The following is a 57671-nucleotide window of genomic DNA, read 5'->3' as shown; positions in this document are numbered from 1 at the left end:
TTGCCAACCCCGAAACCGTCACACTGCTTGATAGGCTCATCATTGGCTGATGCGTTACCTGCGGCTCAGTGGTGGCCGCTAGTGCAGAAAAAGCTAGAGCGGCAAACGCTGTAGTGGCGATTTTCAGGGGCATTTTTTTCATGGCATTCATCCTTTCATTTGGTGATAGATGGTGTTTTTGTGTTTTGTAACGATCGTTATTTAAAAGGATATATTGAGGGTTCTCGTTGTGCAATCATTTTTTAGTGATCATTATTTTATTGTCGAAGATCCCATGGTGTAGTACCTGGGGAGCATTTATTTTATAATGATCGTTCCTTAAATAAGACTGTGCAGGCTAAGGAGCCGCTGACATGAGTAAAAAGATCCAAACAGAGACCGTCCGTGGCAGACCGAAAAAATTTGATCGTGAACAGGTACTCGAAAAGGCCATGGGCCTTTTCTGGCGTTCAGGCTATGAGCCAACGTCGATGTCTGAACTGGTTGAAGCAACGGGCACCAAACCCTCTTCGCTGTATGCAGAGTTCGGCAGTAAACAAGGGTTATTCTGTGCAGCGGTAGAAAAGTACTTAGCCACTTATGGACATGCCAGAATGCTACCTTTGGAGCAGGCAGATCTGCCGTTATCTCAGGTGATTGAACAACTGCTACGCACCAGTGCCGATGGATTTACCGATCCTCAAACGCCACCGGGTTGCTTTATGGTTGCCGCTACTTTTGGTATGTCTGCCTCAGACGATGCATTGTTCAGCCAACTGAGACAGCAGAGGCATGTTGCGGAGCACAAGATTGTCGAATGTCTGGAAAAACGCGTTTTAATCGGCGAACTTCCGCAAAACAGCAATTGTGCTTTGTTGGGCAAGTACATCGCATGCATTATTCAGGGAATGTCGGTTCAGGCCAGTAACGGTGCGACACGCGAAGAGCTTAATGGATTGGTGGATATTTTTATGCGTCAGTGGAAAGTCATTACTTCGGCTTGAGAGACGCTGCGGCTAACATGACAATGGTTATGTTTTTGCTCTGAGTACAAAAAACCCCGCAGTGCGCGGGGTTGTATAGGTTTATTGCCGTCGGCAACTGAGCATTAAAAATCAACCAATTGTCATCAGGCTGGCATTCCCCCCGGCGGCTGCGGTGTTAACGCTTAATGAGCGTTCGATCAACAGACGTTCCAACAAGATATTGGTTTCGCCGTGGGTAAAACCTTGTACCGAGACAATGGCCCCACTGCGCTGAGCGATCTGCTCGCACAGGCTGCGCAACTGATCGGCATCACCGTGATAAATCACCGCGTCAAACGCCACCTTGTCCTGCGCCCAGTCCTTACAGAAAGCGATCCGCGCCTTCACGGCGTCGGGTAGGCGGCGGAACAGGGCTCGCTGGAGTTCCGCCTCCGGCCACATTACCTGGCTACCCACAGCCAGTACTGCAGCCAACTGGGTCAGAGCGTCGGTGTCGTTATCAGCCAGGCACAGTACGCGTTCGCGTGGCAGCAGGGCATAAGTATTACGCTCTCCCGTTGGCCCCGGCAATGTGCGCATGGTGCCCGCCTGACAAATTTCGGCATATTGCTGAGCCAAAGTGGCCAAGTCCTGCAGGTTCTCGGCAACAGCCCAATGCTCCAACGCCTGATGTGGTGCAAGCAGAGTAGGCCGCACTGTGGCTTCCAGAGGAAGTTCTTTATCGTGACGGTTTAGCGTGCGCTGTACGGCATCCAGCGGGCGGTTAGCCAGCAAGCGATACAGGTAGAGAGGACCACCGGCTTTCGGCCCGGTTCCTGATAGACCTTCGCCACCGAAAGGCTGTACGCCAACCACTGCACCGACCATATTGCGGTTAACATATAGGTTGCCGACTTTGGCATGATCGGTCACCTTGGCGATGGTTTCATCAATGCGTGTATGGATCCCCAGCGTCAGGCCGTAGCCCGAAGCGTTGATCTGCTCGATCAATGCTTTCAGATTGGCACGCTGGAAGCGGACAACGTGCAGGACCGGACCAAAGATCTCTTTTTGCAACTCGTCAAAGCTTTCCAGCTCAATCAGCGTTGGTTTTACAAAGGTACCGCGTGCCCACTCTTTCTCCTCATCCCCGGAACCCTTCGCCGCTTGATATACTTTGCGGCCTTTGGCACGCATGGCCTGGATATGGTTCTCGATAGTGGATTTTGCCTCGGCATCGATCACCGGCCCAATGTCGGTAGACAGCCGCTCCGGATTGCCCATACGGCATTCGGCCATGGCACCACGCAACATTTGTAGCGTATGTTCCGCCACATCTTCCTGGATACAGAGAATACGCAGGGCGGAACAGCGCTGCCCGGCACTGTCGAAGGCAGACGCCACAACGTCAGTCACCACTTGTTCGGTCAGGGCCGAAGAGTCGACAATCATGGCGTTCAGGCCGCCAGTTTCGGCAATCAGCGGCGTCGGACGGCCTTGCGGATCCAGACGGCCAGCGATACTGCGCTGCAATATACCGGCAACAGCGGTAGAACCGGTGAACATTACGCCGCGTACACGGGCGTCATTAACCAATACGGCACCCACAGTCTCGCCTTGGCCCGGCAACAGTTGCAACACGCCCTGAGGAATGCCCGCCTCCTGCAGAATACGAACCGCCTGCGCGGCGATTAAGGGAGTTTGCTCCGCCGGTTTGGCCAGCACGCTGTTGCCTGCGGCAAGCGCGGCGGCAATCTGACCGGTGAAGATGGCCAATGGGAAGTTCCACGGGCTGATACAAACCACTGGCCCGAGGGGGCGATGGCTGTCGTTGGCGAAATCTTCAGATGCCTGGCTGGCGTAGTAACGCAGGAAATCAACGGCTTCACGCACTTCTGCAATGGCATTGCTAAAGGTTTTTCCCGATTCGCGTACCAGAATACCCAGTAGATTTTGTAACTGGTTTTCCATCAATTCGGCGGCACGTTGTAAAATAGCGGCGCGCTCAGAAGGTGGGGTCGAAAACCAGATTGGCCCGGCTACGGCGGCGGCATCAAGCGCTCTGCTCACTTCGCTTTCAGTAGCTTCGCGGACATAACCGACAATATCTCCCGGTTCGGCAGGGTTGAGTATCGGTTGTTCAACACCCTGATCCAACTCGGCATCGATCATCGGCTCTGCACGCCACTGTTGCGCTGCGCTGGTAAGCAGGGCGCTCGAGAGGGAAGCCAGCCGTTGCTCGTTTGACAGGTCCAACCCGCTGGCATTGACGCGTTTAGCACCGTACAACTGGCGTGGCAACGGGATCCGTGGGTGAGGTAAGCCTATTTGCCCTTCATTGGTGGCCATGGCTTCAACGGCACTGACCGGGTCAGCAACCAAATCGTCCAGTGAGAGTGTGGCATCGGCGATGCGATTGACGAAAGAGGTATTAGCACCGTTCTCCAGCAAACGGCGTACCAGATAGGCCAATAGGGTTTCGTGAGTACCAACCGGAGCATAAATGCGGCATGGGCGGCTTAGTTTGCCGTCAGCGACTTTGCCTACCACCTGTTCGTAGAGCGGTTCACCCATCCCGTGTAGGCATTGGAACTCATACTGGCCGGGGTAGTAGTTATTACCCGCCAGATGATAAATGGCACTGAGAGTGTGGGCATTATGAGTGGCAAACTGCGGATAAATCAGGTTAGGGACTGACAGCAGTTTGCGCGCGCAGGCTAGGTAAGAAACGTCGGTATAGACTTTCCGGGTATACACTGGGTAGCCTTCAAGGCCATCTACCTGTGCCCGTTTGATTTCGCTATCCCAGTAAGCCCCTTTCACCAAGCGGATCATCAGGCGGCGACGGCTGCGGCTGGCCATATCAATCACGGCATCAATGACAAACGGGCAGCGCTTTAGGTAGGCCTGAATGACAAAACCGATACCGTTCCAGCCTGCCAATTGCGGTTCAAAACAGAGTTTTTCCAGCAGATCGAGGGAGATTTCCAGGCGGTCTGCCTCTTCGGCATCAATGTTGATACCAATATCATACTGACGCGCCTGTAGCGTCAGCGATAGCAGACGTGGATACAACTCTTCCATGACGCGATCGTATTGTGCACGGCTGTAACGCGGGTGTAGGGCCGACAGTTTGATCGAGATGCCAGGGCCTTCATAGATACCCCGACCATTTGAGGCTTTGCCGATAGCATGGATCGCTTGCTGATAGGAAACCAGATACTTCTGTGCGTCGGCTTCGGTCAGGGCCGCCTCACCCAGCATATCGTAAGAGTAGCGGAAGCCTTTATCCTCCAGCTTGCGTGCGTTAGCCAGCGCTTCAGCAATGGTTTCACCGGTGACAAACTGCTCACCCATCAAACGCATCGCCATATCCACACCTTTGCGGATCAGGGGTTCGCCACTCTTACCGATAATCCGGTTCAGAGAACGAGACAAACTGTCTTCATTGTGCGTAGAAACCAGCTTACCGGTAAACAGCAGGCCCCAAGTGGCGGCATTAACAAACAAAGAAGGGCTGCGGCCAAGGTGCGACTGCCAGTTGCCGTTACTGATCTTGTCGCGGATTAGCGCGTCGCGTGTCGGCTTGTCTGGAATGCGCAGTAATGCTTCCGCCAGGCACATCAGCGCTACGCCTTCCTGCGATGAGAGTGAGAACTCCTGCAGCAATCCCTGCACGATACCCGCGCGGCCTGTGGCGCTCTTTTGATTACGCATGGTTTCAGCAATCCCGTAGGCCAGTTTATGGGTTGCTTGCGCAAGATCGGCAGGCAGGCGTGCCTGTTCGAGCAGCATGGGAACCGCTTCGGTTTCTGGGCGACGGTAAGCGGCAGTGATAGCGGCTCGCGTAACGGACTGCGGCAGAATTTGTTCAGCAAATTCAAGGAATGGCTGGTGTGACTCTTCGCGCTCTTGCGGCATAATATCGTCCGCCTCGGTCTGAAGGGCAGCGGCAAGCGTCGGAATTTCTGGAATATCAGAACCGCTTTCAAGACGCTCGAGATAATTGAAAATGGCTTGCTTGATTAACCAGTGCGGTGTGCGATCAATCCGCTGCGCTGCGCTTTTAATCCGGTCGCGAGTTGCTTCATCAAGCTTTACGCCCATTGTGGTAGTGCCCATACCGATCCAACTCCTGTGTTTTGGAACCTCTCCCAGACATGTTGATAGCAAGAACTCAGGGGTCTTTTGGCAGAGGTTCGTGGAAAGCTGATGCTGTAAATGCAGACAATATCCTGCATGTTGCAACTTTGTGCAACCTTGTTAAATAATGCCTGTGAGTGAAGTGTGAGTTCAAGCGAATTTTTAACATTATTGAGTAATAAGTGGATGTTCTATCTGAGGGGCTACTGAGGAAGTAAATACCGTTTTCTTGCGCTGACAGGGCCTAAAGTTGAGGTGCAACTCATTTCAGTCACTGCTGGTGTAACCTCGTAAATGGGTAAGTGTGATGCAGGGTTAACTTTGTGTAACTAGATTGTTAAATGTCTTGTTGATTGCAGATGGCTTCATCTAGGATAGCCAGCGTTTAGATTAGGAAGGACAAAACAATCTTCAGTCTTTGCCAACTCGTTGGGTGCCTCGTTCTGGCATCTTGGCGATTGAAAGGCATCGCAGATAACGTAAATAAAGAAAACCCTAACATTTTCAATATATTGTTAAGTTCACAGCAATATGGATGAGAAGGGGTACAGACAAAGTGGAGAGCTGAATGACTATGAACACACCTATGCTGGTGACCTTTCTGGTCTATATCTTTGGGATGATATTGATCGGATTAATGGCGTACCGGGCGACAAACAATTTTGACGATTACATTTTAGGGGGCCGCAGGCTAGGGAGTGTTGTTACTGCCCTTTCCGCTGGCGCTTCTGATATGAGTGGCTGGTTGTTGATGGGCTTGCCGGGCGCTATTTTTCTTTCGGGAATTTCGGAAAGTTGGATTGCCATTGGATTGACCATCGGTGCTTACCTCAACTGGAAGCTGGTGGCCGGGCGGTTGCGCGTGCATACCGAAGCCAACAACAATGCGTTGACGCTGCCCGACTATTTCACCAGCCGTTTTGAAGACAACAGCAAGCTACTGCGCATCATTTCCGCCATCGTCATTCTGATATTCTTCACCATTTATTGCGCGTCTGGCATCGTTGCCGGAGCACGCCTGTTTGAAAGTACCTTTGGCATGAGTTACGCCACCGCACTGTGGGCGGGGGCTGCGGCCACAATCATCTACACCTTTATTGGCGGATTCCTGGCGGTAAGCTGGACTGACACCGTACAGGCGACTTTGATGATTTTTGCCCTGATCCTCACGCCAATAATTGTCATTTTTGCTGTGGGTGGGATCGACAGTTCATTATTGGTGATCGCAGCGCAAAACCCAGCCAATCTGGACATGATGAAAGGGTTAAATCTGGTGGCGATCCTGTCGTTGCTTGGCTGGGGCTTGGGCTACTTTGGACAGCCGCATATTCTGGCTCGCTTTATGGCAGCGGATTCCCATCGTACCATTCGTAGCGCAAGACGTATCAGCATGACCTGGATGATATTGTGTCTTGTAGGGACTATGGCGGTTGGTTTCTTCGGTATTGCCTACTTTGCTAATAACCCCGATCAGGCTGGGGATGTTTCGCAAAACGGTGAGCGTGTCTTTATCGAACTGGCTATGCTGTTGTTCAATCCATGGATTGCGGGGATCCTGCTTTCGGCGATCCTGGCCGCGGTTATGAGTACTCTCAGTTGTCAATTGTTGGTGTGTTCAAGTGCGATCACCGAAGACTTGTATAAGGCTTTCCTGCGTAAAGGGGCCAGCCAGAAAGAGCTGGTCTGGGTTGGCCGTGGCATGGTGTTATTGGTAGCGCTGGTGGCTATTGCCCTGGCAGCTAATCCAGAGAACCGCGTGCTTGGGTTGGTGAGTTACGCCTGGGCTGGATTTGGAGCTGCTTTTGGCCCGGTGGTACTGATTTCCGTTATGTGGTCACGTATGACACGCAATGGTGCTCTGGTTGGCATGTTGATCGGGGCGATCACGGTAATCGTCTGGAAACACTATGCTTGGCTTGATCTCTATGAAATTATTCCTGGTTTTCTCTTTGCCACTATCGCCATCATTGTTGTGAGTTTGCTGGGGCGCAAACCTTCGGCAACAATGACCGAGCGCTTTGATCAGGCAGAAGCCGAATTTAAAACGGTATAATCTCTTACTCATCTCTCCCTGATAATCAGGGGGAGATTTTCCAGCTTACATAGCGATTAATTAGCTGGTAAGTGCGTGAAGGAAGAAAGTAGATGGGGTTTTTTATTTGCTTAAATTTTAATCTTAGCACCAACGAGAGGTGAGGGGGGTTATTGTTAATATCATGATAATAAACATAAAAATAAACTGTCTGGTAGAGTTGGGTGGGAATGATATAGTGTTCTGGTATCCCTGATAAGAAAAAATAATAATTTTTTTACATTTTAGTAACACGGAGAGTTTGAATGTCATTATAATGTAATCATGTGGCGGTAGTTTCACTCGGTGCACAGCTTAAAGCTGTAAATATCACTGCGGGGATCGCTAATGGTAAAGTCCTTGGTTGGGCTACAAAGAACAGATAACATACCTTCCCTGATTTCTCGTTGTAACGAGGGTTCTCTCTCCGACTCTCAATTTCTGACCGATTCCTGGCTCTTCTTTTGCAATAATCTGGCTAATTCACTCTTATCTTGCACATTCGCGTTGTCCTGTGAAGAAACGTCCCATTTACCTGCGGGCGCGTATTCACGTTATTCATTGGCTTATATTGGCTCTGAAGGAGGCCATAACCTAATACGTGTGTAACATAATCGCGCGGCATGCGATGCCGCTGCGGTAGGTGAAACAAACTGTAAGGTGCCACTATGGGAAGACAAAAAGCAGTGATCAAAGCACGTCGTGAAGCCAAACGTGTTATTCGCCGCGATGCGCGCAGCCATCGTCAGCGTGAAGAAGAAAGCGTGACTTCGCTGGTGCAAATGGGTGGTGTTGAATCTATCGGTATGGCACGTGACAGCCGGGATACTTCTGCCATCAAGGCGAGAAATGAAGCGCAGGGTCATTACTTATTAGCCATAGAAAACAAGCAGTTGATATTTGCTACCGGTGAGGCTGGTTGTGGTAAAACATTTATCAGCGCCGCGAAGGCGGCAGAAGCCCTTATACATAAAGAGGTGGATCGGATTATCGTAACGCGTCCGGTTCTGCAGGCGGATGAAGATCTCGGCTTTTTGCCGGGGGATATTTCTGAGAAGTTCGCCCCTTATTTCCGGCCGGTGTATGATATTCTGTTACGCCGTTTAGGATCGTCTTTTCTGCAATACTGCCTACGCCCTGAAATCGGCAAGGTAGAAATCGCGCCCTTCGCCTATATGCGCGGACGCACTTTCGAAAATGCGGTAGTGATTCTGGATGAAGCCCAGAACGTTACGGCAAGCCAGATGAAGATGTTCTTGACCCGTTTGGGTGAGAATGTAACGGTTATCGTTAACGGTGATATTACCCAATGCGATTTACCGCGCGGAACGAAGTCTGGCCTAAGCGATGCGCTTGAACGCTTTGAAGAGGACGAGATGATCGGTATCATCCGCTTCGAGAAACAGGACTGTGTGCGCTCAGCTTTGTGCCAGCACACGCTCAATGCTTACGGTTAACCTATCTGATATGTTCGCAAAGGCCACGTCGGTGGCCTTTGCTTTGCCTGCTATATCTAGGTTATAACGGTAAAACAATGAGTTAAATTTCACTGTAGACCACTATACCCCCTAAAAACCGCCCAAGTGTGGACACAATGTGGACGTTAAACATCGGTTTTTCCCCGCAGCGGATTATATGAAATTGCATCTTGTAAAAAGTCGGGCGCAAATGGCCTCAGCCCGAAGGGTCGTGCCCCAAAAGCCCGTTCGAAGTAAAGTCGGGCTTGAACAGAGGGCCACTCTGCCCTTCACCCTCCGCCTTGATAACGGGCTTTTGGGTCTGCGACGGCACCACGGGCAATTAAGGGACACAGCCTAGGCGATTACGTCTTGTCACGCATCAACCAGAGTTCGCTTGCGCAATTGCATGAGATTGAAGTTAATCCAGAAGCTGTGCAGCAATTAAAATCACCACCTCCTGAATTTAAAGACAAATTATTATCTTCCTGCATTCAACAGAAAGCAGACGAACTCGAGCAAGTGCATGTTTTCGGTTAAACACTGCAATTTTGGTAAGTTGCGTGGTAAGGCTGAGACGTTAATTCCTTCGCTGTAAATTAATCGAGGCACCCTCTGGTACCTCGATTCACAGATAAGCAATCTACGCGAAAATGGTCATCATATAAGCGGCAAACAGTGCCAGGTGCGCGGTGCCGTTCAATACGTTGGTTCTGCCAGTAGAGAAGGAGATATGGCACAAAACCAAGACCGTCAGCATCACTACCATGTGGGGAGACTGCAGACCGAAAATTAGCGTCTGGCCGGTCAGGGTGGCAATAATCGTTACTGCGGGTACAGTGAGTGAAATGGTGGCCAGAACGGAACCAAAAAACAGGTTCATTGCACGTTGTACCTGATTATTCAGCACCGCCCGTAAAGCCCCCAATCCTTCAGGGGAGAGGATCAGCAACGCGACCAGGAAACCGGTGAACTGCGAAGGTGCGTTAAGCTTGGTGAGTAGGCCTTCTAGCGGGTTGGCATTGAATTTTGTTACCGCAATTACAGCCACCAGATGCACGATCAACCAGCTGGCATGCCATAGGCTGCTGTGCGAAGAAGGTTTTCCGTGGTGCGGGTCACCATCATCATCTTCATGTTCATAAACGAACAGGTTCTGGTGAGTTTTGGTCTGGATCAGCAGAAAAACACCGTACATCGCGGCCGAGATTGCCGCAACCAGCAGCGATTGGCCGACGCTAAAGTTTCCACCAGGTAAGGCACTTGGCAGTACCAGCACGATCACCGCTAGTGGAAAAATCGCCATCAGATACTGCTTGATGCCACCAAGGTTAACAAATTGTGTGGCGAATTTTCGCCCGCCGAGTAGCAAGGCAAATCCCACCAGACCGGCGGTTACAATCATGATGATCGAATAAAGTGTATCGCGCATTAATGCCGGGGCCGCGTCGCCGGTTGCCATCAACGCTGAGATCAGGCTCACTTCCAGTATCACAACTGACAGGCTAAGGATCAGAGAACCATAGGGTTCACCTAACCGATGGGCGAGTACGTCTGCGTGGCGTACCACACTGAACGCACTGCTGAGAATACCCACCAAAGCAAAAATGTTAATGGCAACAATTAATGGGAAATTGCTTGTGGCTCCCCATATATTGAGCACAACCAAGGCAGCAATGGGAAAAATGAGGGAGTACTCTGTATGGCGGGATTTGGATCGGCCAGGATCGTTGTGCGACTTCATTGCGGTAAATCTCCTTCTCAAACTGCGTGGTCCCGTCATCGCTGCTCCCGGTAAGGGAGTAGCATATCCAGAAAGTTGTGATTAATAATAGGATATACCCGTTTTGTTGAACGGGGCAAAATGTAGCGTTGTTTAAACTAGAGAAAGCAACACCTTGCTTTGTGTGACAAGAATAACAAAATAAACCGTTTTTAAAACGGTTTATTTGCTGACTTTTACCTGACTTGATGGATTTTAAGAGGAAGGCGGTCATAAAACCGCTTTAACGCGCTATTATCGCTATAAATTAGGAAGGTACTAATCTTCAGGAATCAATGTTATCCATGATTTCGTGCCTTTTATTGTGGTACCCCTCCTCATTTTCCCCTTCGCGCCAGTAAGGTACGGCATAGAGCTGATTACGCTCACATTGCCTCTCACGGCGCAGGTAACGCCTTAATTCGACGACCAGGCGATCTTCACCAGCCAACCAGAAGTAAGTACCGTTTTCCGGTAGCGCCAACGAGCAAAATTGAGCGATGAGTTCTGCGGTCTTTGCCGTGCTACCGATGACCCAGCTTAATTCAAAACCGATGGGCCTTTGTAAATCAAGCACATCTGCTGGAGTATCTACGCGGATAAAGGCATGCCCTTTATGGTGCGGGGGCAGATTTTCTAGTAGAGCGGCAATGGCAGGTAGTGAAGAGGGATCGCCAGCCAGACAGTAAAAATCAGCACTTGGTAGCATCGGTTTAGGGCCACCAGGGTTACTGATGCCAATTTTATCGCCCGGTTTAGCCTTGCGAGCAAAGTCTACTGCCGGGCCGCTATGGTCGTGCAAGGCAAACTCGATATCAATCTCACCAAGCTCTGGCCTCACGGCACGAATAGAATAGGTGCGAATTAACGGGTGCACGGCGTCAGCTGGCCATACTGGTCCGTTCTCGCTTAGGGTAGGCAGATCTGGTTGAGCTTGACCCTCACGCGGCAAAAACACTTTGATGTGTGCAGCAGCGGATTCAGAGGGGTAATCATGCAGGTCGGGGGCGCTAAAGGTGATGCGGCGCAGGTGTGGTGTGATATCGCACAGTTTGGCGACTTCGATCAGGTAGGGTGCGCGGTTACGTGGGGCTTTGGTCGTCACGAGATTCTCCTTTGTTTTTCTGCGGCGAGTATACCATGCCATCTGATAATGAGAATCGTTTGATAGATAGGCTGTGTCCCTTAACTGTCCGTGGTGCCGTCGCAGACCCAAAAGCCCGTTATCAAGGCGGAGGGTGAAGGGCAGAGTGGCCCTCTGTTCAAGCCCGACAACGCAGAGGATGGGCTTGTGGGGCGCGACCCGTAGGGCTGGGGCCATTTGTACGCATTGCTGCGTTGTTCGCCGCTCATTTGGTCCACCAAACCTCGCGGCTCACGCCTTGCTCTGCGTACAAATGACCACCAGCGGCACTCGCGTCCAGTTAAGGGACACAGCCTAGTGCTCTGTAGCCACTTTCCGCGTTGCCGCCTGCAAACAACTCGAATTACTTTGGGTATCACAACATTCTCAAAGCCAAATAAGGAAAAAAGGGGACGCTACTATATAATTTTTAATAGTAATTACGGCTAGAAACTTGATCGCCAGGCAAGAACAGAATATGGTCAAGTCTATAGTGGAAAGTTTATCGAATTAATACATTTTCGTACCTATAAATAGACTCAAAATAATTCGAGTGGCGTGCTGCAAAGCACTGGCAACTCGAAATGTGACGAGTACTGAATTACAAAGACACAGTGGCAAAGGGATTGGGGCAACCCTATTCCCAGGAGGTTGTAGTAGTTGTTAACTCGAGAATTTCTGCAAAAAGCAGATTGTAAAACTGCTTTTGGCACGATTGAGGAGTCGCTGTTGCTGACCACCGAACAGCGTTCAGCGTCATTGGCATGCACCCTGTCGCGGCGTCCAGATAATTGCCCGGTATGGGTTTTTGGCTATGGTTCTCTGATGTGGAACCCAGTCTTTGAATCTGAAGAAGTGCGTCCTGCAACCTTGCAAGGCTGGCATAGGGCTTTTTGCCTGCGTTTGACTGCCGGGCGTGGAACACTGAATCAACCGGGGCGTATGCTTGCGTTGCAGGAAGGTGGGCAAACCGCTGGTCTGGCTTTCCGATTGCCTGAGAATACGCTGCGCGAGGAGTTGGAGCTGCTTTGGAAGCGAGAGATGATCACCGGTTGTTATCTGCCCACTTGGTGTGACCTGAGTCTGGACGATGGTAACGTCGTCACTGCACTGGTGTTTGTGATGAACCCGCAACACCCGCTGTTTGAAGCAGACACTCGTCATCAGGTGATAGCTCCGCTGATTGCCAGTGCCAGCGGCCCGTTGGGTTCAAACGCTCAATACTTGTTTGCATTGGATAATGAACTGAAGAACCACGGTATGAAAGACGACTGTATTGGCGAGCTGGTCAACTATGTACGGCAATGGTTACAGCAAAACAATTCGGGCTCTTTTGGCAGTGGGGCGATAGCCTGAAACGGGGAATGATGCGTGGTGTCTTTGGCGACGCCACGTTTGGTTTATATCTATTCCCTATATCTAATAACTCTGACTGCAAAATCCTATTACTCAAATAAAGATTGTTTTTATTTATCTATCTGATTTTATTATCATTTTTAATTTATGCTGCTTACGGCGAGAGCTTTTACTGGCCCAAAAACCGTTTAGCATAAAAAGCTATAAGCTAAGGTAATTTCTTATTTGTTCCTTGTTAACAGACTTCGTATCAATATCGTTAATGTTATTGGGCGAATAGAGGGGCAGAATGAACTTTCAGCAATTAAAAATCATTCGAGAATCGGCACGTTGCAACTACAACCTTACCGACGTGGCAAACGCTTTATTTACCTCACAGTCTGGCGTTAGCCGTCATATTCGTGAGCTTGAAGAAGAACTTGGCATTGAGATATTTATCCGCCGTGGGAAGCGGTTGTTGGGCATGACGGAACCTGGCAAAGAGCTGCTGCTGGTGGCTGAGCGTATCCTCAATGATGCGAATAATATTCGCCGCTTGGCAGACGTTTTCAGTAACAATGATACTGGCCAATTGCACATTGCCACCACGCATACACAGGCACGTTACAGTCTGCCGGGCGTGATTAAAGAGTTCCGTAATTTATACCCAAGGGTACGTTTAGTTCTTAATCAGGGCAACCCGGAAGAGATTGTTGCAATGCTGGCGTCGGGTGAGGCTGATATAGGAATTGCCAGTGAGCGATTGATGAGTGAGGGATCTCTGGCAGCATTTCCTTACTATCGTTGGCACCATACCATCCTGGTTCCGGAAGGCCATGAACTGACACGCCAGCCGGTGGTGACGTTGGAAATGCTCAGTACCCTGCCACTGATTACCTATCGTCACGGGATCACCGGGAGAGTGCGGCTGGATAACGCCTTTAAAGCCGCAGGGCTGGCAGCGGATATTGCGTTGAGTGCCCAGGATTCTGATGTCATAAAAACCTATGTGGCTCTGGGGTTGGGGGTGGGAATAGTGGCTGATATTTCTTTCGAACCTGACAGAGATCGTGGGTTGGTTTGTCTGAATGCCGAACATTTGTTTGAACCAAATACCGTTTGGTTAGGGTTGAAGCGCAGCCAGTTACAGAGAAACTATGCCTGGAAATTTATCCAGCTATGTAACCCGGTTTTATCGCTTACGGAAATCAAAGAGAAAGTTTTTTCGGCTCATTTGGATAAAACGATCGATTTTCAGATTTAAACCCAGTGAGGCTCACAACCCTAACCACTGCGTAAAGTGCAACGCCATAAGCTGCTTTCAGGTATATCGGCTAAGGCATAACTTTGTCGTCAGGTAGTCAATTCCTGTGGATCTATTTTCTACATTCATTTACGCTGTGGCACGAATTTAAGCCGTTAGGTTAACCGTGGGGGCTTATGAGTTAAATAAGCTTTAAAACAGCGTAGCTATCTGCGCGAATTTCCTTGGTTCGGCGGGTTGTGGTATCTGTGTGAAATTATGAGAGATAGCTTAATTGTCAGTAAGCGGAATAAATTAGTGAAATTTAATTTTGGTTATTAATGTAATGATTTAGAACAAGGACTTGGCCGAATAGTGTGAGGCATTTGATTAATTATGCTTGAGCAACGGCAAAACGAATTATGGACAATCGGGCTAAACAATTATAATGGGCGTTGAAAGTATTCCTCGGACCCTGCTTCCTTTGAAAATTATCGCAACCGGCACGGCCTTACCACCCAAATGCGTTGAGTCTTCGGTGTTAGATCGGCAATTAAATAAACCCAATGGTTACGTCGAGAAGCGCTCGGGTATTATTCATCGATTTCATGCCAGTAATGATGCCAGTCAGGCTGAATTGGCTGCGGCCGCAATAGAGGATGCACTGGTTCGTCACAACGTCGCGAGTGACTCTATCGACCTGTTGATCTCTGCTTCAGCTATTGCCATACAGGCTCTACCCTTCAGTGCGGCGCATATTCTCAAAGTGGCAAAATTACCTGCAGGCATGGCGAGTTTTGATATTAATACCAGTTGCGTCAGTTTTATCAGTGCGTTGCAAGTGGCTGCCGGGCTGCTTAATTCTGGAGTCTACCAACGCATCGCCATTGTTTCTGCAGATATCGCCTCGCGCGGTATCGACTGGAATGACGAAGAGTCTTCGTTGATTTTTGGCGATGGTGCCGCATGCGTCATTGTTGAGCGTGGCGATGGGCAGAGCGGCATTCTATCGTACCTGATGGAAACCTACCCGGAGGGGAGTGAGTTGTGTGAAATTCGTGCAGGTGGTACGCGCCGTAACCCTCGTGCCGGGATAAATGACAGCGATTTCCTGTTCAGAATGCAGGGAAAAAAACTGTTCCGTCAGGCCTCGGCACTGATAGAGAGTTTCCTTAGTCGTCTGCTCTTTGCCGGAGGGGTTTCTTTGGCACAAATTAATACCGTGGTGCCACACCAGGCCAGCCATCTTTCATTGGAGCATATGCGCAAACGATTGGGTGTAAAGCCGGAGGCGTTGATCGACATCTATCGCTACCGAGGTAATCAGGTGGCGGCTTCAATCCCATCGGCTCTGCACGAAGCTGCAATCAACGGCAGGCTGAACCGCGGCCAACGGGTCATGCTGATCGGCACCGCCGCAGGGTTGACGCTGGGCGGCATGGTACTCGTGTCATGAAGGTGGTGGTGACAGGAGCGACCAGTGGCTTGGGGCGGAATGCTGCCGAATGGTTGCTGGCGGCTGGCTATCAGGTTCATGCTACCGGACGGGATGAAGCCGTTGGCCGCTTGCTGGAGGAGCAAGGAGCCAGATTTACTGCGCTGGATCTTACTCGAGCGGGGGCGGAACAGTGTGAGGAATTAATGGTGGGCTACGATGTCGTTTGGCATTGTGCCGCCAAGTCTTCTCCCTGGGGCGATCGCAACGCGTTTTATCAGACCAACACCTATGCAACGGAGAGACTCGCCAAGGCAGCCGGGCGTTGCGGTATAAAGCGTTTTATCCATATTTCTACGCCTGCGGTCTATTTTGATTTTAAACATCATCATCAAATTACCGAAAGTGAGTTTGCCCAAGAGTTTGCCAACCATTATGCCGCCAGCAAGTTCGATGCCGAGCAGAGCATTATGGCGGTGTTGCACCGTTATCCGCAGACGACATACCTGATCTTGCGTCCGCGAGGCCTGTTTGGCCCCTATGATCGGGTGATTATGCCCAGACTCCTGGCACAATTGCAGAACGGCAAAGGAGTACTGCGGCTACCAGGTGGTGGTTCAGCCTATCTCGATATGACGTTTGTGCTGAATGTGGTTCACGCAATGGATTTGGCGAGTACCCAGGAGCATTTACCTTCTGGCGGCATTTACAACATTACCAACCAGCAACCTCAGCGGCTGGTGGATATTCTGGATCATCTACTTGCGCGGCAGCTTGGCTGGCAATACCGTGTACGCGCAGTACCATACCCTTTATTGCTGGCTGTAGCCTGTGGGATGGAAATGCTGTCCAACTTGACCGGTAAAGAGCCGATGCTGACGCGTTATGGTGTTGCAGCAACCTATTTTGATATGACGCTGGATAATGCCAATGCGATCAGAGAACTGGGCTACCGGCCGCGTTACTCCCTGGAAGAGGGGATTGCATTGACGGCACAGTGGCTGAAGAAACAGGGGATATCGGCAAATGGCTGATATCACCACCTTTGAGATCGGCTATTGTACCCACCTTGGTTGCATGGCGCTTCGCGGCTCAGCCATGCGTAGCTGCAAATTTCCCTCCAGGGCTTATCTGCTGACGGTGGGTGACCGCCGTTGGTTGTGGGATACCGGTTATGCCAGCCATTTCCAGCATTACACTGCCAGTGGTATTTTTCGCCTCTATCGTCAGGTTACGCCGGTATATTTCGAACCCCAGCAAGCACTGAGTAAACAGCTACACAGCTTGGGTTTGAACATAAATGATATCCAGGCGGTCATTATTTCGCATTTTCATGCGGACCATATTGCCGGCCTGCGTGATTTTAGCCCGCTTAACATGATCTGCTCAGGTGAGGGTTGGCAGCAAACCCGTGATTTACGCGGGATAGCCGCCTTGCGAAGGGCTTTTGTGCCGGGTCTGATACCAGAGGATTTTGAATCCGCGTTGCAGTTTGTCGAGTCATTTCCGCTTCAGGGCCTGCCCGCTGAGTTGGCACCTTTTCAGCAAGGCTATGTGTTGCCGGGCAGTGCCGGGCAAATCATTATAGTGCCTCTGCCGGGGCACGCCGCCGGGCATCTTGGCGTTTTTGTACAAACTGACGCTGGCTGGACGTTACTGGCGAGCGATGCGGCCTGGTCGCCGCTGAATTATCAGCAACTGCGCGGCCCCTCGCGATTGGCAAACCTGATCATGGACAACCCACGCAGTTATTATCAGACGCTCGAAGCACTTAATCAGTTGCATCGTGGTGGCGCTGCAGAGATCCGCCTGTGCCATGAGGGGGATTTATGATCCCATTGATGACGCTCTGTCATTACTGGCAGGCACGTCGGTTACGTTTCACGCAACGCGAAGTGCTGGAAACCTATCAGAAACGGCAACTCAAGCTTTTTGCCCGTCGAGTGCTGGCTAACAGCCCATACTTCCGGCCATACCATGCATTGCCGATCAGCGAATGGCCGCAGATGGATAAAGCGCTGATGATGACTAACTTTGATCGGATGAACACTGCCGGGCTGTCGTTGCAAGAGTTACTGGCCTGTGCCCGGCGCAGCGAAGTTGACCGTGACTTTACCCCGAAAGTGGGGAAATACAGTGTCGGCTTATCGACGGGGACTTCAGGCAGGCAGGGTGTTTTTGTGGTCAGCCCGCAGGAGCAACAGATTTGGGCGGGTGGCATGCTGGCAAAAATGCTGCCGCATGGGCTGTTGGCCGGTGAGAAAGTCGTGCTGTTTCTCCGGGCAGATAACAATCTGTATCACAGCGTCAACAACCGCTGGCTTAGTCTGATATTTTACGATCTGTTTGCCCCTTTTGCGGGCCATCTGCGGCGGATTGCGCAGGATCAACCCAGTATTGTAGTGGCTCCAGCGCAGGTACTGTGTGCCCTGGCTCGAGCGATTGAGCGGGGAGAGCTTCGGCTGCAAGTCAAAAAGGTGATTTCGTGCGCCGAAGTGTTGGAACCACAGGATCGCCAGTTGTTGAAGCAGGTGTTTGCCGAAGTGGGCGAGGTGTATCAGGCCACTGAGGGTTTTTTGGCCGCTACCTGTAGCCATGGCACCTTACATTTGAATGAAGAGTTTATCCATGTCGAACCCCAATGGATTGATGAACGGCGATTTACTCCACTGATCACCGATTTTACCCGCCGTACCCAGCCAATCGTGCGTTATCGGTTGGACGACATCCTGGTACACAGGTTACAGCCTTGTCCTTGCGGGCAAGCGACTATGGCACTGGAGCGTATTGAAGGGCGCAGCGACGATCAATTGCTGTTGCCTGGGCGCGAGGGTGAGGCGCTAGTGATTTTTGCCGATCTGTGCCGCCGGGCGATCACCAATGCACTGCCGACCATAGCGGATTATCGCTTGATCCAACATGACAGCAGGCGGCTACAATTGAAAGCTGACTGTCTACCCGACGAGTTAATGGGTTGCCAGGCGCAGCTAATCTCCTTGTTTGAACAGCATGGTATTGCCACTGAGCAACTGGAATGGCAGTTGCACGCTCAGGCCATTATGCCGCAGTTCGATACCAAGCGTAGGCGCATAACGCGAGCGCCGGGGGTACGATGAAAGCGCTGGTCTATCGTTTATGGCAAATGCTGCTTGGTTGGGGTTTTGTTGGTCTGGTTTATAACATCAGCGATCGATGGCAGGGGGCCGGGCATCAGTTGACTCCGGGCTGGGTAGACCGTCTGATCCCATTCAGTCCCCATGCCATTTGGCTCTATCTGTCTTTTTTTCTCATTATTCCGCTCAGCTATCTGCTTTGTCCTGCATGCAGGCTAAGATGGCTGAGAAGTTCAATGCAACTCAGTGCACTGCTTGCCGGGGCAATTTATCTGCTCTGGCCGACAACCATCGATTATCCCATAGCGCAGTCCGCGTCTCTCAGTGCGAGCCTGTTGGCGGTATTGATCGACATCGACTCCAAACAAAACTGCCTGCCTTCGCTACATATTGCGCTGACGGTTTTGGCCGTGTGGGTGATGCTCGATAGCAGGAGAAAACTGCGTAACCTACTATTGGTTGCCTGGGGTTTGGCGATTGCCTTTTCGATTGTGCAATTGCGCCGTCACCTGTTTGTGGATGCACTTGGTGGGGCCGGGTTGGCTTTGGCTGTAGGGCTTGCGTGCCAGCGTGTTAAGTGGATTAGCAGTAGGCTGTGTCCCTTAATTGCCCGTGGTGCCGTCGCAGACCCAAAAGCCCGTTATCAAGGCGGAGGGTGAAGGGCAGAGTGGCCCTCTGTTCAAGCCCGACAACACAGAGAACGGGCTTTTGGGGCGCGACCCTTCGGGCTGGGGCCATTTGCGCGCATTGCTGCGTTGTTCGCCGCTTATTTGGTCCACCAAACCTCGCGGCTCACGCCTTGCCCTGCGCGCAAATGACCACCAGCGGCGCTCACGTGCAATTAAGGGACACAGCCTAGTATTTGTTAGGGAGACAGACAATGACGGACCTTGTGGTACCCATCGTGTTTATGCTGTGTGTGGTAATAGGTGAAGCATTGTTGCTGCAACGGCGGCAACGAGCCAGTGTTGATTGGCATGATGTGACCTTTAACCTTAACTCCGGCCATATCATGCTGTGGCTGTTTCGCGGCTTGGAAATCGCCTGTTATGGTTATGTGGCGTCGCAGTACAGCCTGGGCTGGCTGGATAATTGGCCATCAGTACTGGTTTGGCTGTTTGCACTATTGGTGTGGGACCTGGGATTTTACTGGTTGCACCGGTTGCATCATCGATTCCGCCTGCTGTGGGCGGTGCACATGGTGCATCATCAGGGGGAACACTTTAACCTGTCCTTGGGGGTACGCAATTCGTGGTACTCGTCGCTGACCTCAATTCCCTTCTTTATGCTGCTGGCATTGGCTGGTGTGCCGCTCTCGGTATTCGTTACCGTGTCCATCCTACATTACGGCATACAGCTGTTTAACCACAATGCGCTGATGCCTAAGCTGGGATTGCTTGAAAAAATATTTGTGACACCGTCACATCATCGCGTGCATCACGTTAATGACCTTGCCTACTCAAACCGTAACTTTGGTGGGAGCTTTATTTTCTGGGACAAGTTGTTTGGAACTTTTTGCCCCTCGCTGCCAGCAGAACCCTTTGCCTACGGTGTTCGTGGCGAAACCTCGTCGATAAACCCATTTTGGGCCAGTAATCTGCCTTTTTTGCGCTACTGCAAGTTACCGTTTCGGCCTTCCGCCAGTCCCGCTCGTTTCCGTAGCAACGCAGGCTGTATGGTGAGCGGCACGTTGCTGCTGTTTGCTATGGTGTTGGGTTACATTTACCGTTTCGGCTACGGCTATAACGGCCTGACCGGCGAACAGGCCGCACTGTTTTTGCTGCTGGCCAGTGGGGCGGTGGCATTGGGTGGTATTGCCGAAGGACGTGGCTGGGCGGTGGCTGTCTGGTTACTGGTGGCGTTAGCCTTTCCTTTACTGCTGCTGGTGGCGCTTGGTTGGCATCAGCCTTACTGGGTGTTGATGGCTGGCGCTATTGCAGTGCATGGATGCGCCGTGGCTGGCGGTTGGGGGCGGACCGTATGCGCTATGCCGCAGGGTGAGTCGCATGGCTGAACCGTTACCTCCACTGCGTTACCTGGCAGACGGTGAGCAAGCATTCCATCGTGAATTGAAACGGCGGGCACACGCTTACCTGAAAGGGCGCAAAGATCACCGTTTTGCCGATGCAACCCGCTGGGGCAAAGCCATCGTGTTGCTGATACTGTGCAGCGGTTTTTACCTGCTCGCGCTGCAACAACAGCATCCGACCGGATTTCTGCTGTGCTATTTCACTTTTGTCATGATGGGGATGCTGCTTAACGTCAACGTCAACCATGATGCTTCCCACAATGCTTTCGCCCGTAAGGCGTGGATAAATCGTCTGGCGAGGCGGTTGGTGACGATCCCACTGGGGGTTGATCCTGACTACTGGCGCACGCGGCATGTCAACTACCACCACGTTTATGCCAACGTTGAACATTACGATCTGGACACCGAAGAAAACGGTTTCTTTCGCCAGACGCCTTTCCAGCGTTGGCGGGCGCACATGCGTTATCAACACTTATACTGGCCACTGATTGCCGCCTTGTCACTGCCCTATATTGCTTTGATCTTTGATTGGTCTGATCGATTGGGTAAAACACCACTTGCCGCCGATGGCGTGCTCGCCGGGCGTAGAGGCTGGGTGCTTTTTATTGCCAGTAAACTGGTTCACTTGCTGGTCGTGCTGGCGATCCCGTTGATAGTGTGCCATCAGCACGGTATTGGTTGGCAAACGGTACTGATTGCCTATCTGTTTAGCCAAATGCTGGCCTCGTTGTTGGTGGTGTTCTTATTGCTTGGAACACACTGGGCGCAAGCCGAGTTTTACCCGGTGCCGGAGGGAGGGCGGATGCCGCAGGGGTGGTATCGGCATAACTTTGCTACCGCTTGCGATTGGCAAACGTCACCAACGTGGCTGCATCATTTCACCGGCGGGTTGAATTATCACCTTACCCACCATCTGTTTCCCGGTTGGAATCATCGCCATTATCCAGCGCTGGCAGCCATATTGGCTGAAGTGGCTGCGCGTCACGGTATGGATTATCGCTGTATCGGTTATCGCGAACTATTAAGCCAGCAGCAGCGGTTTTTACGTGCTATGGGGCAGCAGCCGCAATGAAAATGCCTGATACCACGCCGTTGCCGCCGTTGTCATTCAAGCAGGAGAAGAGTGACATTCATCAGGCGCTAATGCGCGCCAGTCAGGCTTATCTGGCAGAACGTCACGATCACCGTTTTGCCGACCGGGGGATGATTGCCAAACTCCTGGCGCTGATCTTGTTGTGTGCCATTTGTTATACCGCCAGTCTGCAGCAACACAGCCTTTGGGCCTATTTTGCTTGGTATAGCGGTTTTATTTTTTCCGCAATGATGCTGACGGTAAACGTGGTGCATGATGCTTCACATAATGCCTTCTTCAAGCGAGCAGGTCTCAACCACTGGTTAAACTTTTTCGTCAGTATGCCGATAGGATTGGATGCCGACTGTTGGCGTGTCAGGCATGTCATCTTTCATCATGCCTACAATAATATTCAGGGGTACGACCCGGATATCGAGCCCAACGGAGTATTGCGGCAAACGCCGTTTCAGCAGCGGAAGGCTTTTATGCGTTGGCAATCCTACTACTGGCCGCTGGTGGCCGCGCTGACTTTCCCCTATTACATTTGGTTGTTTGATTGGCTGGATCGGGCTGGCAAGACGCGTATGACGCCCAAGATGATGCATCATGGTGTGAAGGGATGGGGGCTTTTTCTGCTGAGCAAACTGATGCATTTCACCTTAGCATTGGTGCTCCCAGTCTGGCTGTTGCCCCCTTCGATCAGTTTCGGCGCGATATTGCTGACTTATCTGTTCAGCCAGATGTTATCGTCTCTGGTGTTTGTAATGCTGATTGTCGGTACCCATTGGGCTAAGGCCAAATTTTATCAGGCCCCGGCAGAGAGAAGGGTTGTACACGGGTGGTATCACCACGTGTTTTCCACCACCTTTGACTGGCTGGCTTCCCCTGCATGGTTAGGCTACTGGCTTGGTGGTGCAAACCTGCATTTGACACATCATCTGTTTCCCCATTGGAGCCATCGGCACTACCCGGCATTAGCAAAGATAATTGCTGAGGTTGCTGCTCAGCATGGTCTGGATTACCGCTGCTTAGATATGAAAACGCTGTTGGCGATGCAACAGCGTTTTCTGGCGGAAATGGGGAAACGGTAAAAAGTCCCGATGGGTTGCTATGACGATTTCATTCCGGCTGCTCCCATCAGCAGGCGGAACAGCAACGCGAACAGAAACAGCCCGAAAACGCTGGCACTCCAGATAATCACCAACCAACCAACACGCTTCCACCAGGGAGCGATCGCAGTTTTATCTTTCATCGTTTTTTCCACCATCAGTGATACCCATCGTCATGATTCACCTTGCCGCGAAATACGTAGTAGCTCCAGAAGGTGTAAACCAGAATGATTGGAATAATGAACACTGCACCTACCAGCATAAAGCTCAGGCTTTGAGACGGCGCAGCAGCCTGCCACAAGGTGATGCTTGGTGGTATCAATAGCGGCCAGATGCTGATCCCCAAGCCGCTCAGGCCAAGAAATACCAGCAGCAACGTCAGCAGGAACGGCGAGTAATGGGCTTTGTGACGCACACCGTGCCAGATCCCCCAAGCGCTAAGTAACACTAACAGCGGTACAGGTAACAGCCAAAACAGATTTGGTAGGCTAAACCAGCGGGTGGCAATTTTTTCGTGAGCAATCGGGGTCCACATGCTGACCACTAGCAAGATCAGCAACAAGATCATCAGCAGCGGGACGGTCAGACGATACATTCTTGCCTGTAGTTCGCCTTCGGTTTTCATCACCAGCCAGGTGCTGCCTAGCAATGCATAGGTTACCACCAAGCCTAATCCGCAAAACAGGGCAAACGGGGTTAACCAGTCGAGTGCGCCACCTGCATAGGTGCGGCCTTCAACGGGGAAACCGTTGAGGATCGCTCCCACTACGATGCCCTGACAGAAGGTAGCGAAAATAGACCCCCAGATGAAAGCTTTATCCCAGATATGGCGTTTATCTGGCTTCGCCTTGAAACGAAACTCAAACGCTACGCCGCGAAAAATCAGCCCAAACAGCATCAGGGTGAGCGGGATCACCAATGCATCGAGGATCACTGAGTAGGCCAAGGGGAATGCGCCAAACAGAGACGCGCCGCCGAGCACCAGCCAGGTTTCGTTGCCATCCCATACCGGTGCGACCGTATTCATCATTACATCACGATCGCGGCTGTCCTTTATCCATGGAAAGAGAATACCAATACCCAAATCAAAGCCATCCATTACCACATACATCATGGTGCTGAACACAATGATCACAAACCAGATCAGTGGAAGATCGATATTCATATTCAGCTCCTGTCGTCCAGGTCTTCTTTAACCGCCGAAAGCGGCCGTGAAGGGCGTCCTTCGACACTTTTCTCTTCACCCTCATGCTCTTGTGGCCCTTTACGGATAAGCCGCATCATGTAGGAAAAACCGACACCAAACACCGAGCTGTAGATAACGATAAATGCCAACAGGCTGATGCTCATCTGCAGTTCGCCATGGGCAGAAACGGCATCTTTAGTGCGCAGCAACCCATAAACCACCCAAGGTTGGCGGCCAATTTCAGTGGTAAACCACCCAGCCAGTATCGCCAGTATACCCGATGGCCCCATCCACAGAATGAAGTGGAGGAAGGGCCTGGAGTTATAAAGCCTGCCACGCGAACGTAGCCAAAGGCTCCAAAAACCTGCGATGATCATCAGTATGCCCAGCGCCACCATAATACGGAATGTCCAGAACACTATGGTCGAGTTAGGGCGATCTTCTGGTGGGAAAGATTTCAGCGCTGGGACCTGTTCGGTAAGGCTGTGGGTCAGGATCAGGCTGCCAAGCTTAGGGATCTCCACTTTGAAACGGGTTTCTTCACGCTGCATGTCGGGCCAGCCGAACAGGATCAGCGGTGTGGCCTCTCCGGGTTTATTTTCCCAGTGACCTTCCATAGCGGCAATTTTAGCTGGCTGATACTTGAGTGTATTCAGGCCGTGCATGTCACCGATAATCGCCTGAATGGGGGCGACAATCAGGGCCATCCACATCGCCATCGACAGCATTTTGCGCATTGCCTGAGTATCTCGACCACGTAGCAAGTGCCAGGCCGCTGATGCACCGATAAAGAAGGCTGAAGACAAGAACGCGGCGGTAGTCATGTGCAACAGGCGGTAGGGGAATGAAGGATTGAACACCACTTTTAGCCAATCCACCGGGACGGCAATACCGTCGATGATCTCGTGCCCCTGAGGTGTTTGCATCCAACTGTTGGAGGAAAGGATCCAGAATGTGGAAACCAGCGTCCCGAGAGCCACCATGCAGGTGGCGAAGAAATGCAGGCCAGGTCCGACACGGTTCCAGCCAAAAAGCATTACGCCCAGGAAACCCGCTTCCAGGAAAAATGCCGTCAGCACTTCATAGGCGAGTAACGGTCCGGTAATGCTGCCGGCAAACTGGGAGAAAAAGCTCCAGTTGGTACCAAACTGAAAGGACATCACCAGGCCGGAAACCACACCCATGCCGAAATTGACAGCGAAAATCTTCGACCAAAAGTGGTACAGGTCGCGGTAAGTTTTATTGCCCGTTTTCAGCCATAGCCCCTCCAGTACCGCCAGATAGCTGGCAAGACCAATGGTAATAGCCGGGAAGATGATATGAAAAGAGACGGTGAAGGCGAATTGGATCCTCGCCAGTTCTAACGCGCTAAGGCCTAGCATAGCGCCTCCCAAGTTTTGCTCATAAATCGACCTCTCAAGTATAGCGTTAATTTTCCAACTCAATGCTTGGTCTTAAGTAGAGCACGGCGTACAGTAACTATAATAGTGACAGTTATTAACATTTTATCTATAACAGTTGGCCCAACATGACCAAATATGAACAACTTGCGCAGCAAATCCGTGAACAGATCCAAAACCGGGTGTGGCGTGCAGGAGACAAACTTCCTTCACTACGCGAGAGTGGTAAAAGAGCCGGTTTAAGCTTGATGACGGTGGTGCAGTCATACCAGTTGCTGGAAAGCCAGGGCTGGATCGTTGCGCGGCCCCAATCGGGTTATTATGTGGCCGCTCGTCCGCAGGCATTACCGCAGGCGAGGCGGGGTGAGGATCTGCTGTTGAGTGAACAGGTGGATATCAACGCTTTTATCTTCGACGTGCTGCAGGCGAGTAAAGATCCTGCCATCGTGCCTTTCGGTTCGGCCTTTCCGGATGCGACTTTGTTTATGCAGCCAAAACTTGCCAGAGCGTTGAGCAGCGTGGCGCGTAAATTTACTCCGCACAGTTCTCTCGCTAACTTGCCGCCGGGAAATGATGCCTTACGCCGCCACATTGCTCAGCGTTACGCGTTGAGCGGAATGCAGGTCGGGCCGGATGAAATTGTGATCACTGCGGGTGCGATGGAATCGCTGAGTCTCAGCCTACAGGCGGTGACGCAGCAGGGGGATTATGTGGCGATCGAGTCTCCAGCATTTTATGGCGCACTACAGACACTGGAGCGTCTACGTTTGAAAGCAGTGGCTATCGCTACTCATCCTCAGTATGGCATCGATCTCGATTCTTTACAGCAGGCATTGGAACAATACCCGATTAAAGCCTGTTGGCTGATGACGCATTTCCAGAACCCGCTGGGCGCGAGCCTGCCTGAAGCGAATAAAAAGCGGTTGGTGACAATACTGCGTGAACGGCAGGTTTCGTTAATTGAAGATGATGTGTATGGCGAGCTCTATTTCAGTGCCGAACGACCACTGCCAGCCAAAGCATTGGATAGCGGTGGGCAGATCCTGCATTGCTCGTCTTTTTCAAAATCTCTGGCACCGGGTTTCCGCGTTGGGTGGGTGGCAGCAGGGCGCTATGCGCCACAGATCCAACGTTTGCAATTGATGAGTACGGTGTCGACCAGTGTGCCGATGCAAATGGCGATTGCCGATTACCTACTGCATGGTGGATACGACACTCATTTACGTCGCTTGCGGCGTGTATTGGCTCAGCGTCAGAGTGTTATGCGTCAGGCTATCGCTAACCACTTTCAGCCAACGGTTAAGGTCAGCCAGCCGGATGGGGGGTATTTTCTGTGGCTGGAACTGGCTGCCACACAGTCATCGATGGAGCTCTACCACCATGCCCTTGCCAAGGGGATCAGTATTGCCCCTGGGCGGATGTTCACCACCGGTAACCATTTCAACCACTGTTTCCGCCTGAATGCCTCGTTTGAATGGAATGACAGGCTCGAAGAGGCCATCAAGACATTGGCTAAACTAATCCGCGCTTTGCCACAGTGATGCTCATTATTGGTGCAGGGAGCGCACGGTTTTGGTGCGAAATGTTCATCAGAGTCGAATCAAGGCGGATTATTTTTGCGAGCCGGATCAGAGAATGAGAAGAATTATCCTATTGAATAGGATTTCGCCGCCGATGATGATATTAGGCCATATTTTTCCAGCCATTCATTACCAATGCATACTTATTGCATAAGTATGCATTATAAGCTGTTGTTTTAACGTAAAAAATTGAAAAAAACGCTCAAAAACCCATTATGGCACGCAAGCTGCTCTACACTAATTATCAAACGGCATGTATGTTAATCATCTGTTAATACTTATCGTCCGTTCAGCGGCGCCTTATGCGGCATAAATAGCGAAAAACCGATTTTCTGTAACAGATTTGTATCTAAATGGGTGGCGATAGGGCGAATTATCGTCGGTTATAGAGAACGCCAGATAAGACGGTTTTTTTGCTCGGTTTAAAGCTTGCGGGGCTGGGACGGTCTTAACCACCAAAATTCAGCCTTAGCTGATGCAACGAGGTCACTATGGAACAGCCAATCGCAGTTACCCGCCAGTCTTTCGATGACTGGATGATCCCGGTGTACGCACCTGCCGATTTTATTCTGGTACGAGGGGAAGGGTCCCATGTTTGGGATCAACAGGGTAAATCCTATATCGATTTTGCCGGTGGGATCGCCGTTAATGCTCTGGGGCATGCGCATCCGCAGGTGAAATCGACGCTGATCGAACAGGCGGGCAAGCTCTGGCACTTGGGCAATGGTTACACCAATGAGCCAGTATTGCGCCTGGCTAAGCAACTGATCGATGCCACCTTTGCCGACAAGGTATTTTTCTGCAACTCGGGTGCGGAAGCCAACGAAGCCGCATTGAAACTGGCGCGTAAATACGCGCTGGATAATCATGGCAGTGAAAAGAACCAGATTGTCGCTTTCAACAACGCTTTTCACGGGCGCACGCTGTTCACGGTTTCAGCCGGGGGCCAGCCCAAATATTCCCAGGATTTTGCCCCGTTACCCGGCGGGATCTTCCATACACCGTTCAACGATCTGGCTGCGGCGGCCGAAGCAATCACCGATCGCACCTGTGCGGTGATCGTTGAGCCGATTCAAGGTGAGGGCGGCGTGTTGCCTGCCGACCCACATTTTTTACAGGGACTGAGAGAGCTTTGCGATCGCCACGGCGCACTGCTGATCTTTGATGAGGTGCAAACCGGTATGGGACGCACAGGATACCTGTATGCCTACATGAAATATGGCGTAGTGCCAGATGTGCTGACAACCGCCAAAGCGCTGGGGGGCGGTTTCCCGATTGGCGCGATGATCACTACTGACAAACTGGCAAAAACCTTGGGTGTCGGTACCCATGGCACCACATACGGAGGCAATCCGTTAGCGACAGCGGTAGCTGGCACCGTGTTCTCGTTAATCAACACACCGCAGGTGCTTGAAGGGGTGAAGCAACGTCATCAGTGGTTTGTCGATGGATTGAACAGCATTAATCAGCAATACCCGATCTTTAGTGAGATCCGTGGTGGCGGTTTGTTAATCGGCTGTGTACTGAACAAGGAGTATGCCGGCAAGTCAAAGCAAATTACCCAACTTGCCAACGAGGAAGGGGTAATAGCTCTGATCGCTGGCCCGGATGTAGTGCGCTTTACACCTTCACTGATCATCCCTGAGCAGGATGTGAAAGAGGGGCTGGCACGATTTGCGCGAGCTGTGGCGCGCATCTGCAGCTAATTAAGGCGACGGCTGCATGCGTGCAGCCGATGACTCGCGAGGTTCGCATTATGATGATTATTCGCCCTATTGAGCGCCGTGATTTAGTTGATTTATTGACGCTTGCCGGTAAATCCGGTGTCGGCCTCACTTCCTTGCCGCAGAATGAAGATACATTGTCGGCACGTATTGAGCGGGCGTTAAAAACCCGGCAAGGCGAACTTCAGAAAAGCGATCAGTGCTATCTGTTTGTCATGGAGGATACAGAACGCCAACGGGTGGTTGGCGTGTGCGCGATTGAAGTGGCCGTCGGATTAACTGAACCTTGGTACAGTTTCCGTGTTGGAACGCAGGTTCATGCGTCAAAACAGCTACAGGTGTATAAATCGGTACCGACGTTGTTTCTGAGTAACGATCATACCGGCCATTCTGAGCTTTGTACGCTATTTCTCGACCCAGACTACCGTCATGGAGAAAACGGCAAACTATTGTCGAAGGTCCGTTTCCTGTTTATTGCCGCCTTCCGCAACCATTTCTCGCGCAAAGTAATTGCGGAAATGCGCGGATTCTCCGATGAGAATGGCAGTTCGCCCTTCTGGGAAAGTGTCGGGCGCCACTTTTTCTCAATCGAATTCGCCAAAGCGGATTATCTCAGCGGCACCGGGCAGAAGGCATTTATTGCCGAACTGATGCCGAAACATCCGCTGTATGTCGATTTTCTTGCACCCGATGCGCAGAAGGTGATTGGTGAAGTTCACCCGCAAACGGCGCCTGCGCGTAAACTGCTGGAATCTGAAGGGTTGCGCTACCAGGGGTACGTCGATATTTTCGACGGCGGCCCGACGTTGGAAGCAGAGATTGATGAAATCCGTGCGGTAAAACACAGCAAACTGGTGAAAGTGGTATTGGACGATGCACCAGTGAACAACGCAGCCCCGGCATATCTGGTGGCTAACGACAATTATCAGAACTATCGCGCACTGCTGGTACACGCTGAACTGCATGATGACCGTCTGCGTATCAACACAGAGACGGCGGCGGCGCTGGGCGTCGAACAGGGCAGCCAGGTGCGGGTAATCAGTCTTATGGCTCAGGAGAATCTGTAATGTCCCATCGCGCATTGTTAATTAATGGTATCTGGCGTGAAGGCCAAGGGCCTGAGTTCAGTAAAACCGACCCGGTAGATAACCAACCGTTGTGGCAAGCTAACGCCGCCAACATCGCCGATGTTGCGGCTGCCTGCCAAGCTGCGCGCGCGGCTTTTGGTGCTTGGGCGCGGGCGCCGTTTGAGCAACGCGAACAGTTGGTTAAACGCTTTGCCACTTTGCTGGAAGAAAATAAACAGTCGCTGGCCGAGACCATCAGCCGTGAAACCAGCAAGCCACGTTGGGAAACCTTGACCGAGGTGCAGGCGATGATTGGCAAGGTAGGCATCTCGTTGCAGGCCTATCAGGCGCGCACTGGGGTGACAGAAACGGCCATGGCCGACGGTGCATCAGTGTTACGCCACCGGCCACATGGCGTGCTGGCGGTGTTTGGCCCGTACAATTTCCCTGGTCATTTACCGAATGGCCATATTGTTCCAGCCCTATTGGCAGGCAATACCGTGGTGTTCAAACCCAGTGAGCTGACACCGCTAACGGCAGAAGCCACGCTGAAGCTTTGGCTACAGGCGGGGTTACCCAATGGGGTGATCAATCTGATACAAGGTGGGCGTGAAACCGGTGAAGCGCTGGCGGCAAGTGCCGACATCGACGGGTTACTGTTCACCGGCAGCGCGGGTACCGGTTACCAGCTGCATCGTCAGTTGGCGGGGCAGCCGGAAAAGATCCTGGCGCTGGAAATGGGCGGCAACAATGCGCTGATCGTTGAACAGATCGAAGACTGCGACGCAGTGGTGAATCTGGCGATCCAATCCGCCTTTATCTCTGCGGGCCAACGCTGTACCTGCGCCCGCCGTATCCTGGTAAAGCGTGGGCAAGCAGGCGATGCGTTTATTGCTCGTCTGGTTGAGGTTACGGCTGCTTTGCATGTTGGCCGCTGGGATGCGGAACCACAGCCGTTTATGGGCGGGGTGATTTCATCAGCGGCGGCGGAAAAAATGCTGATAGCCCAACAGCACCTGTTGACGTTAGGGGGCAAAGCCCTATTGACCATGCGGCAGTTGGAGAGCGGCAGCGCCTTATTAAGCCCGGGGATCATCGATGTTACCGATGTGGCTGGCGTGCCCGACGAAGAGTATTTTGGCCCACTGACGACGGTGATCCGTTACGATAATTTTGAACAGGCTGTACGCATTGCCAACAATACCCGTTATGGGCTGTCTATTGGCCTGGTTTCACCGCAACGTGAGCAATTCGAGCAACTGCTGGTGGAAGCGCGGGCCGGGATTGTCAACTGGAACAAGCCGTTGACCGGAGCATCCAGCGCCGCACCTTTTGGTGGCGTAGGAGCGTCGGGCAACCATCGTCCAAGCGCGTACTATGCGGCAGATTACTGTGCGTGGCCCATGGCTTCGCTGGAGAGCGCCAGTTTGACCATGCCAGCCAGCCTGTCTCCAGGTTTGTCGTTCAATAAATAGTAAATATAGGGTGGGTAACCCCGGCCCACAGGAGAGAAACATGCCTGGATATGAAGTTAATTTCGATGGTCTGGTCGGCCTGACCCACCACTATGCGGGGCTGTCGTTTGGTAATGAGGCTTCAACCCAGCATCGTAATAGCGTATCGAACCCGAAACTGGCCGCTAAGCAAGGTTTGCTTAAAATGAAAACGCTGGCGGATATGGGTTTTAAGCAGGGAGTCTTGCCACCGCAAGAGCGCCCTCATATCCCTATGCTGCGTAAGTTGGGTTTCAGCGGTACCGACGAACACATATTAGCGCAGGCTATGCGTACCTCGCCCAACCTGCTTTCGGCTCTCAGTTCGGCTTCCGCAATGTGGACCGCCAATGCGGCGACGGTCTCGCCTTCGGCAGATAGCGCCGATGGCAAAGTGCATTTCACCGCTGCCAATCTGAATAACAAATTCCATCGGGCGATAGAGGCGGAAACGACCTCCGCCGTGCTGCGTGCCATTTTTGCTGACCAACGGTATTTCATTCATCACGATGCTTTACCGCAGGTGGCACTATTTGGCGATGAGGGTGCGGCCAACCATAATCGTTTGGGCGGTGATTATGCCAAGCGCGGCGTACAGGTTTTTGTTTATGGCAAGCAGGGGCTTGGCGGGGAAACCGAACCCACGCGCTATCCGGCGCGTCAGACACGAGAGGCCAGTGAGGCTATCGCGCGGCTGCATCAATTGAGCGAACAGCACACGGTATTTCTGCAACAAAACCCGGCGGTGATCGACCAAGGGGTGTTTCATAATGACGTGATAGCCGTCAGCAATCAGCAGGTGCTATTCCATCATCAGCAGGCGTTCTTGCAGCAACAACAGGGGCTGGAACAGCTCCGCCGTAAGATGGCGCTCGTGGAAACCGATCTGGTGGCTATCGAAGTACCGACTTCCCGCGTAAGCGTCGCCGATGCGGTTGCAACCTATCTATTCAACAGCCAGATCCTGACCAAAGCGAATGGCAAAATGATGATTGTGGTGCCGGAGGAGTCTCGTCAGCATCAAGGCGTTTGGCAGTACCTGACTGAAATGGTCGGAAATGCAGGCCCGATTGATGAGATCAAGGTATTCGATTTGCGCGAAAGTATGCGTAATGGCGGCGGCCCCGCCTGTCTGCGCCTGCGCGTGGCGATGAACGAGCGCGAGTTGCAGGGGGTAAATCCACGCGTAATGATGAACGATGCCCTGTTTACCACTTTGAATGAGTGGGTTGATCGCTATTATCGCGACCACCTGACGCAGAACGATCTGGCCGATCCGCAATTATTGCGGGAAGGGCGGGAGGCATTAGATGCACTGACATCAATACTTGGGCTGGGTAGCGTTTACCCGTTCCAACAGTAACCGGGAGCGACCATGATGGATTTATTGGCACTGACGCTGGCGGGGCACACGCCTGACAAAAGCCACGGGGAAAACGCGACGTTACACTGGCAGTGGCTGGAGGAGGGGGTGCTGGAGCTCAGCCCACAGTCCGGTTATCGGCAAGCGGTGGTGTTGTCTGCCGGTATCCATGGTAATGAAACTGCCCCAATCGAACTGCTCAACCGACTGGTTATTGAAATATTCACTGGGGTGCGCCCCCTGGCGGTACGCTTGCTGGTGGTGCTGGGTAATCCGCCCGCGATGCGTGCAGATAAACGCTATCTGGCGAGCGATATGAACCGGATGTTTGGTGGGCGCTACAGCCAGTTCTCTCCTAGCGACGAGACGGCACGCGCTCAACGCTTGGAGCAGGTTATCTGCAACTTCTTTGCCGGGGAACGTGCGACACGTTTTCATCTTGATTTGCATACGGCGATCCGTGAATCTTACTTGCCGCGCTTTGGTATTTTACCCTGCCAGCCGGAGCCATACAGTGCTGACATGCTGGCACTGTTAGATGCCGCAGAGTTGGATGCGATGGTAATACATCGGGCACCTGGGGGAACGTTCAGCCATTTTTCCAGCGAACAAGCGCATGCGGCCAGTTGCACGCTGGAATTAGGGAAAGCACGTCCGTTTGGTCATAACGATCTGCAGCAATTTGCCGGTATTAATCGTGCCTTGCAGGCATTGGTCAGTGCTCTACCTTTACCGCCACGCCAGCAAGAGCCAATGAGAGTATTCCGCGTGGAACAGTCGCTGATTAAACGCAGTGAAGCATTCAAACTCTATTTAAGCGACGATACCGCCAATTTTACCGCTCTGCCGCAGGGCACTTTATTGTGTGAGCAACCGGGCGAAAGCTACCGCGTGAAGCATGAAAATGAGTGGATATTATTTCCTAATCCCAATGTCGCTGTCGGATTACGGGCTGGAATGATGTTGACTGAGGTACCGCGCAGCACCCTGTTCAGTGAGTGACACATCAATTGAATTAGAGCGGTGTGGTTACTTATCGGTTTTATTGTCTCGGTAAATAACTTTTTTACCGCACTCGATGCGTATTTCGTCGATCAGCAGTTTTGCTAATGGCGTCAAGAAACCCTGTTTACGATAAATCAGGCTGTAGTGACCATCCGGTAGTGATTCTTTGATCGGGATAATACAGAATTGATTTTTTACAAAATTTAAGTTGAACATCGGTAGCGGGACGATAGATAAGTAATCTGCCTCTAAAAGCAGCCGTTCGCCAACAGCAATCGAGTTACCTCTTAATATCGAACATTCAGAACCTTGACCTTCCGGGAATATGATAGCTTCAAGAAAATTGTAATACCCAGGTACGGCTAAAGGGAGATACCATTTGGCGTTACGCAGTTCTACCAGAGAAGTGGCGTGCGCTAAAGGGTGGTCTTTTCTGGCAATGACACAATATTGGCAGGTGAGCAGGGGCTCTTCAACATACTCTTCAAAAGAGATACCATTAGAAAGAATGCCGATGAAAAAATCCAACTTACCGATTTGTAACGATGGCATGAGTTCTGATTGTTGACCCTCATGAATAGAAATTCGCACCTTCGGATACTTCTTCTGTACCCTTTCGACAACATCGGGAAGTACCTTAAGCGTTTTAAGGTGAGAACAGCCAAATACTACCGTACCATCCTGATAGTTCTTTATCTGTTTAATTTCATCAACTGAACGCTGAATTTCATTCAGCACTAAATTCATTCTTGTTTCAAACATCTGTCCGATGTCGGTAAGAACAACACCGCCTTTTCCATGTATGACCAAGGTAACGCCTAGCGTTGTTTCAAGCTCTTTGATACTGCGCTTTACGCTGGCCTGGGTTTGATGTAGCACCTCAGCCGCAGCCTGTATGCTGCCATGGGCAATCAGCGCCTCAAAAACTTTAAAGTGATTTATTTTAAGATGAGATATATCGGGTAACGTTGCCATAGAATACCTTTTAAATGTGTGTACTCATCTTGTTTGAGACGCATCATAGCGCGCGAATAAACATATTCTGGGATTTTATTGCAAAGTTCAGGAATTAAATCTGATAACGGTATGTTTAAAAGGTAGTAAAGGGGGCTTTTACTGTCAACTTGCAAGTTTATATACTCTAAATAATTCGAGTTGCATGCAGGCGGCAAGCCTGTGAGTCCCCAGGAGCATAGATAACTATGTGACTGGGGTGAAGAGGCGCAGCCAACACACAGGCAACTTGAAGTATGACGAGTATAAATGGTGCCGGGGATGATATCAGCCTCATCCTTGAGGCTGTCGTTTGGTACTTTCATTTACTCGTCATAGTGCTTTGAAATTACTAGGCTGTGTCCCTTAACTGTCCGCCAGCGGCGCTCGCGTCCAGTTAAGGGACACAGCCTACCCAAAGTGGGGCGTCAACTATTTCACTAATTCAAAGGTCAATATTGATTCGCTGATCTGGCTAGCCGCTACCCTGGCCTCGGACTCTGGCAGTGTGGGTTCGATCTCCAAACGAGCCGAGAGAACTTTTCCTTTAGCAAGCTGACCGTTTTGCACTGCCGCCACTGTCTGTCCCACTTGCAGCAACTGGGCGTCTGCCGGTGCTCCGCTGAATGCGCCAACAGGGGTGGTGTTTACCACCTGGACGCTGTGGCCGTCCAGTTGCACATCTAACAGGCGAACGACAGTTGTTCCGCGTTGGCCATAACGCAAATCACCACGCAACGCTAAACGCATCTGCTGGGTGTAAGGGCACACCACGTTTAGCATTAGCGTACGCTTGCCAGGAGTAAGCGCATTGCCCCCGGTAGAGGCGCTTTGCATCTGCCAGCGTGATTGTCGACCGTAGTCAACCACGCCGCCGCCGATCGACAGGCTGCAATTGCTATCCATCGGCAATGGTGGAGGCTGCAGTGAGGGATCGCCCATAACGGACGAAACGGCACCAACGGACTGACTGAGCAACAACCCTACTATGAGGGCAGTAAAGCCGATTTTCATCTGAGGGCTCCTGTAATTAGCGACATTGCGCGCTGGCGTTTTCATATAATTCATTCTGCTGGGCTTTTTCTGGCAGCGTGAGCTGCAGGCTGCAAATAGTCTTGCCTGAGTTCTGCACCTCGAGCGTCATACCGTTGGCCGCATCAGGAATAAACAGACTGCCTTTTTCGCCCACTACGGTGACAAAGTTGCCCGCACTGTCAAACACGCTGGCACCGTGGGGTAACGGTTGGCCTTGCGCATCTTTAGCCTCCACCAATACCCGGCGGGTACGTACCACATCAAAATTGAAGTAGCTTACTGAACCACGGGCGGCTTCGGTTTCCTGCCAGGCGTTGTTGATATCCACGTTCTTGCCCAGGCTGCGGGTATCTACCTGAACGGCTGAACGCTTGAAGCCATTCAGTGTTGGTATCACTGCGTAGCCACGGCGGTCAGTCCAGGTTGGGCCGGCGGGTGTTTCCAGGCGCACGCCCGCTTCATCACCGATTTTGGCAATGCCGAACGTATCACCAACGTTGTATGGTGATAGTGTGATGCCACCATGGTGTGCAACTACTCCGCCAGTGGCGCGTGCTGACCAGGTTGTCGTGTTGTCAGAACGGTGGGTAAGACCACCGCTTAGCTGGCTAATGGGGGTTACCAGATCCACGTTGGCACCGGTTAACGTACTCTGATTACTGAAGTCGCGTTCGCTAATCAGACTCCAGCCACGGTCCTGACTGGAACGATCATTGTAGCGAACCCCGGCTCGGCTGCCGCTACTGCTGCTGTTGACATAGCTGCTCACACTGCGGCTACCAAATGGCACATTAATCGTTAGGTATGCACGGTTCTCAGCTTCCGTTGTACGGCTACCGGTACTGTGCTCCAGACTGGCACCAACAAAGACGCTAGCGATCTGTTTGCTCCATCCGCCACGCAGATAATCGGTATTATCGCCATCAAAGGTGCTGGTCCGCGCCCAGGACAGCGACAGGCTGCCGATCGATTCCTGCGCCCAACTCAAACCGCCACCAAACTGATTGCGGTTCCGCGCCGCATTATCCTGCGCTTCAGCCTGCAGGGCGTCACTCAGTTCGCGATAACCAGACGTTTGCTGGCTGGCATTGAGGTTCACCGATACTCGCTCAGTCAGACTGCGGCTAAATAAGGCGTTAATCGAGGCACCGTTTTTGCCGTGTTTTTCATCCTGCGCCAGTGTGGTCTGTACGGATATTTGTGTTTCATCAAAAGGCTGAGTATCCAGCCTGATCGCGCCCGCACGGTAGGGCGATGAGCCCAGCAGGCCGGTATTCAGCGCAGTATGCGGTGTCAGTTGCCAGCCGGTGGCGGCAGTAGCCAGTATCGGCGATTCACTGCTGTCCTGCTGGTTCAGCTTACCCACGCCAAACGAGAGGCCCGGTGCCACGGCGGTGCCATTGAGCAGAAAAGCGGATGCTGGCACGGTAAACTGACGCTTTTCACCCGAGCTGCCGGTAATGGCCACGTCAAGGTCGGTACGGGTGTTGAGCAACGAGAACCCTTGCAGACGGAAAGGACCGGCTGGCACCGTGGTGCTGTAAATCAATGCGCCCGACTGACGGACTTCAACAACCGACTGGCTATCGGCAATGCCTTCAACCAGCCCGGCTCCGCCACGGTTACCGATCAACGCTGCTTCAGGGAACATCTGGAAACCCAGCACCTGACCAGTACCAAACATTGAGTTCGATAGGCTTATCTGCCCGGCTTGCAGCACCTTCTTGCTGTCGGCAAAGCTGCGTTGCGCATAGGCACCCTGATGTTGCACGCTATTTTCGCTGTTAAAGCGTGTTAAGGTCTGGCGGCTGCGTATAATCCAGTCGCTGAAATTAAACCCGGCTTCGGTGCCGAGCTGCATAAAATTGATGCCTGCCGTAGATCCGGCAGAATCCATATACTGCGCCTGATAGTTGAGCATGCCAGCAAAACCACCATGGTTCCAGTTACCGCTCTCGGTGCCTGGATTAGCCACCGCCTGTGGCGGCAGTACCAGATCTACACGTTCTTCACCCGGGTTGAGATTCAGTTCGGTCTGCGGCCAGGCGCTTTTCAAATCGAAGCAGGGGGCGCTTTCAGTAAAACCGGGCGGGGGGAGGATCCCCGCCTGCTTCTGAAAAGCCTGATCGGCACACAAATGACCTTCATCGTCAAAACGGGCCTGTACTTTACCGCGATTGCTGCCGTTTACGCTCAGCGTGACTGTAGTTTCACCTGGCATAAAGCGTGGTGCATTACGAAACAGCTCGGCCACCTTAGGGTCAATTCCGCGGCTTTGCATTGTTTGCATGTCGAACTCAACATCGTCCATAGGCTTGGCATCCGTATCGGCTAAAGCCTGCGTAGGAACAGCCAAAGCGCTCAACAGCGCTAATGAAAGCGCTGAGCGTGCAGGGTAGCGGCTGGACATGTGATGAAGTTTGTATTGCACCGGTGTTTTCCTGTTATTAGTTCAGTGGAGCGTCATAAGTGTTGACGGTATAACCCCAGGTGGTAGCCGGAGAGATGCGTACCTGTTTGGCCGCACCGGCTTTTTTGTTACTGTCTGGGGTAAGCGTCAGGGTCTGGCCGGGCAGCACATAAGTGTTCGGCAGCGTCCATGCGGTGTTATCCGGCAGAGTTTGTACACTCTGGCCCAAGCGCACTACATAAGGTGACGGGTTGTTAACCACCATACTGTTACCACTCAATTTCCAGGTCAGGTGTTTCCAGGGGGTCAAGTCTTTCTCCAGCCCGGCAGGGCGGATAATCACCGGCAGATTCTGGCGTATGGTCATACGGACTTCGCTCTTGCCTTTCTGCTGCGGCGGAACGCCTTCAAAGATCACGCGTTTCAGACGTTCGGTTTTCAACGGTGTCTTGCTGGTCATGATAAAGCGCACGCGTTGGCTCTTACCCGGTTCGACACGCGCAGCGGGTGGCGTAACGGTTAGCAGTGTCTCTGGATCGTCTTTAATATTTTCCAGTGTGGTAAGTAGCAACACAGGGAAGACATCGGTGTTTTTAACGTTAATAGCGCCTTCACCATCCCCCTGGTCGACAATAACCACCGAGGATTCCGGTACCATGCCAGTAGCTTGGGCACCCAAGGAAGCCAACAGCAGGGCAATGGCACTGGTTTTGAAAAGAGAGGCATAAGTCATGATTTATTCACCTTTCAGCTTAATCGTAGGGGGAGCGGCAAAATCAGCAGAGGCTAAGGCAACCCTCTGGTTTACAGACCGCATCGGTACAGGGTTCAAAAGCTGGGGATGAACCCCAACTGATATAATTATTATAGATACACCAGCTCAAGTGTGGTCAGGCCATCCATAACAATTGGCTTGGTCAGATTCAGCTCTGAGGCTTTGTTGATATAGGCCTGAACGCCCAGTTTGCCTGCCAGAGTAGTGAAGGCGATTGGTGTGGTAGTGCCCGTTGCAGCCCAGGTGGAATAACGCGGGCTATTTGCCACGTACAGGCTACCTACTGTGGTTTTACTCCAGGTAACCATGTCGCTGCTAGAAAGACTGTCTACACTCACGCCATCGGCAGTGATGGTACCGCCAGCCAGGCGAATACCGTATCCACCGATTTTTGCAGTGCCGTCCAACCCGAGACCATTGACGCCTTCACTTCCCGCAGTCAAACCGAAAATACGCGCGGTGGCGACATCCAGGTTCCCGTTGGCATTTAAACCAGGGGCGGTATTTGGGCGGCCTTCAATCGCTTTCAGCGCGATTTTAGCCGGAGCGTCGCAGGTAATAGTAAAGTCCAGCTGTTTTTCAGGCAGCACGGTGTACGTGTCTGCTGGCAGGCTTTTGCTATTGATTGAGCCGTAGTCAACCGTGCCACCACCAGACAGCGCAGGGTGACAGCCCGGAGGAGTAATGGTGCCGATAACACGCACATCAATGCTTTCAGCCAGTGCTGGCAGAGAGGTGGTAGCTAATACAGCCAGTGCACAAACGGTTTTTTGCAGATTATTCAACATAAAATTCTCGTCTTTAACTTTTAAATAGTGGAGTTTTATTCATTCTCATCCGGGAGCGATCCCGGATGATGAATCTATTACAGGTAAACCAGCTCAAGCGTGGTCAGGCCATCCAGAACAACCGGCTTGGTCAGATCAAGTTCAGAAGTTTTATTGATATAAGCCTGAACGCCCAGTTTGCCCGCCAGAGTGGTAAAGGCGACCGGGGTGGTAGTGCCTTTTGTTGCCCAAGAGGCGTAGCGCAAAGATGTCAGGGTGTTTAGCAAAGAGCCTGTAGTCGCGGCTACCCATGCGGTAGTACTTCCATTTGACATGATAGAATCTACCGCAGCGCCATCAGCGGTCATGGTGCCACCAGCCAGACGAATACCATAACCGCCGATGCCTTTTGCCCCATCCAGACCTAAACCGACAACGCCATAGTTCGCAGCAACGCCGAACAATCCAGGGTGACTCCCAATCTCAGCCAGTGAGCCATCAGCATTTACTGCGCTTGCGCCACGTTGTGAGTGTGCGGTAATCGCCACTTTAGCCGGGGCATCACAGTTGATGGCAAAATCCAGCTGTTTCTCTTCCAACAGCGTAAAGGCATCGGTAGCCAGAGCAGTTGGTTTGATGGTGCCGTAGTCGATAGTGCCACCGCCGGAGATCGTTGGGGTACAGGCCGCGGGATCGATGGTGCCGATAACACGCACATCAATGCTTTCAGCCAATGCTGGCAGAGAGGTGGTAGCCAATACAGCCAGTGCACAAACGGTTTTTTGCAGGTTATGCAACATAAAATTCTCGTCTTTGTTTTGAAGTTTCGTTTTTACATTTATTGCCGGGAATGAACCCGGCTAACATGTTGATTACAGGTAAACCAGCTCAAGCGTGCTCAGGCCGTCCAGAGCAACCGGTTTGGTCAGGTCAAGCTCAGAGGCTTTGTTGATATAAGCCTGAACGCCCAGTTTGCCTGCCAGAGTGGTGAAGGCGACCGGAGTGGTGGTGCCAGTTGCTGCCCAAGAGGAATAGCGCTGGACTGTGCTATTAAACAGGATTCCATAAGGGGTTTTTGCCCATGAGGTGGTATTGCCATTTGACTGTATGGAGTCCACTGCAACGCCATCAGCGGTCATGGTGCCAGCAGCCAGACGGATAGAATAACCGCCGATGCCTTTTGCCCCATCCAGACCCAAGCCAACAACAGATGTATTTGCAACATCAAACAACAAGATCCCACTAGGGGCGGAAATTCTCTCAATCAGCGTGCCATCAGTATTTACTGCGCTTGCACCACGTTGTGAGTACGCGGTAATAGCGACTTTAGCGGGAGCATCACAGTTGATGGCGAAATCCAGCTGTTTTTCTGGCATTGTGGTAAAAGCATCGTCAGCAAGGGCACTTGGTTTGATAGTGCCGTAGTCGACAGTGCCACCGCCAGACAGGGTTGGGGTACAAGCTGCTGGATCGATGGTGCCAATCACACGCACATCGATGCTTTCTGCCAATGCCGGCAAAGAGGTGGTAGCCAGCACCGCCAGCGCGCAAACGGTTTTTTGCAGGTTATTCAACATAAAATTCTCGTATTTTCTTTGAAGTTTAGGGGGTTACATTAATAGCCGGGAGCGATCCCGGCTAACCTATCTATTACAGGTAAACCAGCTCAAGCGTGGTCAGGCCATCCAGTACAACGGGTTTGGTCAGGTCCAGCTCAGAGGTTTTATTGATATAAGCCTGAACACCCAGCTTGCCTGCCAGTGTGGTGAATGCGATTGGAGTAGTGGTGCCTGTTTTGGCCCAGGATGCATGACGTACGCTTGTTACGGAATTAAGCAGGGAACCTGTAACTGCTTTTGACCATGAGGTGGTATTGCCATTTGCAACAATAGAATCTACCGCAATGCCATCAGCGCTCATGGTGCCAGGAGCTAGGCGGATAGCATAACCGCCAATACCTTTTGTACCATCCAGACCTAAACCAAAAACACCAGCACTTGCAGAACCAAACATCATGACCCCAGTAGGTGCGGTAGCCAGAGTCTCCATAGTCCCATTAGTATTAACTGCGCTTGCACCCCGTTGTGAGTATGCTGCAATAGCAACTTTAGCGGGTGCGTCACAGTTGATTGCCAAATCCAGCTGTTTCTCAGCCAATGTGGTAAAAGCATCTTTAGCCAGAGCCGTCGGTTTGATGGTGCCGTAATCAACAGTGCCACCGCCAGACAGGGTGGGGGTGCAAGCCGCTGGATCGATGGTACCGATAACGCGCACATCAATGCTTTCTGCCAATGCTGGTAGAGAGGTGGTAGCCAATACAGCCAGTGCGCAAACGGTTTTTTGCAGGTTATTCAACATAAAATTCTCGTATTTTCTTTGAAGTTTAGGGTGTTTACATGGTTAGCCGGGAGCGATCCCGGCTAACCTATCTATTACAGGTAAACCAGCTCAAGCGTGGTCAGGCCATCCAGTACAACGGGTTTGGTCAGGTCCAGCTCAGAGGTTTTATTGATATAAGCCTGAACACCCAGCTTGCCTGCCAGTGTGGTGAATGCGACCGGGGTGGTGGTGCCTTTTGTTGCCCAAGAGGCGTAGCGCAAAGATGTCAGGGAATTAAACATGGCGCCTGTGACTGCCGCTGTCCATGAGGAGGTATTACCGTGTGCGATGATGGAATCAACCGCAACGCCATCAGCGATCATGGTGCCAGGAGCAAGGCGGACACTATAACCGCCGATGCCTTTTGTCCCATCCAGACCTAAACCGACAACGCCATAGCTCGAACCACCGCCGAACAATCCAGAGTGACTCCCAATCTCAGCCAGTGAGCCATCAGCATTTACTGCACTTGCACCGCGTTGTGAGTGTGCGACAACCGCCACTTTAGCCGGGGCATCACAATTGATTGCGAAGTCCAGCTGCTTCTCTTCCAGCACAGTAAAGGCATCGGTAGCCAGAGCAGTTGGTTTGATAGTGCCGTAGTCGATAGTGCCACCGCCAGACAGGCTTGGGGTACAGGCTGCTGGGTCGATGGTGCCAATAACGCGCACATCAATGCTTTCTGCCAATGCTGGCAGAGAGGTGGTAGCCAGCACAGCCAGCGCACAAACGGTTTTTTGCAGATGATTTAACATAGAACTTTCTTTTTCCTTTTGAGGTTTAGGTTTTTACATTAATAGCCGGGTGTGAACCCGGCTAACATGTCTATTACAGGTAAACCAGCTCAAGCGTGGTCAGGCCATCCAACACAACGGGTTTGGTCAGGTCCAGCTCAGAGGTTTTATTGATATAAGCCTGAACGCCCAGCTTGCCTGCCAGGGTGGTGAATGCGATTGGTGTGGTGGTGCCTGTTGCTGCCCAAGAGGCGTAGCGCAAAGATGTCGGCGTGTTAAACATGGAGCCCGAAGATGCAACTGTCCATGAGGTGGTATTACCATTTGCCACGATAGAATCAACCGCAACGCCATCAGCGGTCATGGTGCCAGCAGCCAGACGTAGAGCATAACCGCCGATGCCTTTTGTGCCATCCAGACCCAAGCCGACAACGCCAGCGTTGCCAGTACCACCGAAGAAACCAGGAACAGCAGCTATCTCAGCCAGTGAGCCATCAGTGTTTACTGCGCTCGCACCACGTTGTGAGTGGGCGGTAATAGCCACTTTCGCCGGAGCATCACAGTTGATGGCAAAATCCAGCTGTTTCTCTTCCAACACTGTAAAAGCATCGGTAGCCAGGGCAGTCGGTTTGATGGTGCCGTAGTCGATAGTGCCACCGCCAGACAGGGTTGGGGTACAGGCTGCTGGGTCGATGGTGCCGATAACGCGAACATCAATGCTTTCTGCCAATGCTGGCAGAGAGGTGGTAGCCAGCACAGCCAGTGCACAAACGGTTTTTTGTATTTGGTTTAACATATAATTCTCGTATTCAATTTTCACATACCTAAGGGCGAGTATTCTGGTTTGCAGATGTCCTATTGACATCTAAATACCGAGTGATTTTTTACAGATAAAGCAAGTTTCTTGCCTTGCAATATCCGCTTCTCATTACTATTCCCGCCTGATATTCCAATGAAAAATAATTGTGGGTGAACAAATTATTGTTATATGCACAACCAAATCGGTGAATATCTAATTACTAAACACATGTATTAAAAATCCATGGTCACAATTAAGAGAGTATGTAAAGTCTCGTATGCTCTCTATGTTGGCGGACTTTTCAGTATGCAGTTTGGTGATTTACGTAATCACTATTAAAACTTCCTACTGAAACGGTAGCGCCATCCTATAACCTTTTAATAGCCCTTGTGGGGTAGTTATGTTGTTCTCTTGTTTTGTTTTGTACAACATGTAACAAATGTAACAAAGAGGTAGGGACTACCGTCTTTTTTTAACTGGTTATCACACCATGGGTCGATACTATCTATTTGATAAATATAATTGTTAATATTTACGACCTTTGACCGAAAACTTATTGACCGCGTTAGTCCGCTGAGTCATTAACTCGTCAGCTCAGCCAGACTTAAACTGGCTGCATAATAGATTAGTGGTATCTTTTTCAAGTTATGTCAGCAGAGCATTCAGAGTAAAAGTGCTAGCACATTAGGTTGTAAAATTTTCATCTGTGCGACCACGGGCTAGATTAGCAACGAATTATCGCATTGCTATAAGCCTAGCTACCTGATTATTTAAATTCACATTCCGCCTTTCATCCCTGTGTGACGATACTTGATTTCACCATCATATTTTCCGAGGTCGGCGTACTCCGGAAGTATAAAAAATTAAATGATCTTTAACTCTGTCATCTTTGCACGAATAGTTCTTGTGAACCAATCTGCGGCGGATGTTACCTGTGATAACTTCTTAGTGTCAACATTGTTAATCCGCTTACTATCAGCAGATAAAAACAAATGGATTCAAGGTGATGCGAGCAATTTCGCCAAAAATGCATAAGACTATTCTCAATGATATTGAGCTTTTATCTAACACATGGCTGCCCACGTCTGCTTCTTTTATCCTCTTCTCTGATAGGGGTATATAATAGGCATGGGCAGATAAAACCTTGCAATAAGGCGCGGCCCTGGTGCATTCGAGTTGTATCAACGCAGCCTTCTGATAACTTGAAAGGCGGCGGGTACAACGCTTATGTAACTTACAGTATGAGGGCGACAAACACAGAGAGGAAGTTATGAAAAAAAGGAAGTACTTAACCATGTCAGAAGTGAGAAAGTTGATTAATGCGGTTGGGCAAGGGGATCATGCAGACAGAGACGCTTGCTTGATTTGGATGTGTTTTCTACATGGTTGCCGAGTCAGTGAACTCAACTCATTACGTTTATCAGACATTGATCTGGAGGGCCGGACCATCATGATTAATCGACTAAAGAACGGATTTTCAACCATACATCCACTGTTCGACATTGAGATTGAGCCATTACAGCAGTGGTTACGCAAGCGTTTGAACTACAGAGGTTGTGATAGCGAATGGCTATTTCTCTCGCGGCAGGGCAATCGCCTTTCCCGGCAGCAAATCTATAAAATGATGCGTAAGTCTGGGCGTGATTCAGCACTCTCCATCGCGCCGCATCCGCATATGTTACGCCATGCCTGCGGGTATGCCCTAGCTGACAGAGGAATAGATACTCGCTTAATCCAAGACTATTTAGGGCATAGGAATATTCGGCATACGGTGTTATATACGGCAAGTAACTCGAGGCGATTTTTAGATATTTGGTGAATTGTAACGAGAAATTACTAGGTAACCATTTTGGGCTAAATTGGACATCATCATACTCACCGCAATCCCCACCTGTCAATGTTAGAGTGATCCACATCAAAGATTTCAAAAAATTCTTTTAAATTCATAATATTAAAATTATTTTCGCTATCAACTTCGACGCCTGTACGACGAAAATCACTCAGTGCTGAGGAGTGCGAGATGTTAACAAAATCGCCTGCCTTCGAAATTATATGCTGAAAAATAACCAATTTAAAGTATTAAATTAATAATTATTGGGCTATTTCGGCCTTAAACACCAAGGTATACAAAATAGCCCAAAATGACTACCTGAGTTAAGACGCATTAAATCGCTAAGTCTTTCTCTTATGATGCTAATCAAGGGATGAATAGAATGCAATGTACTCGTAATGTTATTGCATGAAATTATGATTTTTGAGCAAAAATGATTATTTATAGAGCATGAAGCAAGGGCTGTTGCGTTGTTATTTCCTGCACTTTCAGTGTCAGTACTACCCATTCCAATGATTAGACAAACACTGAAGATCGGTTGACACAGAGTTGTTATTTCGCAGACGCCTCGGGAATCCATTTACAGTAACTCATATTCGACAGTCTCATTATATACGGCTGTCACTTAATATAAAATTGATTGTGTAGAGACATCGTGTTAAATAATAAAGAAGAAGGAACTAATCTGCTCGGCCTTGATCCTATTAGGATTGAATTGTTCGATGAGTGCACGTTTACCTCAATCGGTTTTGAATCTTTGTTATCATCGATCTCAGCCAGTTGTGTTTTTCATCGCGCTCATAACTTGTCTGAGCTAAAGAAAGTCTTGGTAAAAGATAAAGTTCAAGTGCTAGTGATTGAGCCATTCAGTATGGGCAGAAATTTATTCCAGACTATTGAACTTATACATTGGATTAAAGGTAATTCTCCTGAAGCAAAGATTGTTATTTTAACACAGATCAAAGATAAGGCGATTTTGCGCTTTTTGTATAATACTAATATTAATGTACTCATCTCTAAAAGTGACGATCTGATTGAAATATCGAAGATAATTGCTCAAGCACTGCAGGGCAGTAAGGCTTGCAGCCGTACAATTCGCAAGTTGCTCAATAGCCAAGGAAGATTGTCACAGCTGAATTTGACAAATTCTGAACTAACAGTTTTGAACTACACCTTACTGGGTATTACGCAGAAAAAAATCGCCGATCTCACCAATCGGAGTACTAAAACCATCAGTTGCCACAAGCGTAATGCGATGCGTAAACTCGGAGTAAAAGGGAATACCGAACTGGTTGCATTCTCACAAAAAGCATCAGGTAATCATCTGATTAAATACCATAGCAGCGAAATAAAAAGCTCCGGCGCTCCACTATTTGCCAGCAGAAACCAGATTTGATCGTATATCCACGGTTCGTGGGTGAGATCATTTCACTGCCAATCAGTGTGAGCCGTACCAGACCCAGCTTGCGATAATCAACTCTGGGTTATTAAGCGGTTACGGCTCTCTTTTTCAAGGCTTAGCGCACGTTGTGAAGAGTTGAAGATCATTTGAGTTGTGATGTAACGGCAAAGTTCGGTGTCGCGCAGGCGAATCGCATCAATCAGTTGGGCATGTGTTTCCGCCGATTTATAACGTTCTTCCGGCGAGTCTAATGGGCAAGTGATCTGAATCGAGCTATTGACTGCAGTATGCATGGTCGGGGCTAGTTGCACAAAAATAACGTTATGTGTGGCGTGGATCAACGCGTGGTGAAAAGCTAAATCCGCTTCGTTATAAACCGACGTTTGCTCGTCTTCACAGTTGGCCATCATGATGGCAACGGCTTCTTCCATACGCTTGATGTCTTCAGCATCGGCACTTTCTGCAGCCATAGCCGCAACGTTAGGCTCAATCACCCGGCGAAAACGCTCTAGTTCACTGATTTTAAAAAGCTGAATGCCTGCCTCAGCAGCCAAACCCAATAGCAACGAATCAAGGATCTTCCACTGCAGACGATCGGCAACAAAAGTACCCGCCTTTGGGCGGGATACGACCAAACCCATGTTACGTAGTGAGTGCAGTGCCTCGCGAACGGAGGTGCGAGAAAGGCCATATTCCAGGCATAACTCTTGCTCTTTAGGCAACTGAGAGCCTATCGGATACTCTGCCTTGAGTATCTTGGTGGCTAAGGTGCCAAGTAGTTCGTCATAAAGGTACTTTTTTGAGCTTTTTGTTGTGGTCATCATTGTTTACCTTGTCAGACTCTTAATCCAAATCAGCGATTACTCGCACAGGTGTCCAGCAGCGTATTACCCAAAATCAAAGAATCAGCCCCTGACCCTGCATTGTCCTAAAGATAGAAATAATATCACACAGTTGAAAGTGCCCAATAACATCGTCCAACTGATATGAGAACTTGATGGATGCAGGTTATCTCATATTCTTTTCAGCAAGTTGGCTTTCAGCCAAACACTCAATGACCTGCGCTGCGAACTGGAGCGGCACTATACGCCTTAACCCCTCAACGGAGCCGCTAAATTAGGCTGTGTCCCTTAATTGCCCGTGGTGCCGTCGCAGACCCAAAAGCCCGTTATCAAGGCGGAGGGTGAAGGGCAGAGTGGCCCTCTGTTCAAGCCCGACAACACAGAAAACGGGCTTTTCGGGCGCGACCCTTCGGGCTGGGGGCATTTGCGCGCATTGCGGCGTTGTTCGCCGCTTATTTGGTCCACCAAACCTCGCGGCTCACGCCTTGCCCTGTGCGCAAATGACCGCCAGCGGCGCTCGCGTGCAATTAAGGGACACAGCCTAGCATACTGCCGATGGTTCTCACTTTTAAAATCCCCCAGTAACACGCTACAGAATTGGAGAATGCATTCATCGGTTCTCCAAATGCTAGTACTTCCGGCTTATGGTACCCGTGCAGTATGAAAAGTAACCACTCTTGTATAACATAATTCTAGGTGGCTTCATCGCCATTTTCAAGTTAACTTAGCTTTAATGCGTTTAATTAATTGATTAATAACAATATATTAATAATTTATAATAAAACACTGTTTCATTTATTTAATTATTTTTCAAAATAAAAGAAATATGTATGACATAGATCACGGTTAACCAGTTCGGTAATTAGCTAGCATGCAGCCATCAAAGCAGTCATAGAATGAATAATTGAGAATACCCATACCTGTAGTTAATGGAGGATTTATGAGCAACATTCTGGTTCAGGCAGACAAGCTTAGAGCTCTGGCAACAGAGCAATTGATCGCCGGGGGGTTGCCTGCTGAATCGGCTTCAGTCGTGGCTGATGTTTTGGTTCATGCGGATTCTAGAGGGATCCATTCCCACGGCGTTATGCGTGTTGAGCATTACTGTAAACGTTTGGCGAGTGGCGGTTTAAACCCCAAGGCCAATATCACTCTGGATCAACGCACTCCGGTTATCACTATTATGGATAGTGATAACGGTATGGGGCATGTCGCCTGTAAGAGAGCCACGGAACACGCGATCGAAACAGCAAAAACGCAGGGCATTTCGATGGTGATGGTGAATAAAACATCACACTGCGGAGCACTGTCTTATTACACCGAGATGGCCGCTAAGAACGATATGGTCGCTATCGCTATGACTCAGACTGATAAATGCGTGGTTCCTTACGGTGGCGCTGAACCCTTCTTCGGCACTAACCCAATTTCGTTTTCATTCCCGTCAGCGGATAGCGAGCCAGTGATTGTTGATATGGCAACATCAAACGCTGCTTTCGGTAAAATCCTGCATGCCCGCGAAAATAATCTCGAAATCCCTGACAACTGGGCTGTTGATGCCAACGGTAATGCTATTACCGATCCCACTAAATTTGCCGCGCTGCTGCCTTTCGGTGCGGGAGCCAAGGGTTATTGCATTGCATTAGCTATCGATGCCCTAACCGGCGTGCTGATGGGCGCTAAATATGGCCCGCATATAACTCGCATGTACGATGAGTACGATAAAATGCGTAATCTGGTCAGTATGATTATCGTGATCAATCCTGAGTTTTTCGGCGGTATTGAAGTCTTCAAACTTCTGATGAAACAGATGACCGGCGAACTTCATGCGTCTAAACCCCAGCCGGGCTTTGAAAGAGTGATGGTTCCGGGTGAACCAGAAATGCTGAATGCCCAACGCAGTAAAACCGACGGTGTACCGGTTGCAAAAAGTGTTTATGAGTCATTAACCAACCATTTAGTTGCTAAGGTGTAAGGGATTTAACATGATTACTGCAAATATTAATGATTACAAAACCGCATTGTATCTTTCAGAGCAGATGAAAGATGTCATTAGCAAAGCGTTGGAAATCACCGCCTCCAATCCGGCTGATGGCCGTTATAACATTGACGGTGATTCGGCATTTGTGCTGATCTCTAGCCCAATGACAGAAGCGCATGAGAAACGCCTGGCAGAGATCCACCACAAGTATCTCGACGTGCAAATTTTACTGGCTGGCAAAGAGGTTATTGGCTATGGCACTGAGTTGGCTGCCGCTGCCGCCGTTCAGGATCTGTTAGCTGATAAAGATATCGCTTTTTATAACGCTATTCCAAATGAGCAATTCGTCTCGCTTAATCCTGGTGATTACGCTGTCTTTTATCCGCATGAACTTCATCGGCCATTGTGTTCTGCCGGTCAAGAACAACAGATTAAAAAAGCTGTGGTAAAAATTAAAATAGATTATCTGAAATAAAACCAGCGCCAGTAATAGCCAGTATTTTACTGGGATGATAAGTAAATATTGGCTATTGATAATTAATTTTTTCAGATTAGCACAACTCCGCTTTCATTAAAGAGTCCGCTATGTGGGTGGGGTTGTTGAAACTATCATACAGTGAGATATTCCCAAATTCTTTAGCCACTAGCGTTATAACCGGCGGCTATCAAAAAATTAAGTCTAAGGGCGCGGCAGCAGCTATTGCCGGTTTGAACATCTGATTTAAGTTAAGAACAAGGAACATCACAATGAAAGCACTTGTTTTGCACGAGCCCTTTAAGTTTGAATATGTCAAGATGCCTATTCCGACACCGTATAAAGGGGAATTATTACTTAAGGTAAAAGCCGTGGGTATATGTGGTACTGATATTCACGCCTATTCAGGAAAACAACCTTTTTTTAGCTACCCGAGAATTCTTGGCCACGAAATTTGTGCCGAAGTGGTTGCAGTTGCTGACTCTACCAGCACAATCAAAGTTGGCCAACGTGTGGCCATTATCCCTTGCGTACCCTGTTATACCTGCCATGCCTGCCAGCAGGGCAGTACCAACTGTTGTGAGAAAGTGTCATTGTTCGGCGTACACCAAGACGGTGGATTTCGTGAATATATGACCGCACCAGAAAGCAATGTGGTACCTGTTCCTGATGAAGTCTCTGACAGTGCGGCCTCGCTGATCGAACCGTTCGCTATAGCCGCTCACGCTCTTGCTCGCGGTGGCGTTCAGGCAAATGAAGATGTACTGGTTATTGGCGCAGGCCCTATTGGTATCGGTATTGCCGCTATTGCCAAAGCCTATGGCGCTAACGTGATTGTGGCAGATACCCAAGCCTCAAGACGTCAGCACATTGAAAAATCACTGTCGTTACCAACGGCAGATCCACTGGCTGAAGACTTCAACCAGCAACTGCTGGCTCGGTTTAACGGCCAAATGGCTAAAACCGTGATTGATGCAACCGGTAATGCATCATCAATGAACAAGGCTGTTACGCTGCTACGCCATACTGGCAAGCTGGTTTTTGTCGGGTTATTTATCGGTGAACTCAATATTAACGACCCGGAATTCCATAAGCGAGAAACCACACTGTTTGGCAGCCGCAATGCTACACGTAAAGATTTTGAAAAAGTGATTGAGCTACTGCAAAGTAATTTGATTAACGAAAATATGATGAAAAGCCATGAGTTCCATTTTGAAAATCTGGCTGATTACGAAAACACAGTAGTAAAAAACGCAGAGTTATTAAAAGGCGTCATTCGTTTTTAATTAGAAATCGAGGCTATTAGAAGGGATTAACTTCTATCAACTGTAAAAATACTTTATGGGATATTTAAATCACCACTAATCATGACCTAAAGACAACACAATCAATATAACGCTAATTAATTTTTCTCAAAAATAGCGGTCAATCTCATGGTGGCTGTATCAGGGATTGTCCTGAAATAAATATTAAATTCAGGTGAAATTATATGAAAATTAAACAGGCCATAGACAAAATCCCCGGTGGGTTGATGTTGGTACCCTTATTCCTTGGTGCGCTTTGCCATACTCTATCACCAGGTGCCGGGAAGTATTTCGGTTCGTTTACCAACGGACTGATCTCCGGTACGGTGCCAATTCTGGCGGTCTGGTTCTTCTGTATGGGAGCATCCATTCAGCTTAGTGCCACAGGAACTGTGTTACGTAAATCAGGTACGCTGGTTATTACAAAAATAGCCGTAGCATGGGTTGTTGCTGCGATTGCCTCACAGCTGATACCTGAACACGGCGTTGAGGTTGGCTTTTTTGCCGGTATGTCAACGTTGGCTCTGGTTGCCGCGATGGACATGACTAATGGCGGACTGTATGCCTCAATCATGCAACAGTATGGTACCCAAGAAGAAGCTGGCGCATTCGTGCTGATGTCGGTTGAGTCCGGTCCGTTAATGACCATGATCATTCTGGGCACTGCCGGTATTGCTTCATTCGAACCGCAAGCATTCGTGGGAGCGGTACTACCGTTCATCATCGGTTTTGCTTTAGGTAACCTTGACCCTGAGCTGCGTGAATTCTTCAGCAAAGCGGTTCATACCCTGATCCCTTTCTTCGCCTTTGCCCTGGGTAACACGATTAATCTGGGCGTTATTCTTGAAACAGGCTTGTTAGGCATTCTGCTGGGCGTTGGTGTGATCATCGTTACCGGTATTCCTTTGATGCTGACCGACAAATTTATAGGTGGAGGAAATGGCACCGCCGGCATTGCCGCGTCCAGTACCGCAGGTGCGGCGGTAGCGACACCGGTACTGATTGCCGAAATGCTGCCGCAATTTAAACCTGTTGCGCCAGCGGCAACCGCATTAGTCGCAACCTCGGTGATCGTAACGTCGGTATTAGTACCGATTATTACTGCGATGTGGGCAAAACGTATGAATGCCAGAAATCCAAAACCTGTTAGTGCCATTCCTGAAACTGAGTGAGCGAGTTCGGTATTTAATCAACGTAACCAGTGTATCCGCAATCTGAAGTCGCGCGGGTGTAACACACCATAGGGTACCAGTATGAAAAAATTATTAGGTGCAGCATTATTTTCACTGTTTCTCAGCACGACCTGTTTTGCACAAAGTAGCGCAGATACCAAGGCAGTTACCGATGCGGTAGAAAGCATGCGTCTGGCGATGCTCAGTGGCAAGAAAGCCGATCTGGAGAAAGTTGGTGCTCCGGCCCTCAGCTATGGCCACTCCAGCGGAAGAATCGAAAACAATGCCGAGTTTGTAGACGCAATCGTAACCGGCAAGTCAACGTTCCAGACGTTGAACCTGAACGACCAGACCGTTCAGGTGGACGGAGACGTTGCCATTGTTCGCCATATTATGGCTGCAAAAACCAACGACAGCGGTAAGCCTGGTGAAGTCAAAATCGGCGTTATGCTGGTCTTAAAGAAAGATAAAGTTGGAGAGTGGAAACTGTTAGCCCGTCAGGCGTACAAGCTCCCACAGTAAAAATTACGGCAAGCGAGGTTGCCGTCTTTGCTGGCAAAGGGTGGCAATATTCAAAGGAAATCATTCCTGATAACCATCGGCTGGCGGCAGGGTCGCCAGCCGATGTTGAAAGAGGTTTAACTATGCAAGTTCGTCAAAGTATTCACAGCGATCACGCTAAAAAACTGGATACGGCAGAACTCCGCCGCGAATTCCTGATCGAAAAAATCTTCGAAGCTGACCAATACACCATGACCTATAGCCACATAGACCGGATTATCGTCGGTGGCATTATGCCAGTCAGCAAAACGGTAGTTATTGGTACAGAAGTTGGCAAGCAACTGGGCGTTAGCTATTTTCTTGAGCGCCGGGAATTTGGCGCAATCAATATTGGCGGGGCTGGCATCATTACGGTTGATGGTAAACGCTATGAAATTGGCAATGAAGAGGCTATCTACATTGGCAAAGGCTCAAAAGAGGTGACTTTCAGCAGTGTTGATACCGCCAAGCCAGCCAAACTGTATTATAACAGCGCACCAGCACACATGGCTTACCCAACCAAGTTGATCTCTCGTGCGGATGTCACCCCAATGACCGTGGGCAGCCCGGAAACCAGCAACCTGCGAACTATTAACAAATACCTGATCCCAGAAGTAGTACAAACCTGCCAATTGAGCATGGGCTTAACCAAACTGGCAGAAGGTAGCTTGTGGAACACTATGCCAACGCACACCCATGAGCGCCGTATGGAAGCCTATTTTTACTTCAATATCGATGAAGAAAATGCAGTATTTCATATGATGGGCCAGCCGCAAGAAACCCGCCACATTCTGGTACATAATGAACAAGCGGTAATTTCACCAAGCTGGTCAATACACTCCGGCGTAGGCACTAAAAACTATACCTTTATCTGGGGTATGATCGGGGAAAACCAAACCTACGATGATATGGATCATGTGAAGATCAAAGACATTCGCTAGTCTGTTTGTCTGCTGGCGGCCAAGATATCGGCCGCTGCTATATCAAACTGCACAGCCTGAAATGGAAGGTAAAGCTGTGTCGTCAGCGGTTTTGAAACCAAACATGCTCGTGCTGAAATCTGATGGGAGTATCGATATAATCCCTGCCTGTTGTTAATAAAAGGGATTTTATATGCGCGTTTTGTTGCTCTCAGTTCTGGGGTTACTCGCCATCACGTTGTCACATGCCGCACCGTTACAGGGTATCTACTTCGGTCATAAGTACTGGGAACTGGCCTGCGACAATACAGGTACCTGCCGAGCGGCAGGCTACGGTGAAGGCAAGGTCAGTGTTTTATTAACTCGTCACGCAGGGGCAGGGGATAGCGTTAAAGTAGAGGCTTATATTGCTCAGGAAATAGCGGAGGATCCTACTGATTTAAAAGTAACCTTGTTTATTAACAACGTGTCCCAAGGCATATTGAATGAAGCATCAAACAGGTATTTTCTATTAAATTATGAACAGCGGAAATCTATCATTACCGCATTGCGCCAGAATGATGAAATTGCATTTCTAGCTAACGCGGAACGTGTGCAGCTGTCAACAGCAGGTTCGAATGCTGTTCTATTGAAAATGGATGAGTTTCAAAAACGGATTGGAACCAGCAGTGCATTACTTCACCCCGGGGAGAGTAATAACGTACATGTTTTAGCTTCAATTGCTAAACCTGAAATCATTGCCCACCCACTTATCGCTTTTCCACAAATCAACTCATTATCGCCAGCGCAATCACAAAAAATAGGGAGTTGGCTACAACCCACTAAAGAAATGAACTGTAGTGAACTTGATGAGGGCAGAGAAAGGGTATTTGATATTATTCCTGTGGATAAAAACCACTCATTAATCAGGACAGAATGCTTCGACATCTCGCGCTATGCCATGTGGCTGACCGATAACGCGTTCAAATCTCGGCCTAAGCTCGTCACCAGCGATGCTGCAGAGTATCAGAAGGGTAAGATCTGGAGATTCAGTGGGCCGGTACAGGCCTGGGTTTGGGATGGCAGACAGTTTGTTCTGTGCGATGAATACTATGATAACGTCGGCTGGGGAAATCATCTGGCCCCCGGTGGTATCTGGCACCTCCCGACTTTTGTCAGCACAATCCTCACACAACAAGAAGCAGAGCGTGACAGTGTGGCGCTGAAAACGCTTCATATTGCGGTTATAAAAGAGAAAATGGCCAACCCGGAACTGGAATTTGGCAAAATCACCGAACAATTTCCGTTAAAAAGACCTGTGACGAATTTTGAGATTTCGTATGTCGAAAACGGTCGGTTACCTGAAGACAAACCGTCCGCCGATATCAGTGATGACGAGTGGCAAGCGTTCCTGCACTCGAACATTATGGCCTATACGGAAAATGGAACAGTGGGTTATCGTCTCGTCGATCTCGATAACGACGGTAAACGCGATTTAATTATTGATAGCTATGTTGGTGGCACCGGTTTGTACAGCTATACCGGCGTTCTCAAGCGCGGCGACAAAACATTTTACTCCACCATTGATGATCCTGACGGCGAGGAGTCTTATACACCGGGTGAGCTATTTTCAGAAAATGGGCGTGGTGCAAACCAGTGGAGCAAGTGGGTAGAGATCAACGGTCAGGTTTACGCGCTGTGGTTTAACGGCGTTTTTGGCGAGGATAACCTCTATCTCGTACGCCCGTTTAATAAAGCGGATAAAACGGCGACAGTTACCATTCGCTACCATTATCAGCTAGATTCAATTGGCACTCAGGAAGATGGGCCGACACTCACACCTGCACTTAGCGATAACGATCGGAAAGGGTTATTAAAATCGCTTGAAGAAATGCAAAAGAACCTGCTCAAAGATCAGAAAATTGGGCAAACCAATCCACCAATTTGCCCGGTCCCACCCGGCACATCGCCTGAAGATGCCGAACGTTATAGCATGAGTATCCCTCTACATTATGCTTACGAATCTGTTGCGAAAATCCCCGTTTGGCTCGATGGGAAATGTTACATTGGCACTGTCGCCAGCCACTTTGGACACTATAATCACGGCGTTGATGCGGAGATTACGCTTTTGTCTCCAGAAAAGGACGAAGATATTGTCGGCGGCTATGCGATTACTGGATTAAGGAGCGTAACGTCAGTGAGCAGCGGCTATAAAAAACGCGAAGGTGATAATGGGGTACGTTGAATTGCCTGCGCAAGTGTGCCGCAGTTATGTTGAACGGCCCATGCGACCTTGCCAAGTATCGCTTGCAACAAAATGCCCGCTGGTACGCGGGCATCGTTTACCAATAGTCATAGAATCTTCTTTAGGATATTCCCTGATGCTGGTGCATTACAGATAAAAACTAATGGTAAGAAACATTCATAATACCAAGGGTATGTTTGGTGTTAAGCCATTTTATTCCGGTGACAGTGCCTTGAGCGAAGTTAATTTTCGATGAATTAATTGATGCCTTAGTCTGGATTTCTTTTCCACCCTTATAACATCCGATGTTTACGCTTCGCTGTGTATTATTAAAAGTACAGCCACTATCAACAATAGCGCCGGTAAAATGGATGACACCGCCTGAAGCGCCGCTAGCAAAGGGGGCACTGACGAGCAACATGAGACCGATGGAGGCCGAAATACATGCGAATTTGCAAGTGCTCATGGTAAACCTCACTGATTAAGAAAGGTACATCCATGTAACATGAAATCGGGCAGTCATTAAAAATGTAGCTGTGTTTTGGTAAAATACAATGGTGGAATAAAAAGTAAATAATAGTTACCAAGGGAATGTGAGGAATATACATCGAGATAATAATTACTAGGGTTATTATTTTCGTGCTTTGATATGAGCAGGATTAATTTTAATAATTTATGCTGAGCTTGATTTATTTGCGGTTTGGTATTAGCGACACTATATACCCGTCGCCCTTCAAGCTGCATGGGTGTTGGCTGCCTTACTCGCTCAGTTGCCGCCTGCATGCAACTTGAAGTATGACGAGTATAAGATGCAATTGCATGACTTCTGAATGGTTGCATGGCCTCTACAAAAATCGTGAGAGGCCATGCGACGTGCAAAATGACTTAGACGTTGAACAAGAAATTCATCACATCGCCATCTTTAACGATGTAATCTTTTCCTTCTGAGCGCATTTTCCCTGCTTCTTTGGCACCTTGCTCACCTTTGTAGGTGATGAAGTCTTCAAAGGAGATAGTCTGCGCGCGGATAAAGCCTTTTTCGAAGTCGGTGTGGATTTTACCAGCCGCTTGTGGCGCTGTTGCACCAACAGGGATTGTCCAGGCGCGGACTTCTTTCACACCAGCGGTGAAGTAGGTCTGCAGATTCAGCAATTCGTAACCGGCACGGATCACGCGGTTTAAACCCGGCTCTTCCAGACCCAGCTCTGCCATAAATTCTGCGCGATCTTCATCTTCCAGTTCTGCAATGTCGGACTCGACCGCAGCACAAACAGCGACCACCACTGAACCTTCTGCCGCGGCAATCTCACGCACTACATCCAGATATGGGTTATTTTCGAAACCGTCTTCGTTGACGTTTGCGATGTACATGGTTGGCTTCAGTGTAAGGAAGCTCAAGTAGCGAATAGCGGCTTTATCTTCTGCAGTGAGGTCCAA

The 57671-nt window shown here is 50.1% G+C and carries 49 protein-coding genes (2 of these 49 cut by a window edge); 29 read left to right on the top strand and 20 right to left on the bottom strand.

Features of this window, described 5'->3' with window-relative positions:
* Positions 1-142: the 5' portion of a DUF1471 domain-containing protein gene (locus SAQUA_RS13485; protein WP_380675725.1), read on the bottom strand. It extends 122 nt beyond the left edge of the window; the window shows 142 of its 264 coding nt (coding positions 1-142); its start codon is at positions 140-142; the stop codon falls past the left edge of the window.
* Between the two features lie 211 nt (positions 143-353).
* Here SAQUA_RS13485 and SAQUA_RS13480 point away from each other — a divergent pair, with 211 nt between their 5' ends.
* Positions 354-983, top strand: a complete 630-nt coding sequence (locus SAQUA_RS13480) for a TetR/AcrR family transcriptional regulator (RefSeq protein ID WP_380675723.1) — start codon at positions 354-356, stop codon at positions 981-983.
* A 111-nt stretch (positions 984-1094) separates the two neighbouring features.
* On the opposite strand, the gene putA is transcribed toward SAQUA_RS13480, so the two are convergent.
* Positions 1095-5066, bottom strand: coding sequence for a trifunctional transcriptional regulator/proline dehydrogenase/L-glutamate gamma-semialdehyde dehydrogenase (gene putA / locus SAQUA_RS13475; protein WP_380675721.1), 3972 nt, complete (start codon positions 5064-5066; stop codon positions 1095-1097).
* Positions 5067-5655: 589 nt separating this feature from the next.
* Between putA and putP the strand changes: the two genes are divergently transcribed.
* The 3 genes from putP to SAQUA_RS13460 all read left to right on the top strand — a co-directional run bounded on the left by putP (position 5656) and on the right by SAQUA_RS13460 (position 9155).
* On the top strand, positions 5656-7140 hold the full coding sequence (gene putP, locus SAQUA_RS13470) for a sodium/proline symporter PutP (RefSeq protein ID WP_380675719.1): 1485 nt from the start codon (positions 5656-5658) through the stop codon (positions 7138-7140).
* A gap of 686 nt (positions 7141-7826) precedes the next feature.
* On the top strand, positions 7827-8615 hold the full coding sequence (phoH, locus tag SAQUA_RS13465; RefSeq protein ID WP_380675717.1) for a phosphate starvation-inducible protein PhoH: 789 nt from the start codon (positions 7827-7829) through the stop codon (positions 8613-8615).
* A gap of 372 nt (positions 8616-8987) precedes the next feature.
* Positions 8988-9155, top strand: a complete 168-nt coding sequence (locus SAQUA_RS13460; RefSeq protein WP_380675715.1) for a hypothetical protein — start codon at positions 8988-8990, stop codon at positions 9153-9155.
* A 103-nt stretch (positions 9156-9258) separates the two neighbouring features.
* On the opposite strand, the gene chaA is transcribed toward SAQUA_RS13460, so the two are convergent.
* Positions 9259-10359 (bottom strand): sodium-potassium/proton antiporter ChaA, encoded by a 1101-nt coding sequence (gene chaA / locus SAQUA_RS13455; RefSeq protein WP_380675713.1) that lies wholly within the window; start codon positions 10357-10359, stop codon positions 9259-9261.
* Between the two features lie 304 nt (positions 10360-10663).
* Complete coding sequence (locus SAQUA_RS13450) at positions 10664-11482, bottom strand: siderophore-interacting protein (RefSeq protein WP_380675711.1); 819 nt, start codon at positions 11480-11482, stop codon at positions 10664-10666.
* A gap of 678 nt (positions 11483-12160) precedes the next feature.
* On the opposite strand from SAQUA_RS13450, the gene SAQUA_RS13445 reads away from it, so the two are divergent.
* From SAQUA_RS13445 to SAQUA_RS13400, 10 genes are all read left to right on the top strand, one after another.
* Positions 12161-12856, top strand: a complete 696-nt coding sequence (locus tag SAQUA_RS13445) for a gamma-glutamylcyclotransferase (protein ID WP_380675709.1) — start codon at positions 12161-12163, stop codon at positions 12854-12856.
* A gap of 289 nt (positions 12857-13145) precedes the next feature.
* Entirely contained in the window at positions 13146-14099 is a 954-nt protein-coding gene (gene cbl, locus SAQUA_RS13440; RefSeq protein WP_380675707.1) for an HTH-type transcriptional regulator Cbl, read from the top strand.
* A gap of 427 nt (positions 14100-14526) precedes the next feature.
* Positions 14527-15534: a 3-oxoacyl-[acyl-carrier-protein] synthase III C-terminal domain-containing protein gene (locus tag SAQUA_RS13435; RefSeq protein ID WP_380675705.1), complete on the top strand. Its 1008-nt coding sequence runs from the start codon at positions 14527-14529 to the stop codon at positions 15532-15534.
* Positions 15531-16547 carry an NAD-dependent epimerase/dehydratase family protein gene (locus SAQUA_RS13430; protein WP_380675703.1) on the top strand — a complete coding sequence of 339 codons (1017 nt, stop codon included), beginning with the start codon at positions 15531-15533 and terminating at the stop codon, positions 16545-16547. Before SAQUA_RS13435 ends, SAQUA_RS13430 begins: the two co-directional genes overlap by 4 nt.
* Positions 16540-17346, top strand: coding sequence for an MBL fold metallo-hydrolase (locus tag SAQUA_RS13425; protein WP_380675701.1), 807 nt, complete (start codon positions 16540-16542; stop codon positions 17344-17346). The genes SAQUA_RS13430 and SAQUA_RS13425 overlap by 8 nt, the downstream gene beginning before the upstream one ends.
* Positions 17343-18629, top strand: a complete 1287-nt coding sequence (locus SAQUA_RS13420; protein ID WP_380675699.1) for a F390 synthetase-related protein — start codon at positions 17343-17345, stop codon at positions 18627-18629. The genes SAQUA_RS13425 and SAQUA_RS13420 overlap by 4 nt, the downstream gene beginning before the upstream one ends.
* Entirely contained in the window at positions 18626-19285 is a 660-nt protein-coding gene (locus tag SAQUA_RS13415) for a phosphatase PAP2 family protein (RefSeq protein WP_380675697.1), read from the top strand. Before SAQUA_RS13420 ends, SAQUA_RS13415 begins: the two co-directional genes overlap by 4 nt.
* Positions 19286-19506: 221 nt before the next feature.
* Positions 19507-20640 carry a sterol desaturase family protein gene (locus SAQUA_RS13410; RefSeq protein ID WP_380675695.1) on the top strand — a complete coding sequence of 378 codons (1134 nt, stop codon included), beginning with the start codon at positions 19507-19509 and terminating at the stop codon, positions 20638-20640.
* Complete coding sequence (locus SAQUA_RS13405) at positions 20633-21727, top strand: fatty acid desaturase family protein (protein WP_380675693.1); 1095 nt, start codon at positions 20633-20635, stop codon at positions 21725-21727. The genes SAQUA_RS13410 and SAQUA_RS13405 overlap by 8 nt, the downstream gene beginning before the upstream one ends.
* 2 nt (positions 21728-21729) lie before the next feature.
* On the top strand, positions 21730-22818 hold the full coding sequence (locus tag SAQUA_RS13400) for a fatty acid desaturase family protein (protein WP_380676028.1): 1089 nt from the start codon (positions 21730-21732) through the stop codon (positions 22816-22818).
* Between the two features lie 17 nt (positions 22819-22835).
* Here SAQUA_RS13400 and SAQUA_RS13395 read toward each other — a convergent pair whose 3' ends face one another.
* Genes SAQUA_RS13395 through SAQUA_RS13385 form a run of 3 tightly spaced genes read right to left on the bottom strand, consistent with a single transcriptional unit; the run spans position 22836 to position 25404 of the window.
* A complete protein-coding gene (locus SAQUA_RS13395; RefSeq protein WP_380675691.1) occupies positions 22836-22979 on the bottom strand; it encodes a DUF2474 domain-containing protein in 144 nt (47 codons plus the stop codon).
* A gap of 14 nt (positions 22980-22993) precedes the next feature.
* Entirely contained in the window at positions 22994-24001 is a 1008-nt protein-coding gene (gene cydB / locus SAQUA_RS13390; protein ID WP_380675689.1) for a cytochrome d ubiquinol oxidase subunit II, read from the bottom strand.
* A gap of 2 nt (positions 24002-24003) precedes the next feature.
* Positions 24004-25404 carry a cytochrome ubiquinol oxidase subunit I gene (locus SAQUA_RS13385; protein ID WP_380675687.1) on the bottom strand — a complete coding sequence of 467 codons (1401 nt, stop codon included), beginning with the start codon at positions 25402-25404 and terminating at the stop codon, positions 24004-24006.
* Positions 25405-25550: 146 nt separating this feature from the next.
* Between SAQUA_RS13385 and SAQUA_RS13380 the strand changes: the two genes are divergently transcribed.
* From SAQUA_RS13380 to astE, 6 genes are all read left to right on the top strand, one after another.
* Entirely contained in the window at positions 25551-26963 is a 1413-nt protein-coding gene (locus SAQUA_RS13380; protein WP_380675685.1) for a PLP-dependent aminotransferase family protein, read from the top strand.
* A 530-nt stretch (positions 26964-27493) separates the two neighbouring features.
* The gene (locus SAQUA_RS13375; RefSeq protein ID WP_380675683.1) at positions 27494-28708 is read left to right on the top strand and encodes an aspartate aminotransferase family protein; all 1215 of its coding nucleotides are present in this window, start codon (positions 27494-27496) and stop codon (positions 28706-28708) included.
* Between the two features lie 50 nt (positions 28709-28758).
* Positions 28759-29793, top strand: coding sequence for an arginine N-succinyltransferase (astA, locus tag SAQUA_RS13370; protein ID WP_380675681.1), 1035 nt, complete (start codon positions 28759-28761; stop codon positions 29791-29793).
* Positions 29793-31268 (top strand): succinylglutamate-semialdehyde dehydrogenase, encoded by a 1476-nt coding sequence (astD, locus tag SAQUA_RS13365; protein ID WP_380675679.1) that lies wholly within the window; start codon positions 29793-29795, stop codon positions 31266-31268. Before astA ends, astD begins: the two co-directional genes overlap by 1 nt.
* Positions 31269-31308: 40 nt before the next feature.
* Positions 31309-32649, top strand: a complete 1341-nt coding sequence (astB, locus tag SAQUA_RS13360) for an N-succinylarginine dihydrolase (protein ID WP_380675677.1) — start codon at positions 31309-31311, stop codon at positions 32647-32649.
* 12 nt (positions 32650-32661) lie between these two features.
* The gene (gene astE, locus SAQUA_RS13355; protein ID WP_380675675.1) at positions 32662-33651 is read left to right on the top strand and encodes a succinylglutamate desuccinylase; all 990 of its coding nucleotides are present in this window, start codon (positions 32662-32664) and stop codon (positions 33649-33651) included.
* Positions 33652-33678: 27 nt separating this feature from the next.
* Here the strand turns inward: astE and SAQUA_RS13350 are convergent, their stop codons facing one another.
* The 10 genes from SAQUA_RS13350 to SAQUA_RS13305 form a co-directional block, all read right to left on the bottom strand.
* Complete coding sequence (locus SAQUA_RS13350; protein WP_380675673.1) at positions 33679-34629, bottom strand: LysR substrate-binding domain-containing protein; 951 nt, start codon at positions 34627-34629, stop codon at positions 33679-33681.
* Positions 34630-35079: 450 nt separating this feature from the next.
* A complete protein-coding gene (locus SAQUA_RS13345) occupies positions 35080-35661 on the bottom strand; it encodes a fimbrial protein (protein WP_380675671.1) in 582 nt (193 codons plus the stop codon).
* 16 nt (positions 35662-35677) lie between these two features.
* On the bottom strand, positions 35678-38092 hold the full coding sequence (locus tag SAQUA_RS13340; RefSeq protein ID WP_380676026.1) for a fimbria/pilus outer membrane usher protein: 2415 nt from the start codon (positions 38090-38092) through the stop codon (positions 35678-35680).
* Positions 38093-38129: 37 nt separating this feature from the next.
* The gene (locus SAQUA_RS13335) at positions 38130-38825 is read right to left on the bottom strand and encodes a fimbria/pilus chaperone family protein (protein WP_380675667.1); all 696 of its coding nucleotides are present in this window, start codon (positions 38823-38825) and stop codon (positions 38130-38132) included.
* A 131-nt stretch (positions 38826-38956) separates the two neighbouring features.
* On the bottom strand, positions 38957-39655 hold the full coding sequence (locus tag SAQUA_RS13330) for a DUF1120 domain-containing protein (RefSeq protein WP_380675665.1): 699 nt from the start codon (positions 39653-39655) through the stop codon (positions 38957-38959).
* 77 nt (positions 39656-39732) lie between these two features.
* Positions 39733-40434 carry a DUF1120 domain-containing protein gene (locus SAQUA_RS13325; RefSeq protein WP_380675663.1) on the bottom strand — a complete coding sequence of 234 codons (702 nt, stop codon included), beginning with the start codon at positions 40432-40434 and terminating at the stop codon, positions 39733-39735.
* Between the two features lie 72 nt (positions 40435-40506).
* Positions 40507-41211: a DUF1120 domain-containing protein gene (locus SAQUA_RS13320; protein WP_380675661.1), complete on the bottom strand. Its 705-nt coding sequence runs from the start codon at positions 41209-41211 to the stop codon at positions 40507-40509.
* A gap of 73 nt (positions 41212-41284) precedes the next feature.
* Positions 41285-41992 carry a DUF1120 domain-containing protein gene (locus SAQUA_RS13315; RefSeq protein WP_380675659.1) on the bottom strand — a complete coding sequence of 236 codons (708 nt, stop codon included), beginning with the start codon at positions 41990-41992 and terminating at the stop codon, positions 41285-41287.
* A 74-nt stretch (positions 41993-42066) separates the two neighbouring features.
* Positions 42067-42768 carry a DUF1120 domain-containing protein gene (locus SAQUA_RS13310; protein WP_380675657.1) on the bottom strand — a complete coding sequence of 234 codons (702 nt, stop codon included), beginning with the start codon at positions 42766-42768 and terminating at the stop codon, positions 42067-42069.
* 73 nt (positions 42769-42841) lie between these two features.
* Positions 42842-43543 carry a DUF1120 domain-containing protein gene (locus tag SAQUA_RS13305; RefSeq protein ID WP_380675655.1) on the bottom strand — a complete coding sequence of 234 codons (702 nt, stop codon included), beginning with the start codon at positions 43541-43543 and terminating at the stop codon, positions 42842-42844.
* A gap of 1273 nt (positions 43544-44816) precedes the next feature.
* Between SAQUA_RS13305 and SAQUA_RS13300 the strand changes: the two genes are divergently transcribed.
* Together SAQUA_RS13300 and SAQUA_RS13295 are read left to right on the top strand one after the other, a co-directional pair.
* Positions 44817-45365 (top strand): tyrosine-type DNA invertase, encoded by a 549-nt coding sequence (locus SAQUA_RS13300; RefSeq protein WP_380675653.1) that lies wholly within the window; start codon positions 44817-44819, stop codon positions 45363-45365.
* Between the two features lie 667 nt (positions 45366-46032).
* Positions 46033-46773 (top strand): LuxR C-terminal-related transcriptional regulator, encoded by a 741-nt coding sequence (locus SAQUA_RS13295; RefSeq protein ID WP_380675651.1) that lies wholly within the window; start codon positions 46033-46035, stop codon positions 46771-46773.
* A 77-nt stretch (positions 46774-46850) separates the two neighbouring features.
* Here the strand turns inward: SAQUA_RS13295 and SAQUA_RS13290 are convergent, their stop codons facing one another.
* Positions 46851-47603 (bottom strand): FadR/GntR family transcriptional regulator, encoded by a 753-nt coding sequence (locus SAQUA_RS13290; RefSeq protein ID WP_380675649.1) that lies wholly within the window; start codon positions 47601-47603, stop codon positions 46851-46853.
* A gap of 958 nt (positions 47604-48561) precedes the next feature.
* On the opposite strand from SAQUA_RS13290, the gene allD reads away from it, so the two are divergent.
* The 7 genes from allD (at position 48562) to SAQUA_RS13255 (ending at position 56234) form a co-directional block, all read left to right on the top strand.
* Entirely contained in the window at positions 48562-49593 is a 1032-nt protein-coding gene (gene allD / locus SAQUA_RS13285) for an ureidoglycolate dehydrogenase (protein WP_380675647.1), read from the top strand.
* 10 nt (positions 49594-49603) lie between these two features.
* Positions 49604-50074 (top strand): YhcH/YjgK/YiaL family protein, encoded by a 471-nt coding sequence (locus SAQUA_RS13280; RefSeq protein ID WP_380675645.1) that lies wholly within the window; start codon positions 49604-49606, stop codon positions 50072-50074.
* Between the two features lie 272 nt (positions 50075-50346).
* Positions 50347-51360, top strand: coding sequence for a zinc-binding alcohol dehydrogenase family protein (locus SAQUA_RS13275; protein ID WP_380675643.1), 1014 nt, complete (start codon positions 50347-50349; stop codon positions 51358-51360).
* Between the two features lie 203 nt (positions 51361-51563).
* Positions 51564-52550 (top strand): 2-keto-3-deoxygluconate transporter, encoded by a 987-nt coding sequence (gene kdgT, locus SAQUA_RS13270; protein ID WP_380675641.1) that lies wholly within the window; start codon positions 51564-51566, stop codon positions 52548-52550.
* Positions 52551-52631: 81 nt separating this feature from the next.
* Complete coding sequence (locus SAQUA_RS13265) at positions 52632-53072, top strand: nuclear transport factor 2 family protein (protein WP_380675639.1); 441 nt, start codon at positions 52632-52634, stop codon at positions 53070-53072.
* Positions 53073-53194: 122 nt separating this feature from the next.
* Positions 53195-54031: a 5-dehydro-4-deoxy-D-glucuronate isomerase gene (gene kduI / locus SAQUA_RS13260; protein ID WP_380675637.1), complete on the top strand. Its 837-nt coding sequence runs from the start codon at positions 53195-53197 to the stop codon at positions 54029-54031.
* Positions 54032-54203: 172 nt separating this feature from the next.
* On the top strand, positions 54204-56234 hold the full coding sequence (locus tag SAQUA_RS13255; protein ID WP_380675635.1) for a DUF1176 domain-containing protein: 2031 nt from the start codon (positions 54204-54206) through the stop codon (positions 56232-56234).
* 160 nt (positions 56235-56394) lie between these two features.
* Here the strand turns inward: SAQUA_RS13255 and SAQUA_RS13250 are convergent, their stop codons facing one another.
* Positions 56395-56700 (bottom strand): hypothetical protein, encoded by a 306-nt coding sequence (locus SAQUA_RS13250; protein ID WP_380675633.1) that lies wholly within the window; start codon positions 56698-56700, stop codon positions 56395-56397.
* 419 nt (positions 56701-57119) lie between these two features.
* Positions 57120-57671 carry the 3' portion of a redox-regulated ATPase YchF gene (ychF, locus tag SAQUA_RS13245; RefSeq protein ID WP_380675631.1) on the bottom strand. The gene runs 540 nt beyond the window's last position, so only the last 552 of its 1092 coding nucleotides appear in the window; its start codon lies beyond the right edge, outside the window; the stop codon is at positions 57120-57122.

Origin of the sequence: Serratia aquatilis (assembly GCF_044865145.1) — a bacterium.
Lineage (GTDB): Bacteria > Pseudomonadota > Gammaproteobacteria > Enterobacterales > Enterobacteriaceae > Chania > Chania aquatilis.
The sequence above is the reverse complement of the archived record's forward strand: the minus strand, read 5'-3'. Positions and strand labels throughout refer to the sequence as shown.

Coding starts and splice junctions, on each gene's coding strand:
- SAQUA_RS13375 (WP_380675683.1), top strand. CDS start 27,494: ATGGAACAGCCAATCGCAGTTACCCGCCAGTCTTTCGATGACTGGATG.
- SAQUA_RS13350 (WP_380675673.1), bottom strand. CDS start 34,629: ATGGCAACGTTACCCGATATATCTCATCTTAAAATAAATCACTTTAAA.
- SAQUA_RS13315 (WP_380675659.1), bottom strand. CDS start 41,992: ATGTTGAATAACCTGCAAAAAACCGTTTGCGCACTGGCTGTATTGGCT.
- SAQUA_RS13400 (WP_380676028.1), top strand. CDS start 21,730: ATGCCTGATACCACGCCGTTGCCGCCGTTGTCATTCAAGCAGGAGAAG.
- SAQUA_RS13405 (WP_380675693.1), top strand. CDS start 20,633: ATGGCTGAACCGTTACCTCCACTGCGTTACCTGGCAGACGGTGAGCAA.
- SAQUA_RS13305 (WP_380675655.1), bottom strand. CDS start 43,543: ATGTTAAACCAAATACAAAAAACCGTTTGTGCACTGGCTGTGCTGGCT.
- SAQUA_RS13255 (WP_380675635.1), top strand. CDS start 54,204: ATGCGCGTTTTGTTGCTCTCAGTTCTGGGGTTACTCGCCATCACGTTG.
- SAQUA_RS13265 (WP_380675639.1), top strand. CDS start 52,632: ATGAAAAAATTATTAGGTGCAGCATTATTTTCACTGTTTCTCAGCACG.
- SAQUA_RS13250 (WP_380675633.1), bottom strand. CDS start 56,700: ATGAGCACTTGCAAATTCGCATGTATTTCGGCCTCCATCGGTCTCATG.
- SAQUA_RS13345 (WP_380675671.1), bottom strand. CDS start 35,661: ATGAAAATCGGCTTTACTGCCCTCATAGTAGGGTTGTTGCTCAGTCAG.
- SAQUA_RS13280 (WP_380675645.1), top strand. CDS start 49,604: ATGATTACTGCAAATATTAATGATTACAAAACCGCATTGTATCTTTCA.
- astD (WP_380675679.1), top strand. CDS start 29,793: ATGTCCCATCGCGCATTGTTAATTAATGGTATCTGGCGTGAAGGCCAA.
- SAQUA_RS13410 (WP_380675695.1), top strand. CDS start 19,507: ATGACGGACCTTGTGGTACCCATCGTGTTTATGCTGTGTGTGGTAATA.
- SAQUA_RS13480 (WP_380675723.1), top strand. CDS start 354: ATGAGTAAAAAGATCCAAACAGAGACCGTCCGTGGCAGACCGAAAAAA.
- astE (WP_380675675.1), top strand. CDS start 32,662: ATGATGGATTTATTGGCACTGACGCTGGCGGGGCACACGCCTGACAAA.
- putA (WP_380675721.1), bottom strand. CDS start 5,066: ATGGGCACTACCACAATGGGCGTAAAGCTTGATGAAGCAACTCGCGAC.
- SAQUA_RS13335 (WP_380675667.1), bottom strand. CDS start 38,825: ATGACTTATGCCTCTCTTTTCAAAACCAGTGCCATTGCCCTGCTGTTG.
- SAQUA_RS13420 (WP_380675699.1), top strand. CDS start 17,343: ATGATCCCATTGATGACGCTCTGTCATTACTGGCAGGCACGTCGGTTA.
- SAQUA_RS13425 (WP_380675701.1), top strand. CDS start 16,540: ATGGCTGATATCACCACCTTTGAGATCGGCTATTGTACCCACCTTGGT.
- putP (WP_380675719.1), top strand. CDS start 5,656: ATGACTATGAACACACCTATGCTGGTGACCTTTCTGGTCTATATCTTT.
- kduI (WP_380675637.1), top strand. CDS start 53,195: ATGCAAGTTCGTCAAAGTATTCACAGCGATCACGCTAAAAAACTGGAT.
- SAQUA_RS13380 (WP_380675685.1), top strand. CDS start 25,551: ATGACCAAATATGAACAACTTGCGCAGCAAATCCGTGAACAGATCCAA.
- SAQUA_RS13330 (WP_380675665.1), bottom strand. CDS start 39,655: ATGTTGAATAATCTGCAAAAAACCGTTTGTGCACTGGCTGTATTAGCT.
- chaA (WP_380675713.1), bottom strand. CDS start 10,359: ATGAAGTCGCACAACGATCCTGGCCGATCCAAATCCCGCCATACAGAG.
- SAQUA_RS13275 (WP_380675643.1), top strand. CDS start 50,347: ATGAAAGCACTTGTTTTGCACGAGCCCTTTAAGTTTGAATATGTCAAG.
- SAQUA_RS13340 (WP_380676026.1), bottom strand. CDS start 38,092: ATGTCCAGCCGCTACCCTGCACGCTCAGCGCTTTCATTAGCGCTGTTG.
- SAQUA_RS13320 (WP_380675661.1), bottom strand. CDS start 41,211: ATGTTGAATAACCTGCAAAAAACCGTTTGCGCGCTGGCGGTGCTGGCT.
- phoH (WP_380675717.1), top strand. CDS start 7,827: ATGGGAAGACAAAAAGCAGTGATCAAAGCACGTCGTGAAGCCAAACGT.
- SAQUA_RS13415 (WP_380675697.1), top strand. CDS start 18,626: ATGAAAGCGCTGGTCTATCGTTTATGGCAAATGCTGCTTGGTTGGGGT.
- allD (WP_380675647.1), top strand. CDS start 48,562: ATGAGCAACATTCTGGTTCAGGCAGACAAGCTTAGAGCTCTGGCAACA.
- SAQUA_RS13435 (WP_380675705.1), top strand. CDS start 14,527: ATGGGCGTTGAAAGTATTCCTCGGACCCTGCTTCCTTTGAAAATTATC.
- SAQUA_RS13310 (WP_380675657.1), bottom strand. CDS start 42,768: ATGTTAAATCATCTGCAAAAAACCGTTTGTGCGCTGGCTGTGCTGGCT.
- SAQUA_RS13325 (WP_380675663.1), bottom strand. CDS start 40,434: ATGTTGCATAACCTGCAAAAAACCGTTTGTGCACTGGCTGTATTGGCT.
- SAQUA_RS13385 (WP_380675687.1), bottom strand. CDS start 25,404: ATGCTAGGCCTTAGCGCGTTAGAACTGGCGAGGATCCAATTCGCCTTC.
- SAQUA_RS13430 (WP_380675703.1), top strand. CDS start 15,531: ATGAAGGTGGTGGTGACAGGAGCGACCAGTGGCTTGGGGCGGAATGCT.
- kdgT (WP_380675641.1), top strand. CDS start 51,564: ATGAAAATTAAACAGGCCATAGACAAAATCCCCGGTGGGTTGATGTTG.
- SAQUA_RS13395 (WP_380675691.1), bottom strand. CDS start 22,979: ATGAAAGATAAAACTGCGATCGCTCCCTGGTGGAAGCGTGTTGGTTGG.
- cbl (WP_380675707.1), top strand. CDS start 13,146: ATGAACTTTCAGCAATTAAAAATCATTCGAGAATCGGCACGTTGCAAC.
- SAQUA_RS13300 (WP_380675653.1), top strand. CDS start 44,817: ATGAAAAAAAGGAAGTACTTAACCATGTCAGAAGTGAGAAAGTTGATT.
- cydB (WP_380675689.1), bottom strand. CDS start 24,001: ATGAATATCGATCTTCCACTGATCTGGTTTGTGATCATTGTGTTCAGC.
- astA (WP_380675681.1), top strand. CDS start 28,759: ATGATGATTATTCGCCCTATTGAGCGCCGTGATTTAGTTGATTTATTG.
- SAQUA_RS13290 (WP_380675649.1), bottom strand. CDS start 47,603: ATGATGACCACAACAAAAAGCTCAAAAAAGTACCTTTATGACGAACTA.
- astB (WP_380675677.1), top strand. CDS start 31,309: ATGCCTGGATATGAAGTTAATTTCGATGGTCTGGTCGGCCTGACCCAC.